At 42.3% G+C, this 52,144-nt stretch carries 42 protein-coding genes and 1 tRNA gene (1 of these 43 running past the window's edge); all 43 read right to left on the bottom strand.

The window, feature by feature from the left end:
• On the bottom strand, nucleotides 1-139 hold a 139-nt coding region (locus VB083_RS04945; protein WP_323401817.1), incomplete at its 3' end, for a GTP-binding protein.
• Between the two features lie 30 nt (nucleotides 140-169).
• Nucleotides 170-2,236, bottom strand: a complete 2,067-nt coding sequence (fusA, locus tag VB083_RS04940; protein ID WP_213691614.1) for an elongation factor G — start codon at nucleotides 2,234-2,236, stop codon at nucleotides 170-172.
• Between the two features lie 52 nt (nucleotides 2,237-2,288).
• On the bottom strand, nucleotides 2,289-2,759 hold the full coding sequence (rpsG, locus tag VB083_RS04935) for a 30S ribosomal protein S7 (RefSeq protein WP_213691615.1): 471 nt from the start codon (nucleotides 2,757-2,759) through the stop codon (nucleotides 2,289-2,291).
• Between the two features lie 29 nt (nucleotides 2,760-2,788).
• On the bottom strand, nucleotides 2,789-3,160 hold the full coding sequence (gene rpsL / locus VB083_RS04930; RefSeq protein ID WP_213691616.1) for a 30S ribosomal protein S12: 372 nt from the start codon (nucleotides 3,158-3,160) through the stop codon (nucleotides 2,789-2,791).
• A 28-nt stretch (nucleotides 3,161-3,188) separates the two neighbouring features.
• Nucleotides 3,189-3,461: a ribosomal L7Ae/L30e/S12e/Gadd45 family protein gene (locus tag VB083_RS04925; protein ID WP_213691617.1), complete on the bottom strand. Its 273-nt coding sequence runs from the start codon at nucleotides 3,459-3,461 to the stop codon at nucleotides 3,189-3,191.
• A 141-nt stretch (nucleotides 3,462-3,602) separates the two neighbouring features.
• A complete protein-coding gene (rpoC, locus tag VB083_RS04920) occupies nucleotides 3,603-8,615 on the bottom strand; it encodes a DNA-directed RNA polymerase subunit beta' (RefSeq protein ID WP_213691618.1) in 5,013 nt (1,670 codons plus the stop codon).
• Nucleotides 8,616-8,618: 3 nt separating this feature from the next.
• Nucleotides 8,619-12,236, bottom strand: a complete 3,618-nt coding sequence (gene rpoB, locus VB083_RS04915; protein WP_307879492.1) for a DNA-directed RNA polymerase subunit beta — start codon at nucleotides 12,234-12,236, stop codon at nucleotides 8,619-8,621.
• A gap of 150 nt (nucleotides 12,237-12,386) precedes the next feature.
• A tRNA-Leu gene (locus tag VB083_RS04910) sits at nucleotides 12,387-12,474 on the bottom strand.
• Between the two features lie 58 nt (nucleotides 12,475-12,532).
• Nucleotides 12,533-13,519, bottom strand: a complete 987-nt coding sequence (locus VB083_RS04905) for an L-threonylcarbamoyladenylate synthase (RefSeq protein ID WP_307879493.1) — start codon at nucleotides 13,517-13,519, stop codon at nucleotides 12,533-12,535.
• Nucleotides 13,491-14,627 (bottom strand): tRNA guanosine(34) transglycosylase Tgt, encoded by a 1,137-nt coding sequence (gene tgt, locus VB083_RS04900; protein ID WP_213691620.1) that lies wholly within the window; start codon nucleotides 14,625-14,627, stop codon nucleotides 13,491-13,493. The genes VB083_RS04905 and tgt overlap by 29 nt, the downstream gene beginning before the upstream one ends.
• The gene (locus VB083_RS04895; RefSeq protein WP_213691621.1) at nucleotides 14,627-15,412 is read right to left on the bottom strand and encodes a TatD family hydrolase; all 786 of its coding nucleotides are present in this window, start codon (nucleotides 15,410-15,412) and stop codon (nucleotides 14,627-14,629) included. The genes tgt and VB083_RS04895 overlap by 1 nt, the downstream gene beginning before the upstream one ends.
• An 83-nt stretch (nucleotides 15,413-15,495) precedes the next feature.
• Complete coding sequence (metG, locus tag VB083_RS04890) at nucleotides 15,496-17,427, bottom strand: methionine--tRNA ligase (protein WP_323401815.1); 1,932 nt, start codon at nucleotides 17,425-17,427, stop codon at nucleotides 15,496-15,498.
• Nucleotides 17,428-17,443: 16 nt separating this feature from the next.
• Nucleotides 17,444-18,271 carry a 16S rRNA (cytidine(1402)-2'-O)-methyltransferase gene (gene rsmI, locus VB083_RS04885; RefSeq protein ID WP_213691623.1) on the bottom strand — a complete coding sequence of 276 codons (828 nt, stop codon included), beginning with the start codon at nucleotides 18,269-18,271 and terminating at the stop codon, nucleotides 17,444-17,446.
• A 4-nt stretch (nucleotides 18,272-18,275) separates the two neighbouring features.
• Nucleotides 18,276-19,016 (bottom strand): tRNA1(Val) (adenine(37)-N6)-methyltransferase, encoded by a 741-nt coding sequence (locus VB083_RS04880; protein WP_213691624.1) that lies wholly within the window; start codon nucleotides 19,014-19,016, stop codon nucleotides 18,276-18,278.
• A complete protein-coding gene (gene smc / locus VB083_RS04875) occupies nucleotides 19,004-22,420 on the bottom strand; it encodes a chromosome segregation protein SMC (RefSeq protein WP_323401814.1) in 3,417 nt (1,138 codons plus the stop codon). The genes VB083_RS04880 and smc overlap by 13 nt, the downstream gene beginning before the upstream one ends.
• Nucleotides 22,395-23,894: an Rne/Rng family ribonuclease gene (locus tag VB083_RS04870; RefSeq protein ID WP_213691640.1), complete on the bottom strand. Its 1,500-nt coding sequence runs from the start codon at nucleotides 23,892-23,894 to the stop codon at nucleotides 22,395-22,397. Before VB083_RS04870 ends, smc begins: the two co-directional genes overlap by 26 nt.
• Entirely contained in the window at nucleotides 23,894-24,508 is a 615-nt protein-coding gene (locus tag VB083_RS04865) for a DUF2344 domain-containing protein (protein ID WP_213691626.1), read from the bottom strand. Before VB083_RS04865 ends, VB083_RS04870 begins: the two co-directional genes overlap by 1 nt.
• A complete protein-coding gene (locus tag VB083_RS04860; RefSeq protein WP_323401813.1) occupies nucleotides 24,505-26,343 on the bottom strand; it encodes a TIGR03960 family B12-binding radical SAM protein in 1,839 nt (612 codons plus the stop codon). The genes VB083_RS04865 and VB083_RS04860 overlap by 4 nt, the downstream gene beginning before the upstream one ends.
• Before the next feature lie 21 nt (nucleotides 26,344-26,364).
• The gene (gene rodA, locus VB083_RS04855) at nucleotides 26,365-27,474 is read right to left on the bottom strand and encodes a rod shape-determining protein RodA (protein WP_213699766.1); all 1,110 of its coding nucleotides are present in this window, start codon (nucleotides 27,472-27,474) and stop codon (nucleotides 26,365-26,367) included.
• A gap of 15 nt (nucleotides 27,475-27,489) precedes the next feature.
• A complete protein-coding gene (minE, locus tag VB083_RS04850; RefSeq protein ID WP_213691641.1) occupies nucleotides 27,490-27,756 on the bottom strand; it encodes a cell division topological specificity factor MinE in 267 nt (88 codons plus the stop codon).
• Between the two features lie 25 nt (nucleotides 27,757-27,781).
• Nucleotides 27,782-28,585, bottom strand: a complete 804-nt coding sequence (gene minD / locus VB083_RS04845) for a septum site-determining protein MinD (protein ID WP_213691629.1) — start codon at nucleotides 28,583-28,585, stop codon at nucleotides 27,782-27,784.
• A 25-nt stretch (nucleotides 28,586-28,610) separates the two neighbouring features.
• On the bottom strand, nucleotides 28,611-29,279 hold the full coding sequence (gene minC, locus VB083_RS04840) for a septum site-determining protein MinC (RefSeq protein ID WP_213691630.1): 669 nt from the start codon (nucleotides 29,277-29,279) through the stop codon (nucleotides 28,611-28,613).
• Between the two features lie 36 nt (nucleotides 29,280-29,315).
• Nucleotides 29,316-31,052, bottom strand: a complete 1,737-nt coding sequence (gene mrdA / locus VB083_RS04835) for a penicillin-binding protein 2 (RefSeq protein ID WP_213691631.1) — start codon at nucleotides 31,050-31,052, stop codon at nucleotides 29,316-29,318.
• Nucleotides 31,045-31,506, bottom strand: a complete 462-nt coding sequence (gene mreD / locus VB083_RS04830; protein WP_213691632.1) for a rod shape-determining protein MreD — start codon at nucleotides 31,504-31,506, stop codon at nucleotides 31,045-31,047. Before mreD ends, mrdA begins: the two co-directional genes overlap by 8 nt.
• Entirely contained in the window at nucleotides 31,503-32,297 is a 795-nt protein-coding gene (mreC, locus tag VB083_RS04825) for a rod shape-determining protein MreC (RefSeq protein WP_213691633.1), read from the bottom strand. Before mreC ends, mreD begins: the two co-directional genes overlap by 4 nt.
• Nucleotides 32,298-32,315: 18 nt before the next feature.
• Nucleotides 32,316-33,395, bottom strand: a complete 1,080-nt coding sequence (locus tag VB083_RS04820) for a rod shape-determining protein (protein ID WP_213691634.1) — start codon at nucleotides 33,393-33,395, stop codon at nucleotides 32,316-32,318.
• A complete protein-coding gene (locus VB083_RS04815) occupies nucleotides 33,392-34,072 on the bottom strand; it encodes a JAB domain-containing protein (protein WP_213691635.1) in 681 nt (226 codons plus the stop codon). The genes VB083_RS04820 and VB083_RS04815 overlap by 4 nt, the downstream gene beginning before the upstream one ends.
• A 6-nt stretch (nucleotides 34,073-34,078) precedes the next feature.
• Nucleotides 34,079-34,717 (bottom strand): MBL fold metallo-hydrolase, encoded by a 639-nt coding sequence (locus VB083_RS04810; RefSeq protein WP_213691636.1) that lies wholly within the window; start codon nucleotides 34,715-34,717, stop codon nucleotides 34,079-34,081.
• Nucleotides 34,717-35,166 carry a D-aminoacyl-tRNA deacylase gene (dtd, locus tag VB083_RS04805; RefSeq protein ID WP_213691637.1) on the bottom strand — a complete coding sequence of 150 codons (450 nt, stop codon included), beginning with the start codon at nucleotides 35,164-35,166 and terminating at the stop codon, nucleotides 34,717-34,719. The genes VB083_RS04810 and dtd overlap by 1 nt, the downstream gene beginning before the upstream one ends.
• Nucleotides 35,167-35,175: 9 nt before the next feature.
• The gene (locus VB083_RS04800; protein WP_307879496.1) at nucleotides 35,176-37,491 is read right to left on the bottom strand and encodes a RelA/SpoT family protein; all 2,316 of its coding nucleotides are present in this window, start codon (nucleotides 37,489-37,491) and stop codon (nucleotides 35,176-35,178) included.
• Nucleotides 37,492-37,510: 19 nt separating this feature from the next.
• Nucleotides 37,511-39,175 carry a single-stranded-DNA-specific exonuclease RecJ gene (locus VB083_RS04795; protein WP_307879497.1) on the bottom strand — a complete coding sequence of 555 codons (1,665 nt, stop codon included), beginning with the start codon at nucleotides 39,173-39,175 and terminating at the stop codon, nucleotides 37,511-37,513.
• Entirely contained in the window at nucleotides 39,172-39,564 is a 393-nt protein-coding gene (locus tag VB083_RS04790) for a LapA family protein (protein WP_213691783.1), read from the bottom strand. The genes VB083_RS04795 and VB083_RS04790 overlap by 4 nt, the downstream gene beginning before the upstream one ends.
• A gap of 30 nt (nucleotides 39,565-39,594) precedes the next feature.
• Nucleotides 39,595-41,043 carry a radical SAM protein gene (locus tag VB083_RS04785; RefSeq protein ID WP_213691784.1) on the bottom strand — a complete coding sequence of 483 codons (1,449 nt, stop codon included), beginning with the start codon at nucleotides 41,041-41,043 and terminating at the stop codon, nucleotides 39,595-39,597.
• A gap of 189 nt (nucleotides 41,044-41,232) precedes the next feature.
• A complete protein-coding gene (gene secF / locus VB083_RS04780; protein ID WP_213691785.1) occupies nucleotides 41,233-42,108 on the bottom strand; it encodes a protein translocase subunit SecF in 876 nt (291 codons plus the stop codon).
• A gap of 17 nt (nucleotides 42,109-42,125) precedes the next feature.
• Nucleotides 42,126-43,520: a protein translocase subunit SecD gene (gene secD / locus VB083_RS04775; protein ID WP_213691786.1), complete on the bottom strand. Its 1,395-nt coding sequence runs from the start codon at nucleotides 43,518-43,520 to the stop codon at nucleotides 42,126-42,128.
• Nucleotides 43,521-43,636: 116 nt separating this feature from the next.
• A complete protein-coding gene (yajC, locus tag VB083_RS04770; protein WP_307879499.1) occupies nucleotides 43,637-44,023 on the bottom strand; it encodes a preprotein translocase subunit YajC in 387 nt (128 codons plus the stop codon).
• A gap of 86 nt (nucleotides 44,024-44,109) precedes the next feature.
• Nucleotides 44,110-44,736: a redox-sensing transcriptional repressor Rex gene (locus VB083_RS04765; protein ID WP_213691787.1), complete on the bottom strand. Its 627-nt coding sequence runs from the start codon at nucleotides 44,734-44,736 to the stop codon at nucleotides 44,110-44,112.
• Between the two features lie 47 nt (nucleotides 44,737-44,783).
• Entirely contained in the window at nucleotides 44,784-46,064 is a 1,281-nt protein-coding gene (gene eno / locus VB083_RS04760; protein WP_213691788.1) for a phosphopyruvate hydratase, read from the bottom strand.
• 30 nt (nucleotides 46,065-46,094) lie between these two features.
• Nucleotides 46,095-46,370, bottom strand: a complete 276-nt coding sequence (locus tag VB083_RS04755; protein ID WP_213691789.1) for a S4 domain-containing protein — start codon at nucleotides 46,368-46,370, stop codon at nucleotides 46,095-46,097.
• 48 nt (nucleotides 46,371-46,418) lie between these two features.
• Nucleotides 46,419-48,161: a DNA primase gene (gene dnaG, locus VB083_RS04750; protein WP_323401812.1), complete on the bottom strand. Its 1,743-nt coding sequence runs from the start codon at nucleotides 48,159-48,161 to the stop codon at nucleotides 46,419-46,421.
• A gap of 98 nt (nucleotides 48,162-48,259) precedes the next feature.
• Nucleotides 48,260-50,221: a sodium-translocating pyrophosphatase gene (locus VB083_RS04745; protein WP_307879501.1), complete on the bottom strand. Its 1,962-nt coding sequence runs from the start codon at nucleotides 50,219-50,221 to the stop codon at nucleotides 48,260-48,262.
• Between the two features lie 125 nt (nucleotides 50,222-50,346).
• Nucleotides 50,347-50,997, bottom strand: coding sequence for a molybdopterin-guanine dinucleotide biosynthesis protein MobB (locus VB083_RS04740; protein WP_307879502.1), 651 nt, complete (start codon nucleotides 50,995-50,997; stop codon nucleotides 50,347-50,349).
• A 6-nt stretch (nucleotides 50,998-51,003) separates the two neighbouring features.
• Nucleotides 51,004-52,144, bottom strand: partial view of an AI-2E family transporter gene (locus VB083_RS04735; protein WP_307879503.1) — the 3' portion only. The gene runs 5 nt beyond the window's last position; 1,141 of the gene's 1,146 nt are visible here — the last part of the coding sequence; its start codon lies beyond the right edge, outside the window — the gene reads right to left on this strand; the stop codon is at nucleotides 51,004-51,006.

Here is a 52,144-nt window from a genome sequence, read left to right as displayed (position 1 = left end):
ACGCCTCAAAATTCGACCAGCCCTTCGTCGACAAACATTTTGTGATCGCTGCTGTCAGCGTCGTCTTTCCGTGGTCTATGTGTCCTATCGTTCCCACGTTAAGATGGGGCTTCGCTCTTTCAAACTTCTCTTTTGCCATTTTAGTCTCCCTCCCTGAAAAGGCTAGTTATTAACCCTTCAAAACTTTTTCAGCAACTTCTGCGGGAACCTGCTCGTAGTGATCAAACTGCATGGAATATGTAGCACGTCCAGAAGTTTTACTCCGCAAATCTGTTGCATATCCAAACATCTCAGCTAATGGCACAAAGGAGCGCACTATTCTTGCGTTTGCCTTTGTTTCCATACCTTCAATTCGTCCGCGACGAGATGAAATATCCCCTATGACATCTCCGACATAATCTTCCGGAGTTACAACTTCAACGGACACTATCGGCTCCATAAGAACGGGACTCGCTTTTCTCATAGCTTCCTTGAATCCCATGGATGCCGCGATTTTAAAGGCCATTTCCGAGCTATCAACTTCGTGATAACTTCCGTCAACAAGAGAGACCTTGACACCTATCACAGGGAACCCGCCAAGTATACCATTATTGATGGCCTCATCAAGTCCCTTTTGAACGGCTGGAATATAGTCTTTAGGGACAGCACCACCAACAATTTTGTCTTCAAAAACAAAGCCCTTTCCTTCTTCCAAAGGCTCCATTTCAAAAACAACATGTCCATACTGGCCACGGCCACCAGACTGTCTGACAAAACGTCCCTCGGCACGTGATGGCTTGCGTATTGCTTCTCTGTAAGAGACCTGTGGACGTCCAACTTTAACATCCACACCAAATTCTCTCTTAAGACGATCTACTATAATTTCAAGATGAAGTTCTCCCATACCAGAAATGATAGTCTGCCCCGTCTCTTCATCTGTTCTGACTCTGAATGTGGGGTCTTCTTCTGCAAGAGCAACAAGGCCCTTTGTCAGCTTGATTTTATCGTTCTTCGTTGCAGGCTCAACTGCAAGCGAAATAACTGGTTCTGGGAACTGAAGAGATTCAAGAACTACAGGTTTGGATTCATCACACAGAGTATCGCCTGTTCTCGTAGCTTTCAATCCAGGTAAAGCGACAATCATTCCTGCGCCTGCTTCATCCAACTCTTCTCTCTTATTAGCATGCATTCGTAAAATTCTGCCGATTCTTTCTCTGGCCTTTGTTGAAGGATTGTAAACTGTTTCTCCTTTAACAAGCTTACCGGAGTAGATTCTTGTAAAGACTAGACGACCAACAAAAGGATCGACCATAATCTTGAAGCCAAGAGCAGTAAGAGGCTCGTTCATATCACTATGACGCTCTACTACTTCTTCAGTTCTGGGATCAGTTCCTTTAATTGGAGGTAAATCCAAGGGACTCGGCAAATAATCTACTACAGCATCAAGTAAAAGCTGTACTCCCTTGTTTTTAAAAGCACTCCCACATAAAACTGGAACGATTCGCAGAGCAATCGTATTTTCTCGAATAGCTTTACGAATAGTTTCTTCCGGCACATCCCGTCCATCAAGGTAGGCTTCCATAATTGCTTCGTCAAAATCAGCCAAACTCTCAATCATCTGATCATGAGCTGCCTGCGCTTCTTCTGAGAGTTCTTCGGGAATATCAGCCATGACAGGCGTAGTTCCAAGCTCATCCTGATAAAGAAAAGCTTTCATACGCACAATGTCAATGATTCCAGAAAACTGATCTTCCGCACCTATAGGCAACTGAAGTGCCACTGATTTTGCACCAAGACGTTTGCGTATTCCTGTAACGACCTGGCTAAAATCAGCACCTACACGGTCCATTTTGTTGACAAAAGCGATACGTGGAACGTGATACTTATCGGCTTGACGCCACACTGTTTCAGACTGGGGTTCTACTCCCCCAACAGCGCAGAAAACAGCAACTGCACCATCAAGAACACGCATTGAGCGCTCCACTTCTACGGTAAAGTCCACGTGGCCGGGCGTATCAATGATATTGACAAAACAATCGCGCCACATACACGTTGTAGCAGCAGAGGTAATTGTTATACCCCGTTCGCGCTCCTGCTCCATCCAGTCCATTGTGGCAGACCCCTCATGAGTCTCACCCATCTTATAGTTACGTCCAGTGTAGAACAGGATACGCTCAGTGGTCGTGGTTTTGCCTGCGTCAATATGAGCAGCAATACCTATATTTCTTATTTTTCTCATTTCTACGTTTTGTTGCATATATTTCACCACCAAGCATGGAATAAATTAATTATTTTAGGGACGCAACTCATTACCAACGATAGTGAGCAAAGGCACGGTTAGCTTCTGCCATCTTATGAGTGTCTTCTCTTTTTTTAATAGAACTGCCTTCACCTTTATAGGCATCCATAAGTTCTCTAGCAAGACGCTCTGCTATCGGCATCCCTTTTTTCGATCTGGCAAATGAAACGATCCATCTAATAGCCAGAACTTCAGCGCGTTCTGCAGGAACCTCTACTGGCACCTGGTATGTAGCACCACCAACACGGCGAGGACGAACCTCAACTAGTGGTTTTACATTGTCCATGGCCTTCTGGAACACTTCATAGGGCTCTGCATTCAGACGCTCCCCAGCAATATCAAGAGCACCATAAAAGGCTTTTTCAGCAACACTTCGCTTTCCGCCTTTCATGAGACTACTAATAAACTTTGATACCGCAACGCTTCCAAAACGACTGTCAGATAAACTCTGACGCTTTTTAACATGCCCCTTTCGCGGCATGGTGACAATCCCTCCTCACGTACTACTTCCTACTTGGGCTTTCTTGCTCCGTACTTAGAACGCCCTCTTTTTCGATTTTCAACGCCACCGCAGTCGAGGGTTCCTCGTATGATGTGATAACGCACACCAGGCAAGTCCTTTACTCGACCTCCGCGAACAAGGACTACGGAGTGTTCCTGAAGGTTATGCCCGATTCCAGGGATATATGATGTAACCTCTATCCCGTTGGTAAGACGAACACGAGCAACCTTCCTCAAAGCTGAGTTCGGCTTCTTAGGCGTAACAGTATATACGCGGGTGCAAACTCCACGTCGCGCTGGATTCCCCTGCAATGCCGGAGAGTCACTATTCTGTCTTTTATCTTTACGCCCTTGACGAACAAGCTGATTTATTGTTGGCACGAAACTCCCTCCTTCCAGATTTTTATTTTCAACCGACACCCTTATCTTCAGAAAGAATGTTGGTAATTCCGGCTACTGATGCACTTCTGCTTATAGCACAGGCGCGTCCCAATTTTACTTTATCGTCTGCCCACTCTACCGATACTCCCTGTTTCTCTGCCTCTAGTAAAATATCTTTTACTCTTTCTACATCGGCATCACGAGCAATAAAAAGTTTTTTTAGACGTTTGGAATGAAGTGTTCGACGAACCTCTCTCTCTCCTACAACCCGTAAATGAGTAGCTAACTCGTTTAAAGGCATAATAAACCCTCCAGTGCAGAAAGCACCAAGGAATAATAACAAAGAGCCCCGACTTATGTCAAGAACGAACATTGCAGGGCTCTTTATCTGCTTGAGATAGAACTACACAAATAGCATAGAATGTACTAAAAATACCATATTTTATTCATCTATATTAGATGTTTTTTCTGATGAAACTGAAGATTTATCTATTTTATCACTTCGATCTGCGGGAACGACATCTACATCTTTAAACCATTCAACTCCAGTCCCTGCAGGAATTAAATGTCCAATGATGACATTTTCCTTCAATCCCTGCAGCGGATCTATGTCTCCCTTTACAGCAGCTCCTGCCAAAACCTGAGCTGTCTGCTGGAAGGAAGCGGCGCTCAAGAAACTATCGGTGGCTAAAGCAGCCTTGGTAATTCCATGAACGAACGGTTTGCATTTCGGTCCTTCTCTCAGTTTGCGCACGAAAGTGACATTCCATATGAGCTGTTTTTCATCTGAGCGAGCCGAAATTGGTCGAACAACAAATTCTTCCGCATTGGATCTCATAAGAAGATCAATCATAGCACGGTTAATCTCTTGTCCGCTATCTACCAATTTTTCTCCCTTTTTATCAAAAACAGGCTCTAAAATCACTTTTCCATACGCCAGATCATTTAACAGCTCAAGTAAAACTTTATCCCTCGTTAGGATCTCACCTTCAAGATCTACTGCTGCAATTTCAGCATCGACGAGACCACGTATAATTCGAGCATCAACCATTTGAGACACATCAGTCAAAGCATTGCCTTCTCCGTCTATGGCCTGAGTCAAAGGACGTCCCCAAATTTTATTCATGAGACGTTCTTGCAATGCATCAAGTACTGAAATACGTTCAACAGAGTGCCATAATTTCAGAGATTCGATATCGTGTTCAAGACATACTTTGGCAGCTTCCTGCGTAAAGATACGGTCTCCTTCAGCCATAACGTCACCGCCAACACAAATATCTTCTGCTAAATAGGCACTATCGACAAGCTTCTCTATGGCCTCACTGTCTCGAACACAGATTGAGACGGGGTCCCCAGCTGTAATAATCCCCAAATGTCCAGGACTTAAAATCGTTCCAGCTACGATCTCTTTGCCATCCTGAGATTCGAAAGGTTCTATAAGTTCAAGTCCTTCCATTCTTTTTCTAAAAGCGGCTTCCCCTATAACAAGGATGAGATCTTTTCCTTTATCGCCCTCTAAAACAATCTGGGAGATGAGATAACCCGGTCGAAGAAGGGTACGGATAGCATCTTCTGTAAGTGGCTTGTTTTGATATTGAAGAATCGCATCATTCAAACGATTTGCCACTATATTTTTAACTATACGCCCTGAGAAAATACGTGTAGCCTCCATAATATTTTTCTCGTTTTCTTTCTGGATGGCTTCATTCTCATTTTCTATTTCATCTGTCCAGACTAAATCACCTGCGACAAAGGATGTATCCCCTTCTTCAACAACTCTAATACGGTTAACTGGTGCAACCTTCCGAAGTATAACTTCGATGTGCTTGTTGTTTATAGAAACACCCTGAGAACGGTAAACACCCTGTATTTCGTCAACAAGACTGCGCTGAACCTCTTCTATACCTTCCACTTCAAGAAGTTGTTGAGGATCAACATTCCCTTCGGTAAGACGATCGCTCTTTCCAACTGTCTGACCTTCTTCTACAAGCAAATGCTGAGATGAAGGGATACTGTATGTAACCTTCTCTTCCTTGCCTGTTTCATCTGAAGTAATAATAACTTTTCTTTTGCCTTCCATCTCACGTATTTCTTGCACCCGGCCATCAATTCCGGCAAGGTAAGAAACTTTTTTAGGACGACGGACTTCGAAAAGCTGCTCTATTCGAGGAAGACCCTGAGTAATGTCTTCACCCGTCATACGAACGCCTCCTGTGTGGAAGGTCCGCATTGTAAGCTGTGTTCCCGGTTCGCCTATGGACTGGGCTGCAACTACTCCAACCGATTCTCCAATGGCAACTTCTTTTCGCGTAGCAAGGTCCATACCATAACATTTCTGGCACACACCCTGTTTGAGGGTACACGTCAATGGACTCCGTACCCAAATAGAGGAGAAACCAAGTTTATCTATAGTCTCTGCTAGTTTAGGTGTTATAAGCTCTCCAGCCTCGACTACAATTTCCCCCGTTTCAGGATGGTAGAGATCATAAAGTGATGTTCTGCCTGCGATACGTTCAGCAAGAGAGATCATAACCTTACCGTCTTGAAGCATAGGCCTGATTTCTACACCCTTATTTGTGCCACAATCATGGTGCGTAACAATGATATCTTGAGCAACATCTACAAGACGACGAGTTAAATAACCAGACTTAGCAGTACGAAGGGCAGTATCGGCCAAACCTTTTCGCGCTCCGTGGGTAGAAATGAAGTATTCCAACATATTCATTCCCTCACGGAAGTTTGCAGTAATAGGATAGTCGATAATTCGTCCTGACGGGTCAGACATCAAGCCTCGAATACCTGCCATCTGTCCCATCTGACTCTTACTTCCTCGCGCACCGGAATCAACCATCATGCGAATCGGATTTTCATGGGCCATATGGTCAAGAATATTATCGGAAATTCTACGTGACGCATCAGACCACAGTATTTCCTTTCGGTAAAGGTACTCCTCCTGCGTCAATATGCCCATTTCGAATTCTGACTTTAATTCGTCATCTTCAACAACAGTTTTTTCTGTTATTTCCTTCTTTTCAGGAGGAATGATGATAGACTGAACTCCAAAACTAATGCCGCTAACAGTAGACCAATGGTAGCCTAACGACTTTATGCCATCGAGCATCCCTACAATTTCACTTCGAGTAATGACATCATATGCATCATCGATCAGCTTACCTATAGCCTTCTTGCCAAGCTGTTTATTAATAAAACGCAACTTCTCAGGAAGAATACTATTGAAAAGAACCCGCCCTGGAGAAGTTTCAAACCAATGTTCGTCATCGTTGTCGATATTCCACTCCATCTGTTTCTTCAAACGAATGCGAGCATTTAAATGAACCACCTTATGGTTCAAAGCAATGAGTACATCTTCAATATCTGAGAAATACGCGCCTTCACCTTTTAATCCGTCGCGTAAATCAGTCAGGTAATAAATACCAAGAATAATGTCCTGTGTCGGAGTTACTATAGGTCTGCCACTAGCAGGTGAAAGCAAGTTATTGGCAGATAACATAAGAAGTCGTGCTTCTGCCTGCGCTTCAAGAGAAAGAGGCACGTGAACAGCCATCTGGTCTCCATCGAAGTCTGCGTTGAAAGCCGTACAAACTAATGGGTGCAAACGTATTGCCTTTCCTTCCATCAAGACTGGCTCAAAAGCCTGGATGCCCAATCTATGGAGTGTCGGAGCTCGATTCAACAATACAGGGTGATCTTTAATAATATCTTCAAGAATCCCCCAAATCTCCTCTCGACCTCGTTCAATAAGACGTTTTGCACTCTTAACATTAGGTGCCAATCCACGCTCAACAAGCTGTCGTATTACGAAAGGCTTGAAAAGCTCAAGAGCCATCTGCTTTGGCAATCCACACTGATATATCTTCAGTTGAGGACCAATAACAATAACGGATCGCCCTGAATAGTCGACACGTTTACCCAACAAGTTTTGACGGAAACGACCTTTTTTACCTCTTAACAAGTCTGTCAAACTTTTCAATGGACGATTTCCAGCTCCTAAAACAGCTTTCCCCATGCGACCATTGTCAATGAGAGCATCGACTGACTCCTGCAACATTCTTTTCTCATTGCGAATAATAATTTCTGGAGCCCGCAACTCCTGCAACTTTCTAAGACGATTGTTTCTATTAATTACACGTCTATAAAGATCATTCAAATCAGACGTGGCGAAACGACCCCCATCAAGTTGCACCATAGGACGAAGATCTGGTGGAATAACAGGCAGAACTTCCAAAACCATGGAATCTATCTGGGACTTACTTTTTCTAAAATCTTCAGAAACCTGAAGTCTTTTAATAAGCTTTCTCTTTTTCTGCCCTGTACTCTCAGAAACATCTTCTCGTAAAGTTGCACAAAGAAGATCTAAATCAGTTTTCTGTAAAAGTGTACGAACACCCTCTGCACCTATACCAGCACTGAATTTCTTATCGTAGGCAGCACATAAGTATTCTTCCCGCTCCATAATAATATCGCAGGCGTTAAAGGGAGACGATCCCTTTTCGATAACAATATAACAAGGATCCTCTATTGTTACCGTCTCTACCTGAGCCATAAAGCGTCCAGGATATTTTTCATGGAACATTTGGAATTCCGTAGCTGAAACAACATCACCCTTTGTAAAGGGTAATTTCGCCGCCGCAGTAACTACAAAAGTTTCCTGATTATTGACAACTGCGCGTTTAACATCAAAATTAAGTTCCAGTTTCTGCAAACGTTCAATTTCTGAAGCAGAAATAACATCTCCTGGAACAAAATCAAGATTCTCAGGGACAGATACAAATTCAAAAGCAGGCTCCACCTTGAAGAGACTATCTCCATACTCTGTCTTATATCTTGAAACCTGCTGAGCGGAAAGAACATCGCCCTCATTCACAGGAATTTCATCAACGCTGATAATGCGATATGCCTCTTCAGCCTTGATTTTAGAATCGTAGTGCGAATGAATGCGTACTTCGCTCTCTGAAATAACATCTCCCCGTCGAGCTAAATCAGGACGTCGTCCTTCCATGACGACCTTATACGCCGCTTCTCGTTTACGCGTCGGAGCAAAATAGACAACTTTTTCCAAATCCTTTGTGCTTGTACCCAAAAGAAGGCTCAAGCGGCTCGGAATGCCTCTGAGATACCAAATATGCACAACAGGCGCAGCCAACTCGATATGGCCCATTCGCTCTCTGCGAACACGGTTATCGGTAACTTCTACACCACAACGGTCACAAATGATACCTTTAAACTTTGGACCGCTTCGCTTGTATTTGCCACAGGCACATTCATAGCTTTTTGTGGGGCCAAAGATACGCTCACAGAAAAGTCCATCTTTTTCAGGGCGAAGTGTTCTATAGTTAATAGTTTCTGGCTTTTTAACTTCACCACTGGACAATTCTCTGATCCGTTCTGGGCTGGCCAGCTTAATACGTACCCCGACTATTTCTCTTTGGCTCATCTATTATTCAGCCCCTTCCGGGTCATCATTACTTTCCTCAAACACATCTTCAAAAAGCATGTTTTCGGACATTACTTCTTTCTCATCAACGACAACTTCCATTTCATCGGCGATTTCTTCCTCTACTTTTTCAGATTTCTGAGGTTCTTGTGGCTTTTCTTCCTTCTCTTTTACGCCTACAGTCTCTGAAGTGGAACGACGTGCTCCATCTTCATCCTCATCATCCATAACCAATTCGCCAATGGTTCCGTCGCTGTATTTAATTTCAACATCTAGCACTAAACCCTGTAATTCTTTAACAAGAACACGGAAGCTTTCAGGAACACCGGGCTTCGCCAAGTTTTGTCCTTTTACAATCTTCTCATATGTCTTCAGACGACCTCGTATATCGTCAGATTTAACAGTCAACATTTCCTGAAGTATGTGAGCCGCTCCATATCCTTCAAGGGCCCAAACTTCCATTTCTCCAAAACGCTGACCACCAAACTGAGCTTTACCACCCAAAGGCTGCTGAGTTATCAAACTGTAAGGACCGATCGAACGAGCGTGGATTTTATCGTCAACAAGGTGAATGAGCTTGAGCATATACATACATCCAACTGTGACTTTCTTTTCCATACGCTCTCCTGTTCGTCCGTCATAGAGAGTAATCATACCGTCTGACGTTAAGTCAGGATATTTTTCTTTACTCAATTTATCGAGAAGATCAAAAATTTCTCCTTCTTGAGCACCTTCAAAAACTGGTGTCGCCACATGCCATCCATTGTTCATTGCCACAAATCCCATAATGGTCTCAAGAACCTGCCCCAGGTTCATACGGCTAGGAACACCCAGAGGGTTCAAAACAATGTCACAAGGAGTTCCGTCTGGCAAGTAAGGCATATCTTCTACTGGAAGAATACGAGAAACAACACCTTTGTTTCCGTGTCGACCTGCCATTTTGTCACCAACTGTTATTTTACGAAGCTGGGCAACATAAATCTTAACGACTTCATTGACACCAGGGCTCAATGCATCTGGGTTATTCTCTCGTGTCATGCGCTTTACAGCAACAATCTTTCCACGAGCACCATGCGGAACTTTAAGAGACGTATCTCTTACCTCTCTCGCTTTTTCTCCGAATATTGCTCTGAGAAGTTTTTCCTCCGGGGATTGATCAGACTCTCCCTTAGGAGTTACTTTACCAACGAGAATATCACCCGCATTAACCTCGGCTCCGACACGCACTATGCCATCTTCATCGAGATTTTTAAGCATATCTTCTCCCACATTGGGAATGTCGCGGGTTATTTCTTCTGGTCCAAGTTTGGTGTCTCGTGCCTCTATTTCATATTCTTCTATATGTATAGATGTATAGAAATCTTCTTTAACAAGACGTTCACTAAGGAGAATGGCATCTTCGTAGTTGTATCCTTCCCAAGGAAGGAACGCAACAAGAACATTTCTTCCCAAAGCGAGCTCTCCGTTATCAACAGATTGGCCATCTGCTATAATATCGCCTTTTTTAACCTGTTCTCCCTTCAATACTGAGGGACGTTGATGAATAATCGTTCCTTGGTTAGACCTTCGGAATTTCACCAAGGGGTATACGTGAATACCACGCTCTGACCTTACCTCTATACGATCAGCATCAACGTAAGCTACTTCTCCATTCTCAGATGCGACAACGCAAGAACCTGAGTCTTTCGCGATTCTATGTTCAATTCCTGTTCCAACTCGCGGTGCATCTGGTTGAATAAGAGGTACAGCCTGGCGTTGCATGTTTGATCCCATAAGAGCACGGTTAGCGTCGTCGTGCTCGAGGAAAGGAATAAGAGCCGTTGAAACAGAAACAATCTGTTTAGGCGAGACGTCGAGATAATCCACCATGTCTCTAGGGATAAGTTCAATATCTCCACGATAACGCGTATGGCATTCCTCTTCCAAATAACCATCTTCATCTATTGGAGTATTCGCTCTGGCAATATATAAATTGTCTTCTTCATCGGCTGAAAGATATTCGATTTCTTTGGCAACTTTTCCTTCTACAACTTTGCGCCGAGGAGTCATCAAGAAGCCATATTCATTGACCCTCGCATAGGTAGCCAGAGATGTAACCAAGCCAATGTTTGGTCCTTCTGGCGTCTCTATTGGGCATATTCTTCCATAGTGAGTATGATGAACGTCTCGAGCTTCAAATCCGGCTCTTTCTCTGCTCAAACCACCAGGTCCCAACGCCGAAAGACGCCTACGGTGAGTTACCTCAGCGAGAGGGTTCGTCTGATCCATAAACTGGGAAAGCTGTCCTGAACCAAAGAATTCTCGAATAGCCGCTGCAATGGGGCGAACGTTAATGAGATCTCTTGCCATTGCTGATTCCAAGTCTGGTACAGTCGTCATTCGTTCTTTAGCAATGCGTTCCATACGAAGCAAGCCTATACGGATCTGGTTTTGAAGAAGCTCTCCGACAGAACGAACTCTTCGATTTCCAAGATGGTCGATATCGTCATCTTCCGATTCAGGGTTGCGAAGCTCAATGACACCCAGAATAATGCGACGAATGTCTTCAAGAGTGAGCAACCTGTTATCTTCAGGAATAGAAAGACCTAAACGTCGATTTATTTTGTAACGTCCAACTCTGCCCAAATTATATCTTCGTGTATCAAAGAACAGACTATACACATACTCTCTGGCATTCTCTACCCGTGCTGGTTCATTGGGGCGAAGACGACGGAACATCTCAAGTACAGCATCGTCACTGCCAACAGTATTGTCACGCTCCAAAGTTGCAGCAATAGCTGGATCTACGCTCCAGACGTGAACTTTTGTTCTTCCCTGACTCCACAATGCTTCAAGATGCTCTTTCGTCAATCTGTCATTCTTAACTACTATTTCATTGCCTTCCCCATCGACTATCGTCTCTGCAATGAGTCGACCCTTAACATCTTCTTCCGTTAAATCTACCTCTATTACTGTTGCGCCAAACATTTCGAGTATCTCTTCGTTACTCGATACGCCAAAAGCTTTCAACAAAATTGTTGCTGGAAGCTTTTTCCTATTGTCTATGTTCACAGAAAGAACGTCTCCAGGACTTAAACTAAACTCCAACCACGCTCCACGATCTGGAATAATCTTCGCAGAGTAAGTCTCTTGTCCAGGAATGTCTTCTTCCTTATGAAAATAAACGCCAGCAGAACGAGCAAGCTGATTAACAACTACTCGTTCCGTTCCATTAATAATAAAGGTGCCCCTATCGGTCATAATAGGAAAATCTCCGAGGAAAATCTCTTCTTCCTTGATCTCCTTGGTCTTCCTATTGGTAAGCCTGATAGTAGCACGTATGGGTTGAGACCATGTCAAGTCTCTCTGTCGGGCTTCTTCTTCATCTCCAGAAGGATCATCCACAAAGTAATGGACAAACTCAAGAGCAAAAGCCCCATCATAACTTTCTATAGGAAAAACTTCATGAAGAAGTTCTTCCAATCCCTGCAACTTCCTCGAATCCGCATCGCAACTCTTCTGATAAAACCAATCATAAGAATTACGCTGGATTTCTATCATGTCAGGAATCTCTACAAGATCCCTGGCACGTCCGAAAGTTAACCTCTGCCGCCTTCTGCCCACGGGAACAAACTCGGCCATGCGCGTTATGACCTCCCTGTAAAAGATATGGGGGAAATAATGTTGACGAAGAACAAAGATAACAAAAAGGGCGCGTTATGTCAACGACACAACGCAGCCCCTTATTATATCCTCTATAAGGCACATATTGCAAGTCTTAAACTATATATATGGTGCCGAGGCGGGGACTCGAACCCCGACAGGCTAAATGCCCACTAGAACCTGAATCTAGCGCGTCTACCAATTCCGCCACCCCGGCTTCTCTTATCACGACGGTAATTGTAGCAAGGGCCAGCCGCTTTGGCAAGCTTTTTTTGCTACTCTTGACCAGCAGCCCTGCACAAACGGTCTCTCAGAGCAAGACCAATTCCTACTCTTTCTGGCCACTCTGCAACGATAATATCGATATCTTTTTTCTCAAGAGTTCGAAATGCCGCAAATAAACCGTGGGCATAATATTCGGGACTCTTGAATATTATTTTTTCAGGGACAGTAACTGGCGGCTCTTTTATACCTATATATCCAATTTTTTTACCGGATACATCTTTACTTTGCCAAATTGAATCGTCCTTCCATAAAAGAAGGGGGACTAATGGAGCATAATGACGATAACGTGTTCCTGGAGATCTCTTTTTCTTTGCTTCTCCGGGAACAAGAACGACATCGCCAACAACTTCTTCTATGCGCTCCACTGGCATTCCACCTGCGCGAAGAAGCACCACAGAAGGCCCAGTTACATCAATGACGGTAGATTCGAGACCTACATCAGTAGCGCCTCCATCCAAAATGATGTCTACCCCATCTCCAATATCTGATAAAACAGATGCAGCTTCAGTCGGACTTGGGCGACCACTTTTATTGGCACTGGGAGCTGCAATCGGAACTCCAGCCGCTTTAATAAGCGCCATAGCAACAGGATGAGATGGCATACGAACAGCTACCGTTTCTAATCCCGCTGTAACTGAGTGAGGAACAATAGGCTTGACAGGAAGTACAAGAGTAAGCGGACCAGGCCAAAATACATCCATTAATAAGCGAGCTCTTTCATTGACATACGCTACGTTGTCTACAGCGTCTGGTGATGCGAAATGCAATATAAGAGGATTATCTGCTGGCCTGCCCTTTGCTGCAAAAATACTTCGCACAGCAACGTCATCCAAACCATTAGCTCCCAACCCATATACAGTTTCGGTGGGAAAAGCAACTAATTTACCAGACCGTATGGCCTGAGCTGCCTCATCTATAATATTGGGTTCAGGATTCCAACGCTCAACCTTATAAACGAGAGTCTTCAACGTTGTCACCCTCTCCATGGAAAGTATCAATAAAACGTTTTCTGAAAGCTGGAAATGTTCCTTGCAAAATTGACTCCCTGGCCTCTTCCATAAGTCTGATTAAGAACCTTAAATTATGCCAGCTGCAAAGTCTTGCCGCCAAAATTTCTCCCGCTTTATATAGATGACGCAAATATGCCTTTGTAAAATGACGGCATACATAGCAATCACATGTAGGGTCTAGAGGGGTAAAATCTCGTGCATAAATCTGATTTTTTATGTTAATCTTCCCCGTAGATACAAAAACTGTACCTGTGCGACCATTTCTAGTAGGCAAAACACAATCAAACATATCTACACCTCGAGCCACACCCTCCACAAGATTGGAAGGATGCCCCACGCCCATAAGATATCGTGGTTTATTGGAAGGCATAACGTGCTGAAGCACCTCTAGCATTTCGTACATGATATGATGAGGTTCTCCTACAGAAAGTCCTCCTATACCGTATCCAGGGAAGTCAATAGATGTAATTTCTTCAGCAGAACGTCTGCGGAGATCTTCAAATACCGAGCCCTGAACGATACCAAATAATGCCTGATCTTCACGACTATGAGCAGCTTTAGAACGTTTAGCCCACGCAGTTGTTCGTATTAAAGCTGCTTCTGCCTCTTCTTTAGTGCTCGGATAGTGCAAACACTGATCAAAACACATTGCGATATCGCTGCCTAGCTTCTGCTGCACATCCATAGACCATTCAGGATTCATAAGATGTCGACTTCCATCTATATGTGACTGGCACTCCACACCTTCATCTGTTACTTTATTCAAAGTTGCCAAAGAAAAGACCTGGAACCCCCCACTATCGGTAAGAATGGGATGGTGCCAATCCATAAAGGGATGAAGTCCGCCAGCTTCTGCAACTATATCCGCTCCAGGACGAAGATAGAGATGGTATGTATTCGATAAAATAATTTGTGCCCCTATTTCCTCCAATTCAAATGGGGCCATGGCCTTAACCGTTGCCTGGGTTCCCACTGGCATAAAGACTGGTGTACGAATAATGCCATGAGGTGTTATGAACTCGCCAGCTCGGGCACCTGTAACGGGACATTGTGCCTGTAATTTAAACTCGAACATTACATTTCCCCCCATCCCAAAAGCGCACAGGAATTGCGCCATAGAATGCTTTTCAGCTCTTCTACATCAATCTTTCTGCATTTTGCAACCATGTCGTACACCTCTGACACATATGCAGGCTCGTTACGCTTTCCTCGATGATGCTGAGGAGCCAACCAAGGGGAATCTGTTTCGCACAAGAGCCTCTCTATAGGAATAGCGGCAACAATATCACGTAATTCTTGATTTTTTTTGTACGTTACAGGTCCGGCAAAAGAAAGGTAGAAGCCTAATTCAAGTGCTCGTTGCGCCTCTTCTGTATCCCCTGAAAAACAATGTATCACACCATAAAAATGAGATCTTCCACTTTCGTCAAGAACATCGAAGAGATCATCGAAGGCATCTCGAACATGGAGAATCAATGGTTTATTTACTTTCTCTGCCAGCTCAATATGCCAAAGAAGGGATTGTTTTTGTATTTCGCGAGGGGAAAGATCATAAAAATAATCAAGTCCACTTTCGCCAATAGCCAATACTTTGGGATGTTGCGCCATCGAAAAAAGCTCTTGAGGAATTCCTTCCTTTATTGTTGACGAATCGTGCGGATGTACACCAACGGCAGCAAAGAGACCGTACGACTGGTACTGCTCAGCAAGGTCTATGGCCCATTGACTCGTAGGAATATCTCCAGCCACAACAAGCATTCTTCGCAAACCTTGGTCATATGCACGCTGAATAACTTGCTCCATATCGCTATTATAATCTTCTGAATTTAAGTGACAGTGCGTATCAACTAAATAAGACACTTTAACCACACCTTACATCATTAAAAATATCGGGTTTCTCCTCAGGAGAAACCCGATAAACATATCTCCTGTTGTCATAAAAACTAACTGATGCGACACCCCAAGGGGATTTCTTTATCAGGCGTAAGAAGGGCCAAAACAGACTTATCTGCCGGACCACACGCCAAAAGCATCCCTCGGCTCTCTACTCCACAAAGTTTCGCAGGTTTCAAATTTACAACAACGATTATTCTTTTTCCCAACAACTCTTCCTGGGTGAAATGCTCTTTTAAACCAGAGACAATAGTACGCTTTTCATATCCGAGATCCACAAGCAACTTATATAGTTTTCTCGCTTTGGGAATTTCCTCAACAGAAACAATTTTCCCTACCCGAAGCTCTACTTTTGCAAAATCATCAATAGGAATTTGCTCTTCGTGATTCCCCGGATCTGGTGCATTCCCTTTTTTAGCTTCGCGTTCTGCCTTTTCTTCTTTCCATTTAGCTATATCTATACGAGGAAACAAAACGTCTCCCTTTGTAGTAAGAGTCCCTGCAGGAAAACTCCCAAAAGAGAAGGCTGGAATTCTGTGCTTTTCAGGTGTCCCTTCAAGCCCCAGCTGTTTCCATAGTTTTTCCGCTGTCCACGGCATAAAGGGAGCCACGAGAAGGCCAGTAGCACGAAGTATTTCGGCCAAAACAAAGAAAACCGTGTCAAGACGTTCCTGCGGACCTTCTTTGCCAAGTTTCCAAGGCATAGTCTCATCTATATATTTGTTTCCTCTTCGAATAAGAGCCCAGATGACTTTTAATGCATCGTCAAATGCAAAATTCGACATGCGTTCTTCAACATCAGAGAAAGTAGTCTGAATGAGAGTTTCAATCTCCTTATCAACTTCCTCAAAATCTCTATGTGCAGGAATAACACCATCTCTGAAATTCTTTACCATCTGAAGGGTTCTGTTTAATAAATTCCCCAAGTCGTTGGCGAGATCTGAATTAATTCTCTGAACCATTGCCTGTTCAGAGAAATCTCCATCATGTCCGAAGGGAACTTCTCGCAAAACAAAATATCTAAAGGGATCAACACCATAAACATCGGCCATCTCAAAAGGATCAACTACATTTCCCTTAGATTTAGACATCTTCTCGCCTTCCACAGTCCACCAGCCATGGGCAAAAACTGACACTGGAGGATTCAGGCCAAGAGCCAGAAGCATTATGGGCCAAATCACACAGTGGAAACGAATTATATCCTTGCCTACTAAATGGTGGACATTTGGCCAAAATTTACGAATTTTTTCATCGTCTTTCATATATCCACATGCCGTCAAATAGTTGATGAGAGCGTCAAACCACACATAGACAACATGCTTTTCGTCTCCAGGAACAGGAATACCCCATTTAATGCTTGTTCGAGAAACAGACTGATCTCGAACGCCACTACGGATAAAGCTGACAATCTCGTTATAGCGGCTTTTTGGCATTACGGCCTTGAGATTCTTTTCATAATATTCAAGAAGCTGATCTGCATACTTGGAGGCACGGAAAAAGTAGCTTTCCTCTTCCATTTTTTGAAGAGGACGTTTACAGTCAGGGCAGGTTTTGTTTTCTCCCATGCTGCTCTCGGGAACATATGTTTCGCAAGGAACGCAATACCATCCTTCATATGTTCCTTTATAAATGTCTCCTTGATCCATCAATTTTTTAAAAATAGCCTGAACGACTTTTTCATGACGTTCCTCTGTTGTACGAATGAAATCGTCATTGGAAATATTGAGAACTTCCCATAGCCTACGGAAATTCTCCATGGTCTTATCAGCCAGTTCTTTAGCCGTCATTCCCTTTTTTTCAGCACTCTGCTGAATCTTTTGTCCATGCTCATCTGTCCCTGTGCAAAAGAAAACATCATATCCCGTCATACGTCGATAACGAGCCATAACGTCTGCTGCAATTGTTGTGTAAGCGTGTCCTATATGAGGGATGTCATTGACATAATAAATAGGCGTGGTGATATAAAAACTTTTTTCTGACATCGTTGTTCCTCCCTTATCAATCTATTTTCTGTCGCAAGCGAATAATCCATTCTTTTACCGTGTTTTTCGCTACAGGATAATGCAGAATTATAAAATTTACAACTTCTTTCTGGGTCATGCCATCTGCTAGCATATTTTCAGCTTCTTTTTTCCACTGATCATCATCAAATTCTTTCAGCGATGGCTTATCTATTACTAAAACAAGTTCTCCGCGTATTCCTTCTTCTTCGATTTGCCGCAAAAGAAGTTCAAGAGTGGATCGACGCGCTTCTTGATAAATTTTACTTATTTCTCTCACAAGAGCTGCTGGTCGGTTCCCGAAAATTTGAAGAATATCTGCTATATGTTTTTTCGCTTTATGGGGTGACAGATAAAAAATAAGCGAGTACACATGAGATTTTAAACTTTCAAGAGCTGCTCTGCGCTCTCCCTGTTTATCTGGGAGGAACCCGTAAAAAGTAAAAGGATGTGTTTCAAATCCCGACTGAATAATAGCTGGTACAAAGGCTGTTGCTCCCGGAAGGACATCGATTTCTACATCACAAGCGATAGCTGCCCGAATAAGGACACTTCCAGGATCCGATATTCCTGGCGTTCCGGCATCAGAAACAAGAGCAATATTTTCTCCTCTTTTAAGCCTTTCCACAAGCTGATCTGTTCGCTTTTGTTCGTTATGAGCATAGTATGAAATTGTCGGAACATGGATTTTATAACGTTGCAAAAGTATCGCTGTTTTTCGAGTATCTTCACAAGCAATAATATCTGCATTTCTCAACACTTTTATGGCTCGCAATGTTATATCTTCGAGATTTCCTACAGGAGTAGGAACTACATAAAGAGACATATTGTCACTCCCTCTCTAAAGAATAAGCGGCAAGAAGTTCAGGCGTAAAGTTTCCTTTTTCATCGTAAATATAGAGAGGTGGCTCTATTATCACGCCTTTTCCGGCAGAACGAACTGCATCAACTAAAAAAACCGTGGCTTTTTTCCCTGGGTAAGGATGAACCATTCGTATACGCTTAGGTTCAAGCTTCTCATTAACGAGAGTAGAAACAACTTCGGCTGCTCTTTGCGCTCTAAAAACCATAAAAAGATGACCTCTATTTTTCAATATAAAACGAGCTGCCTTCACTACGTCTAATAAGGAGCAATAAAGACCGTGTCGGGCTGTTGCATCACTAAACGAATCCTTCCACCGACTTCTATCAGATTCGTCGTAAGGAGGATTCGTCACAACTATATCAAAAGATTGGGGAGCATACATCTCTCTAATTGCACGCAAATCACCAACAGAAAAAAGCGTACGCTTATCTAACTCATTTTCTTGGGCATTTCGCTTTGCTAGGTTAATCAGATCTTGTTGTATATCTATTCCCTCTATAAAAGGCACCTCAGGTAAGCGAAGCGCCAACAGAAGAGAAATCACTCCTGTTGCGCAACCAAACTCAAGGATCTTATCTTTTTTACGAGCTTTTACAAAGGACGCTAGAAGAATAGTATCAACTGTAACGCGAGGCCCATCCACTGGCTGCCACGCCTTTAAAGCTCCGTAAAGAACATTGTCTCTTGTTATCTTTATTCCGTCCATTCGTCAAGATGTACTCCTATCACTTTAGAAAGTCCGGGCTCATCCATAGTTACTCCATATAGAACATCCGCCCGTTCCATGGTACTTCGTCTATGAGTCATTGCCAATATTTGCATGTTTGCTGCATAATCAGTAACCAAATCTACAAAACGCAAGAGGTTATACTCATCCAGAGCAGCGTCAACCTCATCAAGAATAGCTAAAGGGACTTCTGCTACTTCCATCGTTGCAAAAAGCAAGGCTATAGCGGTCAAAGACTGCTCTCCACCTGATAACTGTGTAAGATTTTGCAAACGTTTACCGGGAGGACGAGCAAAAATATCCACACCCGCTTCCCACAAAGAAAGGCCTTCTTCTAATTCTAGGTGAGCTTCCCCTCCGCCAAAAAGTCTTTGGAACAAGGAATTGAAGCGTTCATCAGTGCTTTTTAAGGCCTCTCCAAACAAGATTCCTACACGTTCATCCGTATCTCGAATAAGTGCTTTTAACTCCTTTATGCCTAAATGAACGTCTTCTATCTGTTCTGAAAGAAATTTTAACCTGTTTTGCAACGATTCATTTTCTGAAAGAACACCTAGGTCATACTCTCCCAGTTCTCGAACTTTCTTTTCAAGACGTCTTACACTTGCAAAGCTTTCCTCTTCGTATTCCGATATTACATAATCAGTTTCTGGATAATGGTATGTATCTTCCCATAAAGAAATGATCTGGTTGAGTTCAGTTTGTGCAGAATCTATTTGTCGTTGACAATCTTTTAATTTTTCCTCTTCAACTTGAACTCTCTTTTGTGCTTGTACACTACGTTGCGAAAGAAGGGCTATTCGTTGAGTGAAATCAGTATTTTCTTTCAGAAGTTTTTCACAGCTATAAACTATTTGTTGCTTTTCTTGCCACAGCTTAAAAGAGTTCTTTCCCAGAACCTGAAGTGCAGAAAAACTGTTCTCTATGTTAATGGCCGCTTTTTGGATATCATCATTAATCCATTGTAGCTTTTCATTACGTTGAGCAATCTCTAAGTCGATACGACTTATGAGAGTTTTAATAGATTTTACTTTTTCACGAAAGACTGCTTCCTCTCCCTTTTCTATGGCAAGTTTCTGCTCAAGTTCTGTTTCGTCTGGCAAATCGCCAAAAGAAGCTATTGTTTCTTCTAGCCTTTTAATTTGATATTGAATATTTTCATGTTCTTCTTTTATTTGTTTAACTTCTTTAACTAACAGGGAATATTCATTTTCCAAACGCACTTTTTCTTCTTTTTGACGATCAAGCTTAAAGGAAATAGAGGAAAGTTGTTTTGCCATTTCTTGCTCCTCTTTTTTCCACCGCTCTTTATCTTCAGCAGCCAGCCGTTCTTCATCTTCAGCCTGTTGCAAAAGTGCAACAATTTTTTTAAGTTCTTCTCTGTGAATATTAAGATTTTTCTCTAATTCTTCAATTTGAAGACGCCTCTCAATGGCTCCTCCTGATTTACGAAATTTTCCACCGCTTACGCTTCCTCCAACAGTAAAAACATCACCATCAAGTGTCACCATGGGAAAAGAAGCTCCTTCTCGTGAGAGAGCCATTCCTACGCTGTATTCTTCCACAATAAGGAGATCACCTAAAAGATGTTTAACGGCTATTTCCCAAAAAGGATCTGGCGAAATAAGTTCTGTAGCCCATCCTACTATTCCCTTCTGGGGGAGTCTGACTGTATAATCGGGGCAACGCGGATGGCAACGTTCTAGAGGAAGAAAGGTAACACGCCCTGCCTTTTTCTTTTTTACCAGCTCTATTCCCTGTGCTGCATCTTCAAAGGATTGGACAAACAGCCAAAACTGACGCCCACCTAGATAGGCTTCTAAACACGAAGCGAGCCTCTCTTCACATGAAAAAGACTCCGCAGCCATTTTCACTTTAAGAGGCAATTTCCCTAATTTCTGCGCAGCCAGCACTACTCGAACAGGTTCCGGATAAAGTCGCTGTTCTGTATTTTCGAGTAGTGTATCAAGCTGATTTTCTAATGCTCCTACATTCTTTTTAAGTTGTGATAGTGAAGAAGCTAACTGCTGACACTGACTATAAGCTTCTCCATGTCGTTCTGTCGCCTTCTTATGGGCTATTTGAACAGAATCAAACTTTTCCTTGCCCTCTTCAATATCCTTCTCTATCTGCAACAAAGCTTCATTTGCTATTGACATCTCACTGGCGTTCTTCTCAAGTCGCTCTTGTCTGGCCTGTAACCGGGAACGAAGTCTTACTTCTGTTTCCTCCATTTGAGAGTGTTCATCTATACTTTTCTGCCGGAGTTCTCGCTCTGTCTGAACAGTAGAGCGGAGATCCGAAAGTTCCCCTGATAGAGTTAAGACCGCTTTTTCCTTATCTTGCAAGGAAGAGAGTACTGTTTCATACTGTTTTTTAGCATCGAATGCCTCTTTTTGAACTCCTTTAAGAGCCTGTTGAACACCTTTTCTTTCTTTATCTTGAGTTCTAAGATGTTCACGAGCTGATTTTACAGAAAGAGCCGTTGTAAAACACTGACGTTTCAGCGATTCTCTCTGCACTCTTAAAGAAGCTATTCTTTCAGACATCATTCGTTGCTGACGTTCATAAGCTTCTACTAGACCTTGATAATGAGCCCAACCATCTTCCCAAATGTTTTGCCATTCCCAAGCCCTGTTTTTACGTCTTTCCAACGCATCAATATGACACTGAAATGAAGATAGCTTTCTCTCTAAAAAGGCACGTCGGGAAAAGTAGTAATAACGACGTTTTTCTTCTAGCTCATCTAAAAGCTCCCGAGCCTTCGCAGCGATAACAACTAGAGGCGCAATTTCATCACGACGAGTTGTTAATTCAAAAACTAAAGTCTCTAAACGCGTCAATTCTTCTGTCGCCGATTTTAACTTTTGGCTCGCATCTTCTCTCTTTTTACGATATTGATCAATGCCAAAAAGAGCCTCTAATACAGCCCGCCTTTGCATCGGCCTCTGATGAATTGCTTCTGCCACTTCACCTTGGCCAATAAAAGAAAAACGTTCGCCTTCTAAATGCCACTGACGTTTCACATCCTCTAAATCTTGCAGGCGAATCCGCATTCCATCTACTGCAATAACCGATCCAGTATCAGAGGCGTAATCTCTTTTTATGGTACAAATCTTCGGATCTTCTCTAAGAGAAAGAGCTACCTCCGTTGATGTAGCAGGCTGAAGACTTATGCTCCCCTGAAAAAGAAGATCACTTTGTTTCGTTATTCTAAGACACGTAGGGCTACCCTCTCCAAGTACCCAGCGCAGCCCATCTAGTATATTGCTTTTACCACTACCGTTAGGACCTACAATAGCTGTAAAACCAGGAGAGAAGGTTAGTTCGTGAGTTCCACCGAAACTTTTAAACCCCTTAAGACGAAGTCGTTCGATAAACACGAATCTGAGCCTCCCACTGCTCCATTTGTTCTACGCGACGCTCTACTATGTCTATTGGCCCCTGAACATCAAGCCTGAACTTTTCCCAAGCAAATTCTGAAGCCGCTACTATGAAGATACGTCTTTGCAACTCTTCTTCCCATAAGGGGAGATACGTTTCTGCAATATATTGAGCAATAGCAGGGTGTGCTTCTAAAAGCATAGCCTCTGACTTGTTCGAAAGAGCTACTTTTCTCAAAAAACGTTTGACATGCATAGCTACTGTGTCTTCTTTCAAGACCCAGCCATACCCTCCACAGAAAGGACATCCACGGGTCATAACGGATCGCACATCTGGGCGAGCTCTCTTTCGAGTTATTTCAACAAGGCCTAATTGAGATACTCCAAAAATCCTTGCTCTATATCGATCGTTCTGAAATACTTCGTCCAGTCTATGAAGCAGTTTCTGCCTGTCTTCTTCATATTCCATATCTATAAAATCAATAACCACAATTCCGCCAATAGCTCGCAGTCGAAGTTGGCGAGCTATTTCATCAGCAGCCTCCAAATTAGTATCAAGAACTGTATGGCGCAAGTCAGTATCTCCCACATATTTTCCTGTATTTACATCAATGACAGTGAGAGCTTCTGTATGATCAATAATAAGATACGCACCAGATCGAAGCCATACTTTTCGATCAAGAGCCGTTTCTAACTCTCTCTCGATTCCATAAAAATCAAAAATAGGGGAATTTCCTTCATATAAATTAACATCAGGCTCTTTACCGTTCATAATGCGTTTCAAATATTCATTAACTTTATGAAATTCTTCTTCACTATCTATTACTATTTCCCCAACGTCTCCAGTCAACTCGTCTCGAAGCACACGTCCAACAAGACCTATGTCTCTATAGATAAGACATGGAGCTGTCTGGACCTCCGCTTCGTGGCTAATTTCATTCCACAAATCCAAGAGAACATGCAAGTCGTGAAAAAGAGCTTCTTCCTCTACTCCTTCCGCAGCTGTACGGATAATTACACCAAAGCCTTCTCCTTCTTCTCTCAGCTTTTTGGCAATGGAGCGAAGACGCTTTCGTTCGTCTTCATTCGATATTCTTTTAGAAACACCTGTTTCCTGTCCATCGGGAACCAGAACAAGATAACGACCAGGCAAAGAGATTCTGGAGGTCACTCGTGCACCTTTATTTTTTCGAGCTGCCTTAACAACCTGAACAACCACTTCCAAATTAGGCTTTAAATCAAGACCTTTGGCATCATTCAAATATAAGAAAGCGTTACGTCCATCGCCCAAATTTACAAAAGCAGCGTGGATTCCAGGTAAAACACTATCAACTCTCGCCTTATAGATTTCACCTGTTTTCTGACGTTCCCACATCCGTTCTACGAAAATATCAACAAGCCGCCCCTTTTCAAGGATGGCAACCCTCATTTCCTCAGGATCTAAAGTGTTAGCAATTATTTTTCTGTCTGTCATCATATAACATCCCCCTGAGGAACTACAGGGTCAACATCTGTTCCGTTCCATACCCCCACAGCGGTACGGACAAGATGCACATCAGGCCAGCCTTTTACATAGTCAGCCTCAACTATTCTTTTCACCAAAGAACCCGCGCCAAAAGCAAAAGGCGAGCCTAAAACAAGTTTTAAAAAAGCTCCATCTCTGGAACTATGCATTATCTTCTGAGGCAAGAATATTCCTTCTTCCACATCATCAACAAATCTATCAAAATTCAAAGGAGAACGAAAAGACAGCAAATACCCCGATGCATCGCAGCTTTTACTTAAAGAAGGTCCTTCATAAATCTGTGCACCTGTTATTGTAAAAGCCTCTGGAATACAGCTATTCCACTGATATAAAAAATCGTCATTCCAAGAATCAACCCACATATCAGCAGGCTCTGCAAGCGCTACAACACCTACTGGAAGTTCAGGACCTAAACTTATTCGAGGTCTTGGTGTAAACCCTTCTGTCAAAGCAAAAACTAAACCTGCTCTTCGTCCTGATCTATACAAAAGCTGGGGCATAGCTATATGGGGGATAAAACATCCCCGTCCCCTTTTGGCATAGGTAAGCCTTACTCGAATCATAGTAACGATCCCCCTTTAGACCACTGGCAGCCATTATTTTGCCAACCACATCCATGGCAGTGAGACCAACGACAATCTGGGGTAAGCTGCTTTTTTACTGCATTTTCATGCTCCGACCATAAAAATGCACGAGATACCCCTGTATCAATATGATCCCAGGGAAGATGCTCACTATGAGATCTTTGACATGTTGTATAAAAAAGAGGATCTATATCGTTTTCTTCAAAAGCACTAAACCATCGTTGAAGGGAAAAAGTTTCACTCCACCCATCGAATCGAGCACCCTTTCTCCATGCACTTTCAATAACTTTTGCCAAGCGACGATCGCCTCTGGCAAAGACACCTTCAAGAAAAGTCTGCTCTGGCTCATGATACTTTAATGACACACGGCGATTATAGATTTGATGTTTTAAAAACTGACCTTTTTCTCGAAGTTCATCAATAGAGTTTTGTCGTTCCCACTGGAAAGGCGTATGCCCCTTCGGGACAAAACCAGCTACTGAAACAGCAATATTTACATTTCTTTTACATGCCTTACCAATCGACAAAGCGTGAAGAGCAATATCAATAATTCCTTTTAAATCCTCCTCTGTTTCGGTAGGAAGCCCCATCATGAAATACAATTTGACTCTATTCCAACCATGGTTGAAGGCAGCATTCAATGAATTATCAATATTTTCTTCTGTTACTCCCTTATTAATAACGTCTCTAAGTCTCTGCGTACCCGCTTCAGGAGCAAAAGTCAAACCGCCACGACGCATAATTTCAAGGTTCGCAGCTAAATCGACTGAAAAGGAATCCATTCTTAAACTTGGCAAACTCAGTTTTACACCTTTCTCGTCAAGGAAAGGTGCAACATCGTTAAGCAATGTGTTGAGGCCAGAAAAATCACACGAGGCTAACGAAACCAGGCCAACCTCCTCCCAACCTGAGGCAAGAACAAGTCGTTGTATTATTTCTTTTATTTCTTCAGGGGTACGTTCTCGCACTGGGCGGTAAATTATACCTGCCTGACAAAAGCGACATCCTCGCGTGCATCCTCTGAAAATTTCCACAGGAACTCTATCATGAACAATTCCTGCGGCAGGAACAATAAGACTATCCGGGTAAAAAGCACCACGAAAATCTTGTATCACTTGCCGCTTTATAGGCAATGTTTGATGAACAGAAGAAAAAGAGACTCCCTCTTCTCCATAGGTAACATCCACAAGAGAAGGAACATAAACTCCCTCTATCCTTGACAATGCCAATAAGCGTTCATCTCTCGATAGCCCCTTTGTTTCAGCTAACACATCAACCATCTGGGGAAGTGTAATTTCTCCTGCCCCAAGACAAAAAGCATCAATAAAAGGCGCTATTGGTTCTGGTGTTAAAGCCCCAGGCCCCCCGGCAAAAACAATAGGGTCACTTTCCCCTCTCTCTTCTGAATAGAGAGGGATTCCTCCTAAATCAAGCATTGTTAATATATTAGTAAAGCTTAATTCATATTGAAGGGTAAATCCTACGGCATCAAATGTAGATAGAGGACGATCTGTCTCTATAGAGCCAAGCAACAGATTGTTTTTCCTCAACAGATCCTCCATGTCAATCCACGGACAATAGGCACGCTCCACATCAGCCCGTGGAAGATGCTTAAGAAGGCTATAAAGTATCTGGAAACCAACGTAACTCATTCCTATTTCATACACATCAGGAAAGGCCAAACAAAAACGCACAAGAGATGGATCTGGCTCTTTAGGCTTTACCGGTCCCCACTCGCAACCAGCATAGCGCGAGGGACGGGAAACCTGTGCCAAAAGAGGCCACAGCGCATCCTCAAACTCAGGGAATTTCATATAATTCCTCCCAACAAAAATCTATTCATAATCTTTCACTGTCGAAAGATATACGCTCATAATGAGAGCCATGGCAATAAAAACAGCTAAGAGAGAACTACCACCATAGCTTAAGAAAGGAAGTGGCAATCCAGTAACAGGAAGAAGTCCCATGCTCATGCCAATTGATTCTATAACCTGGAACCAAATCCATGTTGCCAAACAAGCGACTAACACCTTTCCTCGTGTATCCTTACAACGAAGACCAGCTTCGATTATTTTCCAAAATAAAATAGAAAAGAGAGCTAATAGCAAAATAGCTCCCAAAAAACCAAATTCCTCAGCATAAACGCTAAAGATAAAATCAGTATGTGGTTCCGGCAGAAAACGAAGCTTACTCTGAAGCCCTTGAAGAAAGCCTTTTCCAAACAGCCCACCTGAACCAACAGCAATTCGTGATTGAATAACGTTATATCCTGCTCCTAGAGGATCCAGAGCAGGGTTCAAAAAGACAAGTAACCTTTTTTTCTGATACTCTTTCAAAAATTGCCACCCTATAGGAAGCAACATAAAACCCAAACTAGTTAGCGTCAAGGTATATTTTTTCGGAGCCCCTGCAATAATTAAAGCAACGAAAGTCATAAGGCCATATACTATAGTACTCCCCAAGTCTGGTTGTATGAATACAAGTAAACTAGAAACGGAAGCAAGAGCCAGCCCTCCTATAAAACGAGATAACGTGTCTGGCGGATATCGACATAAATGTTTGGACAAAACAAGTGCCAGACCTATTTTCCCCGCCTCAGAAGGTTGGAAATGAAAGGGACCGAGGTTCAGCCAACTTTGAGCACCTTTTATTGTTAACCCCATGATAAGAACGATGAGAAGCAATATGACAGATGCCCAATATAAAGGGTACGCCCAACGAAGCAAGCGACGATAGCCTATTTTCAATACGAGCAGAAAAACAACAATAGAGATACCGCCCCATACAAGCTGACGGAGAGCAAATCCACCAGTTCTATGAGTAACTCCTACTCCTGCACTGTATATAGATATAACGCCTAAAGCAAAGAGAGCAAGTACCGAAAAAAAGAGTACTTTATCTCCATATATTATAAGTTCCTTTAACGATAGCTTCTTTTCATCCATCCGGCTTCATAATCTCTATTCGCTCTTATTTGTCCTTTTAATTCTCACAACTGGAATGTTTGCAACAAAGGCAACCGATTTATCTGCTCTATCGAGATCCATTTCAATGTTACCCGTATCAATCTCCATGTATTTAGAGAGAACTTCTATCATATCCTTACGAAGTTCTTCCATAAGACCAGGAGAAATATCAGAACGATCATGAATCAATACGATTTGAAGTCGTTCTTTTGCTGTTTTCTTCGTTCCTTGACGTCCGAAAAGTTTTTGAATTATTCCCATCATGCTCTTCTCTCCTCCTAGATCTCTATAACCCGAACAACCGTCTTATCCCAGAGAAAAATCCGGACCCTTCGTGACTGTTAAGATTCAAAAAGGGTACCTCTTTTCCAAGAAGACGATCCGCAATATTCGTAAACGCCTGAGAAGCAAGAGACGTATCTCCACTGGTGAGTGGTTCTCCCCTATTCGCTGATTTAACAACGCTCTCATCATCAGGTACGATTCCGATAAGTTCTATGGCCAAGACATCAAGAACGTCCTGAACATCAAGCATTTCTCCTTCTTTGACCATTTTCGGTTTGACTCTGTTGATAACAAGGCGAATAGGTGCTTTTTCCATAGATTCAAGAAGCCCTATGATACGGTCAGCATCGCGCACTGAAGGAATTTCAGGAGTAGTTACGACGAGAGCTTCAGTTGCCCCAATTGCAGCATTTTTAAAGCCCCCTTCTATTCCTGCAGGACTATCTATAAGAATAAAATCAAAGTCTTCTTTTTTGAGCATTTCGCACAGATCTACCATCTGTTCGGGATTTACTGCATCTTTCGTTCGCGTCTGAGCTGCCGGAAGCAAGAAAAGGTTATCTACCCTTTTATCTCGTATTAAAGCTTGAGGAAGACGGCATGCACCCTCTATAACATCTATAAAGTTGTAGACTACACGATTCTCCAGCCCCATAACAACGTCAAGATTTCTAAGACCAATGTCAGCATCAATGGCCACTACTTTAAATCCAGCTTTGGCCAATGCAAAAGAAACGTTAGCGGTAGTTGTTGTTTTACCAACACCACCCTTACCAGACGTTACAACTATGACTCGAGGCTCCACGAAAATCCCTCCATTCCCTATGTTCTTATAATTTTAGTTCTCGAACAAAGAGAGAACCTTGTTCAAGCGTGATAATAACAGGGTGTCCCCACCATTCCATTGAACTATCAAGGTAACTTCCTACTTTATGACCCAACCTAACTTGTTTTGCCTGGAAATCTCCTACTACGATATTTTGCCCCTCATCACCATCGGAGCCAGCATGTGCGAGACCTTTCAGACGCCCCCAGATACAAATATTGCCAGAAGCTATTACTTCCGCTCCATCATTGATATGTCCAATAACGACAACGTCGCCTCCATGCTCTATTCGCTGACCGGAACGAAGTGACCGTATAAGGAAAAGAGTATCACAACTTTTTCCCTTCCGCGGAGAAACTTCACGAGCAGGCTCACCCGTTTTCATCCCCCAGGATTGAAGTAAATACTGGCTCTCTGCATCATACGTAACCCACGATGAAATACATACATGTTGGGCATAAATAAATTCATTAAGAAGACGTATTATAAAATCCTTGCCTAAAGAACGACCTTGAAAGTCAAGAATAACTTTCATCCCCAACAACGCTTTTGCCTGAGATGAAAGACTAATAAGGTCTGTTAAAACATCTTTTTCAGATAATTCCTCAGGAACAATAAGACGCAGACCTTCACCTGTTCCCTTCAATTGTACTGGAGTTTGAAACGTTTCCATAGACTCCATACTCCTTCCTTCTTCAGGTCGAGAAACCTATTTCGTCAAATCATGCCCTACGAGGTAAGCCAAAATTTCACCTACAATAGGAGCCGCTATAGAACTTCCATGTTCTCCTGCTTCAACAACAGCCACAGCAACGTAGCGTGGCTTATCTACCGGTGCATAACCTGCGAAAAGTGCGTGATCAGCACCATGAGCATTTTGGGCCGTTCCAGTTTTTCCTGCAACAGTTACCCCGAAAGTTCCAGCTCTCCAACCTGTTCCTCCCTTTACAACTTTTTCTAATCCCTCTTGAACAATCTGCATATTTTTCTTGGAAATATTCAATTGTTTGGGGGGAACTGCATTTCTTCTATAAAGATAAGGCGTAACTAATTCGCCTCCATTAGCAAATACCCCATACATCCGAGCTAATTGAATCGGAGTCATCAAAAGAAAACCTTGTCCAATAGAATAATTGACCGTGTCTCCCTGATACCATGATTCCTTTACAACTCTTTCTTTCCATTCACGACCAGCCCTGTTACCAGAAAGCTCCCCAGGAATATCTATCCCTGTCAACTCTCCGACTCCAAATTTCTGTCCCCAATTCGCCAGTCTGTTAATTCCTAATTTTATTCCTACTTGATAAAAGTATACATCACATGAACTGCTTAAAGCTTCTTTTAATGATATACTACCATGTCCGCTTCTTTTCCAACACCTAAAAGTTCTACGACCCAATTGAAAAGCTCCGCTACAGAAAAAACTTGTTTTAGGCGTAACTTCCTTTTCTTCAAGAGCCGCTATGGAAACTAAGGCCTTAAATGTGGATGCAGGAGGATATACTCCCGCAATACTCCGATCAAGCATAGGCCGCTCCGGGTCGTTCAGCAATGACCGCCATTCCTTAGCGGACACTCCCCAAGCCAAGGGGTTATTATCATAAGAAGGGGAGGTATAGAGCACTAAAACAGCTCCTGTTTCAACATCCAACGCTACAACAGCTCCTCTATTGCCCTCTATAAGATCAGCCGCTAATCTCTGCGCCCCTAAATCAAGAGTAAGGTAGAGATCTTGTCCCTTCACTGGAGGCTTAAAATCCAGATCTTGAACGCGTCTTCCCCGGGCATCAACTTCTATTGATTCTTCACCGGGAAGTCCTCGTAAAAGAGATTCATATGAATACTCTACGCCAGCTTTGCCTATAATATCTCCGCCTACATAATCCCCATCTCGTTTCGACTTCAACTCATCTTCACTTATTTCAGCAACATAACCTGTAACATTTGCAGTCAAAGCCCCTGAAGGATAGGTTCGACGCCATACTGGAACAGGGAAAAGCTGAGAAGGGAATTCCGGGTCAGCAATAAGTTCTGCCATTTGGGTCAATGTAAGATTTGAAACAACGCGTACAACCCGATAAGGCGCCCAATATTGCCGCTTCACGGTGGCTTTTATTTCTTCAGGCGTTAATGGGATGCCATGTTTTTGGAATATCCTTGATGTTTTAACTGCAAGTTCATCTTTTTCGAGATCAAGAGGATACCCCATAATATCGAAGGTGCGGATATTAATTGCCAAAGGGGCACCATTACGGTCAAAAATATTTCCACGAGATGGTGCAAGGCGAATAAATCGAAGACGATTATTAGCCGCTAGTTTAATATAGCTATCGGCATGGATAATCTGAAAAAAGTAAAGGGCCACGGCAAGTAAAGCTATAGAGCCAAGGATGACTACTCTCCATATGCGGAGACGTCGATCTATATCAGTTCGAGAATTAGACATCGTTTTGTTCGGTCCTCCACGCATAAAGAAGACATGCAAACATAACCATGGGGATAAGAACAGCTTGCTGAACAAGGAAGGCTTTTAAAATAGTCTGCTCACGGAATCCCCACATAAGTAATCGAATGAATGTCAAAAGTAGGTGAGAACTCCATACTAAAAGGCCAAAAGCAGTAATGCTTCGGGCTGAAGATGGCAAAGAAAACCATATCCATCGGGCAAAAAATATAGATACAACATAAAGTCCAGAAGAAACACCTATGAGACCAGGCCAGCGTAAATCCCATAACAGCCCTCCGATAAAACCTATCCAAAGAATAGATATTCCTTCTTCGTGATTTTTTAAAGCTGAATAAAGAAGAACGAGAAGGAAAATTTCAGGAACTAGAAAATGGCCTGAAGAGAAAACGCGAAGAAGATCTTGAATATACCAAGCTATAACAAAGGAAATCATTGTTCAGTATCTCCTTTGAGTACTTCAACACTGTACAATTGAACAAAATCAGCCCCTGGTTCGATTTTATATGCGACAAAACCTCCAGAAAAATGCCGCAAGTCACCTGTGACCTTTCCTACAGGAAGGCCTGGAGGTAAACTTTCACTAACAAGAGCAGTACTCACCGTCATATTTTTTTCTATTGATCTCCCCTCAGGGATATATTGAAGCCATATGTCTCCCTGTCCATCTCCTGTCACAATACCCAAATCACGTGTCTGGTCCACAACTACAGGAATAAAAAGAGACGCAGAAGTTATTAGCTCCGCCCATGAATACCCTTTTTCGACACGGGTGATTCGGCCAACAAGATTTCCGTTTTGCAAAACAGGGGATCCGGGTTGTAGTCCCTTTTCCTTCCCTTGATTTATTCGTATTTCTGTCCACCAATTTTCTGGAGAACGAAGTGTTATTCGAACATATTCTGCCGACTGCTCGATTTTTTTCTTTATTTCCTCTACTTCATCTTTATTAATAGCTAATTTGAGCACCCAATTCTCTTGCGATAACTCTTGTATCTGCGCTATAAGGTCAGCTCTTTCCTTAAACCAAAAAGATACTTTTCTAAGGGTATCACTTAAAAAAACGGCTGGAATTTCAGGATAGTATAAAAATTTTCCTACCCAGTCACTTGGTGTACGAAACGCTGAAAGCTGAGGAGCAAGAGCCAACAGCAAAAGGCTCGTAGCAAGGGCCACGAGCCCGTGTATAACTTCTTTACTGAAATCGCCAGAGTCTGGCTTGCGCATCTTACAATCTCCAATACATTACTGTGAGCCTTTTTCAACAGAGAGAAGAACCTTTTTCATATCATCAAGATTCTCAAGTATTTTCCCCACTCCTTGAGCTACTGAAAAAAGAGGATCTTCAGCAACAATAACGGGTGTACTTAACGATTTCGAAAGGCGTTCGGGAAGGCCACGAAGTTGGGAAACTCCTCCCGAAAGGATTATACCTTGATCTACAATATCTTTGGAAAGCTCAGGTGGTGTCTGCTCCAAAGCTACCTTTACCATATCTTCAATTCGACGAATAATAGGTTCAAGAGCCTCTCTAACCTCAGGGGACGTTACAACATCAGCTTTAGGAAGACCATCAGCCAAGTCTCGCCCCTTTACTGCCATCTCCAATTCTTCTTCTAGTGGGAGAGCCGAACCAATCTGTATTTTCACTTCTTCAGCCGTCGTTTCACCAATGAGAAGAGCATATTTTTGTCGTAACATGGCTATAATGGCTTCGTCCATATCCTGCCCTGCAGTACGAAGCGAATTTGTAACCACTATACCTCCAAGGGAAAGAACGGCAACTTCACTCGTTCCACCACCAATATCAAGAATCATGCTTCCTCGCGGTTCTTTAATCGGAAGGCCAACTCCTATTGCTGCAGCAACAGGCTCTTCAACAACATAAGCTTCCCGTGCACCAGCCCCTAATGTAGCATCAATAACGGCCTTTCGCTCAACTTCCGTAACTTCCGCAGGAACTGATATGACTACTCTAGGATGAGATAAAACCATACTTCCGCCTGCTGCTTTTTTAAGACAATAACGAATCAATTCCTCTGTCATATCAAAGTTAGCTATAACACCATCCTGCATTGGCCATATCGTATAAACTCCTGTTGGCGTCTTACCTGCCATTGCTTTGGCTTCTCTTCCAACAGCAATAACTTCTATATTTCCGCCGCCTTTTATTTTCTTACGGATAGCCACAGCAGAAGGCTCGTTAATTACAATTCCCTTCCCCTTCACATATACAACGATATTGGTCGTTCCCAAATCAATACCAACGTCTGTTCCAAACATACCAGAAAGAAATCTGAACACTTGAACACTCCCCACCTTCATGTGGTATACCGCGAGGGAACCCGTATTTTTTCCCCTCCGGCAGCAATAAAATGCCCAATCAATTTTATATCGAGCACTTTGAGATTCCGCTCTACAAACTCAGTTAATAATATATCTTCCCTGCTAGGAGCTAACATACCATTTGGATGGTTATGAACTAAAACCATTCCTTTTGCGTCAAGGCGAACAGCCCTTCGAAATAAATATTTTACATCAAGGTACGCTCCTTCAATACCTCCATATGATATCCTATCTCTCGATATTATATTTTCCTTATCATCAAGAAACAAAGAAACAATTACTTCTCTATCTTCATGCGAAAGAAGGTGACACAAAGAGATTACCTTATTTTCCCATTTTTCGCATTCTCCTTCTCTTTCTGTTTCTGTTTCGTATATCATCAAACGTCTGCCTAACTCCATGGCAGCTGCAATAACTGCAACCTTAGCCTTCCCTATACCTCTTATTTTGTAAAACTCGGAAATGGAGGCTTGTGATATACCTTTCAATCCACCCAACACATGTAATAACTCTGCCGACATTTCAAGAACGTCTCTGTTTCCACTGCCTGTACGAAGAAGTACTGCAAAAAGTTCTGTTAATGAAAGTGCAGCAACTCCCTCTCGAAAAAGCCTCTCTCTTGGGCGTTCAGAGGGAGGCAAATCTTTTAACTTCACGAAAAACTACTTTTTTCTCTCTGGCCAGAAGGGATTTGACTCTCTTTCCTTCCCAATAGTCGTTTCTGGCCCGTGTCCAGGAAGAACTGGCATTGAATCTGGCAGAGTTGTTAATTTTTCAAGAGAACGAGAAAGAAGTTCTCCATCTCCTCCGGGAAGATCTGTTCTCCCAACGCTCCTGGCAAAAAGCGTATCACCAGACAGGAGCAACAGTTCACCGTTATGATCCACCGCAAAACAAAGACTTCCAGGAGTATGCCCAGGAGTAGCTATAACAGATATCGAAAATTCACCTATTTGTAGTTTGTCGCCATCCTCCAGTAACCGAGAAGCTTTCCATCCAACAAAATCCAGACCTAACCATTGAGAAAGATTCAAATCTGGATCACTTAAAAGATTCTCGTCATCTCGGGAAACGGCAACCCCTTTTGAAGCATAAGGGGCAAGAGAGGAAAGTCCTCCAATGTGATCGATATGAGCATGGGTCAAAAGAATCCATTCAAGATGGATATCATTTTCTTGCATGAATGAAATTATATCTGCAGGATCTCCGCCTGGGTCAACAAAAAAACCAGTCTTTTGATTATCCCAAAAGAGGAAACCATTTGTCCATAAACTTCCCAGGGGAAAGCGCTTATAATTCATTAGAGACCCTCCGGTGTATCAATTATGAGCGTAACTGGACCATCATTTACAAGTTCAACCATCATATGAGTTTGAAATACTCCCGTTTGAACAGGTACATTTCGTTCTCTAGCTTTCTCTACAAAAATAGTATAAAGCTTATCAGCCACATCGGGGGAAGCCGCTTCAACGAAAGAAGGGCGCCTTCCTTTTCTGCAGTTACCATAAAGAGTAAACTGAGAAACAACAAGCAATTCCCCGTTTACATCAAGAAGAGATCTGTTCATCTTCTCATCTTCATCTTCAAAAATTCTTAAATTAACTACTTTTTCTACAAGCCAATCTACATCGGCCTCTGTATCTTTTACAGAAACACCTAACAAAACAAGAAGCCCTTTATTTATGTTGCTTACCCTTTCAGCATCCACGGTTACTGATGCCGATGATACTCTTTGAACAACAGCTCTCATATTTTACCTTCACCCCCGGATGACTTCTATGACATTCTTAACCGCATTCAATCTAGCAACAACCGTGTAAAGATGCTCTATGTCTCTAACTCTGATCTCTATCTTCATTCGGGCAAGGGTTCCACCGACAACGTGAGCCTTGATCCCAACAATATTTCCATCACTTGCCATTATAGCCTGAGCTACATCAGTAAAAAGGCCAGATCTGTCCATAGCTTCGAGCTTCAATCGTGTCGTGTAATAATTCCCTCGCGTTCCAGCACCCCACGAAACGTTTATAAGTCTCGATTCTCCCGCCTCTTGTAAGTTAGGACAACCTAACCGATGAACAGTAATACCTCGAGTGCGGGTAGAATAACCGACAATTTCATCTCCTGGAACCGGAAGACAACAGCTTGCTATAACAACCTGAACACCTTCTGCGCCCTCTACTATAATATCGGAATCTGTTTTCTTTATGCCGGAAACTGGTACTTCTTCGGGTATTTCTGGTAATGCAGGAATCTGAGCCTTTCCTATCAGTTTCTGTATGAGCGTTGAAGGATTTAACGTATTGTTTCCAACAGCGACGAGGATATCTTCCCCATTGGAGTGCCCTATTTCACGGGCTATTTTATTGAGAAGGGGAATGAGTTCCTCATACTCTGTATTTATTTCTTCAACATTCCGTCTCTTTATTTCGCGTTCAAGAAGTTCATATCCGCGTTGAATTTTTTCTTGACGTTCCGCTTTTTCCTGCTGTCGGAAATATGAACGTATTTTACTCTTCGCTTTTCCACTTCTAGCCATTTTTAGCCAATCACGAGAAGGTGTTCCCTGGGGAGATGTAATAATTTTTACTATATCTCCATTCTTCACCTCGTAAGTCAGCGAAACAATTCTATTGTTAACCATAGCTCCTACACATCGGTTACCCACCTGTGTATGGATCGCATATGCAAAGTCTATAGGCGTCGATCCCTTGGGCAGTGAAACGACCTTTCCCTGGGGCGTAAAAACAAAAACATCAGATGTAAGGACATCTTCTTTCAAACGCTCTAAAAACTCTGAGGGACCAACTTCATGATCTCCTTCCAGGGCTTGGCGAATCCAAGTCAGACGAGCATCTAAATCATCGAGGACATTGCCTCCCTCTTTATATCGCCAGTGAGCTGCAATACCATATTCTGCAAGTCTGTTCATATCAGATGTTCGTATTTGAACCTCTAACGGTTCTCCCATAGGCCCCACAACAGTTGTATGGAGAGACTGATACATATTTGTTTTCGGATTAGCTATATAGTCGTCAAATTGTCCGGGGATAGGTTTCCATATTGTATGAACAATACCTAAAACAGAATAACATGTTGCTACATCGTCTACGACAACTCTCAAAGCCAAAAGATCGTATAGCTGTTCAACAGAAAGCTTTTTACGGTTCATTTTTTCATATATGCTATAAAAATGCTTAGCGCGGCCTTTAACTCTGAAGTGAATATTTTCTTGTTTTAGTCGTTCCTGGAGGATTTCTATTGCTTTTTTAATAATAGCTTCTCGCTCAGGTAATTTTTTTCGAACTCGACGACGTATTTCATAATACATATCAGGATCGGAATATTTAAAGGCCAAATCTTCTAAGCCTCGTTTAACTTGATATATTCCCAAGCGGTGAGCTAAAGGAGCATATATTTCCAGCGTTTCCTTTGCTATTCGTAACTGTTTATCTTTGCGAAGAGCCCCTAGCGTTCGCATATTATGAAGCCTGTCTGCCAATTTGATAAGAACAACACGAATATCCTTGGCCATAACAACAAACATTTTTCGAAGATTTTCAGCTTGATAATCTTCAAAAGATTTAAAAGGCAGTTTTCCTAATTTAGTAACGCCATCAACAAGGGTAACGACTTCTTCCCCGAAGGTTGACTTCACTTTTTCGGCAGAAAGAGCCGTGTCTTCAAGAACATCATGGAGAAGAGCTGCAATAAGCGTTACAACATCAAGCTGCATATCTGCCAGTATTGAAGCCACATTAATACTATGTACCACATATGGATCGCCACTTGAACGTTTTTGCTCACCATGAGCTTCCGCTGCAATAACGAAAGCTTCGCCTAATTTTTTTAACTCTTCCTTTGTTAAATAATAAGTGACCTTCGACCATAATTCGTGCCAAGCAAATTTAACAGAAATAGTTCTTTCGGTCTCTGGAATTCGGCCAATGTAGCTATCACGCAACTTCCCCAACGTCTTCTTATCAAGTCCCAAGCTCTTAAGATGACGTTCTTGCTCACTAGGATCAATTGGATCTATTTCATATTCCAAAGAATCAGTATGTATCTCTACCATGGCTCGGTCACCTTTCAAATCAAGAGTCTACAACAATATAATCGAGCATAAACTGAAGATGGGCTTGCCCACGCCAATAATTAATACTCGGATGGTAGACCCAGCCCTCAATTTTAGACGAAGGTATAGACTGAAGCATTTCCACACTGTTAAAAGCAACGAGAGACTCTGAACCACATTGTATCTTTGCATGAATGCCTGTTTTTCCCAATGGAATAACTTGCTCATCTCCCTGTCTTTCGCAAAAAAGCAACGGACAAGGATTCCCCATTCCAAAGGGACCAAGAGGCAACGCAGCATTCCAATCCTCAAAGGTGATTCGTGAAGGATGTAAGGCTAATGCAGATATTTCAGGCTCTTCATATTTTACACTAGAAAGTATTTGCTCTAAATCCACTTTAAGCTTCTCCCAATTATCTTTGGTCACAGAAAAACCTGCTGCTTGCTTATGCCCACCCCAAGCCTCAAGTTGCCCAGCAAGACAATCAAGAACATGTACAGCATTTCCGCCGTCTGGCATACGCAATGTTCCTCGGATCCAGTCTCGTACAGGTGCCGCCAAGACTACAGGAGCATTCTTTTCAGAACATAGGCGACTCGCTACACCACTCAAAACACCGACTGGCCAAGATTCTTCAAAAAGAACATGTTTCGAATCTTCATCGACAACTTTCGCAGCCTCTTTGGTTATTCGTGTTGAAAGGTTTTGTCTCTTTCTATTTATTGAAATAAGTTCCTCCACGCGACTATCAATGTTATCTTCACCAATTAAAACTTTTACTGCGAGATCTGCATAAGAAAGGCGACCAGCAGCATTAAGACAAGGTATAACTTTCATGGCAAGATGTTCTTCATTAATGAAACGCTGGGAAAGCCCTAATTTTCTAATAAGCTGCTCCAATCCAATCCGGCTGGAAAAACGAATTTTCTGAATGCCTTCCTTTACCAAAGCTCTGTTTAAAATTTCAAGAGGCATACAATCAGCGACGGTGGACAAAGCTACTAAATCAAGACGATCTAGCAGCCACCTACGCGGCATAATTTCAAACTGATAGGCCCACATCCATAATACAGCTGTTGCACAAAGCCGACGAGCCTCATTATCGCCATCTATTTGTGGATTAACGACAAAAGAGTCAGGAATTTCATCTCTGTCTGGTAGGTGATGATCAAAAACAAAAACATTCATCCCCTCTTTACGAGCCGCTTGTAAGATATCTTTATCTTTTGTACCACAATCAACAATAACAAGGGTATCACACCCTGCTCCAAGAAGTTGTTGAACAACGTCTTGATGAAGCCCATACCCTTCAAAATGCCTGTGAGGAATATAATATCTGACTCCTGTTGCTTGCCTTTGACATAATTCCATTGCTAAAGTTGTGGATGAAACTCCATCCACATCATAATCACCATAGACAACAACATTGCCCAATGAAGAAAGACTTCGCCATTTATCCGCCACCACTTTTGCCGCTTCACCAAGAAAACAGGAAGACGTTAAGAAATCAAGGCTCGGACGAAGCCAGGCCCGAGCCTTGTCTATATCGTGAAGAGAAAATCTTCCTTGCATATCTAAAAGAGCAGCAACGAGAGGCGAACAATTTAATTCATTGGCAATGCTGTAACTTGTTGTTGCCGGCACTGCCACTTTAAGTTTCGATCTTGAACAAAAAGATGTCACTGTTTGTCATTTTCCTCTCTTTGCGTAAAGTCTGGTTCTACTATTTCAGTTTCTGCATGCGTTTGCACTTTTTCTACGGTTGAAGAAGATACCGCTGCCGTAGCATTCATAGCATTAAGCAACGACATGCGTTCCTCTTCCATCTTTTTTACCTTGCCTTCTAACTCACGAATCTGTTTCTTATACTTTACTCGTGATTCGAGAGCTGCAGACATGGAAACAAGCCACATGAGAACGCAGCCTCCTGCAAAAACAGCTACCTCCCAAATACCTTGAGGAACCTGACGAGTCCATATTAAAAACTTGACAGTAATCTCCCCTGTATTCTGAAAAGCAAAAACCGCAGATAACATCATTGCAAGTCCCACAGCTAAAGCGTAACTCCTCATGTGACTCCCTCCTCAGGATCCGACTACCCACTAACGACGAGAGCCGGCTGGTAGATTCATCCTTTCGAGCCACTCTTTTTTATCTTCTTTTTCGAGGCTCTTCAGATACTTTTCTTTTTCTCCATGCTTCCACAATGGATCATAAATCTCTTTCATTTCACGTGCATATTCATCAAGAGCGCGAGGAATGCTACCAGAAAGTATTTTTTCTAACCCTTCGTGACACGGCCTTGCTCCAAATTTTTTGACAGCATCTCGTAGCACTTCTGGATGATCCAAAATCATACACGGACGAAGAAGGTTATCATCTCCATCGTATGGAAGTTGGTTACGAATATACGTGAAGAATGGACTTCCTGCAATCTCCACAAGAGATTTTTCCCTAATATTATCAACTGCAAAGGGAGCAAAAACACATGGCTCAACGCTTCCATCAGAAATCACATGCCAATAACGCTCTCCAGCAGCCATACACCCATCAACATATGGCCCGTCATTCCAAAAATCACCTATGAAGATTGGAAATTCTCCACTATGGCGCCACTCTTCAACCTTTTTATGTAACATTGAACGCTGCTTAGGTGTCGACATGTACGTCAAGTCGGGATTTTCCCCTATTGGAACGTATTGGAAAAACCATCCTATTTTACAACCTCTGTCTATCATCGTCTTAATAAATTCATCGCTCGACATATAATCCGCTGTATTACGCGTATATGTAGCACTAAATCCGAACATTACTCCGGCTTCGTTAAGTCGACGATAAGCAGCTATCACCTTATCATATATTCCCTGACCACGTCGTAAATCAGTGAGTTCTCGACTTCCTTCCACAGAAATCATGGGCATAACATTACCCAAATCAACAAGTCGTTGCACCATTGTATCATCGAGAAGTGTTCCATTTGTATAGACCTGGAAGTAACAATCGTCATGTTTTTCCCACAAATCAAGCAAATCATTGCGGAAAAAAGCTTCTCCTCCAGAAAATGTAAAAAAGTACATGCCCAGCTCTTTTGCATCGGTAAGAAGCTTATCAAGTTCTCCAAATGTAAGTTCATTACTTGTGTCATATTCGGCAGCATAACATCCCTTGCAATGAAGGTTACATTTCATTGTAGGGCTAATAACCATGAAATTAGGCAAATGGACATTATACTCTTTCTCTTTTTTGTCACGGATACCTCTGCCAAGGACCATAAAGTTAACAACAAGATTTTGAATAAATTTGGAAAGGCAGTGAGGATTGAGTTCCAGGGCAATTCGACGAACAACCCCCACAAAGGGATCATTCTGTAGAACCATGTCTGAAAGCTGTTTAAAAGTTTCTCGATGATACCGCGCAGGAGCAATACTTGCAATTGCTCTGAAAAGAGATGCTAGTTGTCTATCATCCCCTTTCCGAAGCATTAATGCAGCTTTTTCGATAGCTTTTTGGGAAAAATGCCCTTTAGCTTTATCGATCATTGAAATGGCCACTTTCATCATCTCCTTTAAGTGATTTTGACCTTGACCATTTACTTTTTTTCGAAAAGGCGAATTTTTTTCATTTTAATAGAGTATTTGCATTAAGTAAAGCAAATATAAAACATGTTAAAAAAACAGGGGGCAAGAAAGAAAGTTCTTTCGCCCCCTGGGATCCTCTATTACAAATAAGAGAAAATTACATTATTTTTTGTTAGTATCTTTTAAATACCATTCCGTTAATAGAGAGCCTGCCACATAAATCGAACTATATGTTCCTACGACGATACCAACAAGCAAAGCTAAAGAGAAATTAGCTATAACCGGTCCACCCCAAATGAAAAGGGCAAGTACAGGTAGGAACGTTGTCAAAGATGTATTGATCGTTCTTGACAGAGTTTGATTGATAGACATATCAAGCAAGTTGGCAATTCCCTCTTGTCTCAAATACTTCCAATTTTCACGTACTCTATCAAGTACGACTATTGTATCATTAAGAGAATAACCGACAATAGTTAAAATAGCAGCGATGAAAGGCAAACTAATCTCTCGACCAGTAAGACTGAATACGCCCAATGTAATAATAGAGTCATGAATTAGTGCAGCGACGCTGACGACGGCAAATCTAAACCGGAAGCGAACTGTTATGTACGCTAAAATTCCCAAAAGGGCAAGTCCCACAGCAATTAACGCTTCGCGGCGCAATTTTTCGCCAACAACTGGTCCTACCTTCTCGAATCGAAGCACTTCCATGTCCTGATATTTATCTTTAAGCGACTGGATAACTTCTTTGCGAGATTCCTCTGTATCGGCATTAACTCGAATAATAACTCCGCGATCGCTATAAGCCTGAATAACAGCCTGTTTTTGGCCGACTCCTGCCAAAACATTACGAACATCCCCTACTGGGACAGGAGAACTAAACTCTACTTGAACAACGTTACCTCCTGTGAAGTCTATACCCAGATTAAGTCCCTTCACTAAAAGGAGTCCAAGGCTCACTACAATAAGTACCAGGCTAAGAAGGAGCGCTTGTCGCCGATGCTTCATAAGTTGAAAAGAAAACTTTTTATTGAACATGTGCAAACCCCCCTCGCCTATGAACGGTGACTAGAAAAAGAAGCTTTAGAACCACTCATGAGAGCCTGGAGTAAAACACGGGTGACAATAACTGCGCTGAAAACGCTCGCTAAAATCCCTATGCTTAACGTAACAGCAAACCCTCGAACAGGACCACTTCCAAAATAATAGAGAACTCCTGCCGCTATAAGAGTAGTAACGTTGGCATCAAGAATGGTTGTTAACGCTTTTTTAAATCCTGCATCAATTGCAGCACTAGGCGTTTTACCCATTTCAGACTCTTCTTTTACTCTTTCATAAATCAAGATGTTTCCATCTACTGCCATTCCGATAGTCAAAATAATACCGGCTATTCCTGGCAAAGTCAGAGTTGCCTTCAAGCTGATAAGGCCAGCAAAGACAAGAAGGATACATACACCAAGCGCAACATCGGCTGCTAAACCAAGACTTCTATAGTAAAGCAACATAAAGCCCAAAACAAGCAAAGTACCAATAAGTCCCGCTTTAAGTCCAGATCTGACAGAATCTGCTCCGAGGCTGGGTCCAACAGATCGGTTTTCTATTACTTCTACAGGAACAGGAAGGGCGCCTGCTCGAAGCATTATGGCCAAACGCTGAGCTTCTGTAGCAGAGAAACGTCCTGAAATCTGCGCATTACCACCACTGATACGCTCTTGAACCACAGGCGCAGAAACTACATTTCCGTCAAGGATAATAGCTATCTGTTTCCCTACATTATCTGCCGTCGCCTGTTCAAAAAGCTTTGCACCTTCAGAATTAAACTCAAGAGTAACAACTGCCCGCCCCAAATTATCAAACTGAGTCTTGGCATCAACAAGATGTTTCCCGCTTACAAGAGCTGAACCAAGCAAAAAATATCTGCCTTCATCATCTTGGGCGACAATTGCACCTTCAATAGTTTGAGACTGTTTTTCCAGTTCAGATTTGTATGTTTCAATTTCACTCTTAGCTTCGTTCCATCTTTCTTGGGCCGTTTTGAATTCTTCGTCGTTATCATAATTAGGCCGTTCAGGGCCAGGAGGGACTGCCGGAGTTGCACCGATAACCTTCCGGAACTCAAGCAAGGCTGTTTTTCCAATAAGCTCAAGTGCTGCTTCAGGATCTTCCACACCTGGCAAATCGACTATTACACGATCCCGTCCCTCTCGCTGAATCACCGGTTCCGCAACACCATACTGATCTATACGATTTCTTAAAACAGCCAATAGCCGTTCTATACTATCGTCAGTAAGGGCACTACCTGGCACAGACTTTGCCTGGAGAACAATATGCGCTCCGCCTTTCAAGTCAAGACCTAAATTTATCTTTCCTTTTATAGGAAAGACAGAGAGCAGGGCGGCAACAATTACCACTGCAACTAAGACAAGCCGCCATCGGTCTTTCTTCAACATGACTTTAACCTCCCTAAACCTTAAGTTCCAAAAACTTTAACATTGAACAAAACCATAGAAAAAGGAGCGGACACTCAGAGTATCCACTCCATTTACACTATAATATAAGAGTTAACCTACTTCTCTTCATCTTCCTTTGTCTCTTCTTCAGAAGGAGCCTCGGAAGTAGCTTTTTCATTGCTTACTGCTGGCTCAGCTGCTGCAGATCTCTTATTGATGATAGAAGATTTGAGAATACGAACCTTCACACCGTCTGCTATTTCAAGAATTATGCTGTCATCTTTCACTTCGCGAACTGTACCAAAAAAGCCACCTGCAGTTATAACCTGATCGCCACGAGTCAGGGCTGCCAAAAGATCATCATGCTGCTTTTGACGTTTCTTTTGCGGCCTAATGATAAAGAAATAAAAAATAAGCACAAATATTACGAGAGGGAAAAGCATCCCCAAAAGACCACCTTGCGCTCCACCAGCTCCTGTTGTCTGACCACACTGCTGATTCAAATAAAACGCCTCCTCTTCTAAATTCATCCCTTTGAGTTCAACAGTGATATTCTAGCAGAATATCAAATCCATAAAAGGGTTTATTATTACTCTTCTCTATGTTTGAGATAAAAAAGTAATTTTTCGAGCTCTACAGATATATCTACACTATAAACAAGCACACTATCAGGGGCAACAATAGCCAAGGGAGAAAAGTTAAGAATCCCTTTTACAGTGCCGACAGAAACTATTTTATCAACACATTCCTGAGCCACGGATGATGGTACCGTCAAAATAATAACTTCAATACCATTCTTCTTCATGACATCATATATGTCATCCATGTGATAGCAAGGAATACCAGCAACTCTTTTCCCTACTTTTTCAGGATCTACGTCAAAAAGCACTTTAATATCAAATTTTGAGCTTTTGAAAGCTTTATGCCCGAGAAGGGCTTCGCCCAGACGTCCGACCCCCACAAGGGCTATAGGCCATTTTCGCGGAGAAGCAAGTATTTCATCAACATGTCTATACAGTTTCTCTACGTGATAACCCACCCCCCTTTTTCCAATTTCACCGAAATAAGAAAGATCTTTTCTTACCTGACTCGCTTTAAAAGCAAGCATCTCTCCTATTTCTTGGGAAGAAACTACCTTCTGACCTTCATGATAAAGCTGCTCTAATAATCGATGATATTGAACAAGCCTTTCAACTGTAGGTTCAGCAATTTTCATTTTTTCACGTCCTTCAATCTTCTCTCAAAATATGTGCGGCCCTCTGACTATGAAATTTTGAAACGAGACAGCCCCGCATAGCCAGTTCCAAATCCTTCTATTTCTTCCTCTATGCGAAGGAGTTGGTTATATTTTGCTACTCTGTCAATACGTGCTGGAGCTCCGCTCTTAATTTGACCTGCTGCTACAGCAACGGCCAGATCACTAATAAACGTGTCATCCGTCTCTCCAGACCGGTGGGAAATAACGGTGCTATATCCATGACGTACAGCCATATCAATAACATTCATTGTTTCACTTACCGTCCCTATTTGATTCAATTTAATCAGTATAGAGTTGGCAACTTTCTGATTAAACCCTTCTTGCAACCGCTCTGGATTCGTAACAAAGATATCATCTCCAACCAATTGCACAGACGTTCCTAATGCATGAGTCAGAGACGCCCACCCCTTCCAATCGTCTTCAGCCATTCCATCTTCAATAGAAACAACTGGATATGCTTTGCAGAGATCAGTATAATACGAAATTATATCGCCTGTATCCAGAGTTCTTCCTTCACCGGCAAACTCATATTTACCATCTTTGTATATCTCAGAAGCAGCAACATCAAGGGCTAAACTTATCTGATCACCAGGAGTATAACCAGCTTTTTCTACAGCTTCAAGGATCAAATCGATGGCCTCTCTATTGCTTTGCAAGTTGGGAGCAAAGCCACCTTCATCACCAATTGCCGTACTGTATCCACGAGTCTTAAGCGTCTTTTTCAAAGAATGGTAGGTCTCTGCTGCCATACGAAGGGCTTCTGCAAAAGAACTCGCTCCATGGGGAACAATCATGAATTCCTGTATATCAAGATTATTATCGGCATGAGCACCGCCATTGATTACGTTCATCATTGGGGTAGGCAAAAGATATGGTCTAATTCCTCCCAAATAAGCCCAAAGTGGAAGGCCATGATCTTCGGCTGCTGCTCGTGCGACAGCCATTGAAACTCCAAGGATAGCATTGGCTCCCAAATTTGATTTGTTATCTGTTCCATCTATTTCTAATAACGCCATATCAATGGAAGCCTGCTCTGAAGGATCACTCCCCACAAGTTCCGGCCCAATTTTATCGTTTATATTTCCGACAGCCGTCAATACCCCCTTACCCATATAGCGGTTTCCACCATCCCGCAATTCCAAAGCTTCATGAGTACCTGTAGAAGCTCCGGAGGGTACCGCAGCTGTTGCTATAATGCCGTTATCAAGCCAAACCTCTACCTCTACTGTAGGATTTCCTCGTGAATCAAGAATTTCTCTTCCATAAACACCCGCTATGATACCCATCCCTATCATCTCCAATTCAAAAAATTCCGTTTACCACGGCTTTTCATCAGATTTAACACGACGTTCCTCTTGCAACTCGTAAGGTATTGACTCTTTTCTTCTTATCATCTTTTCGTCGTCAATTAAAACTTTTATCGTGAGAACACGTGTTGGGTAGGCTATTTCTACAGTGTCTCCCATCCGAACCTGAGCGGAAGAACGACATTGACGACCATTGAGGCGCACGGCTCCTACTTCTACCATCTCCTGAGCCACGACTCTCCTTTTTACTAACCTTGACTCTTTCAAATATTTATCAAGTCTCACATTGTTCCTCCATACACAAATCTAGATTAAGTATAACAAAAATTTGTATTAGCGAGCTTTCAAATTTTTGGCAATTTTACTATACTCTTCTAGCTCTTCTCTCGTTGCTTTACCTTGCAACATCCTTTTCTCAATTCTTTTAAAAACATTTTCTGACTTTCTTCTATGCAATGCTTCTGAAACAGCTTTCCAACACTCTTCTTCTTCACTGAAAGAGTCACAAAAAGCCCCTCCAGAAGCCAAAATTCTAAATGGGAGTGTTTCACTCAAATTACGCCAATGCTCTTCTAGCTTTTCTGGAGATTGCCCAGAGAAAAGAGCTGCTATCATACCCTTAAGCCCTTCATTATCTATAAGCAGAAAAACTTCATCAGGGTCAACTGTTCGACGCCGCACGGGGTTATTCCAAAGACAATATACGAGTGCCGCCTCAAGAGGGTCAATAGTTTCATTTAAAGCATTATGTTCCTCTTTTTGAGCATCTCCGTCTCTGTGCTCTGACACATTTGATTTTGACACGTTTCTTGCCACACGCAGAGAGTCAAGCTGAAGCTGCAATTCGTGAGGAAGAACTCCTAAAACAGCACTTACTCTCGGAACATAAGGCGCAATATCGATAGGATTCAGCTGAGCAAATCCTTGAAGTAAATCTTCAACGGCAGTTCTTCTTGTCTGAGGATTTTCAAGTTGCGATTGTCGCAAAGAAAGGTGGAAAAGGACTAAAGGCAACGCTCTGTTCAGCGATTTATTGAACAGAGCCTTTCCATCTTCATGGGAAAGCAAATCATCTGGATCTTTTCCTGAAGGCAATCCAACGACGCGAACATCCAAGCCACATTGCTGCAAAACATACATACTCCGTACTGTAGCCTCTTGTCCAGCTGTATCTGAATCGTAACAAATAAAGCAAAGATCCGTAAAGCGTTTTAATAGGCGCGCCTGATCTTCTGTCAAGGCTGTACCTAAGGACGCAATAGTTTCTTTATATCCTGAAAGATGCAATCGGATTGCATCCATATATCCTTCAACAAGAATCGCTCGCTTCTTTTCTCGAATCTCTTGTTTAGCTACGTGTAATAAATAGAGATTTTGACGCTTACTGTATAAAAGTCCTTCTGGGCTATTAATATATTTTGCTCCATCTCCATCTGTAACTCTTCCGCCAAAAGCAAGAAGTTTTCCTGAAACGTCGCGGATAGGAAAAATAATTCTACCCCTAAAACGATCATATACTCCTTTTGTTCCCTCTATGACAAGTCCACAATCCAATGCTTCTTTTAGAGAGGTTTTTTCTTTTTTCAAATGGCTCCATAATGAATCCCATGAAGATGGAGCCCAACCTAACTCAAACATTGATGCATCTTCTGGCGTTATATCTCTCTTATTGAGATAATGCAATGCTATACGTCCACCAGGCTCTTTCAAAGCTGTACGATAAAATAGTAAAGAGAGCTCCATAATATCAAATAAAGAACGTTTGTCCTCACTTTTCCCAGACACAGAAGGAACAGAAAGAGTCACTCCAGCCTTGCGAGCAAGAATTTCTAGAGCTTCTCTAAAGTCTAGTCCTTCAATTTTCATAATAAACGAAAAAATGTCTCCGCCTTCTCCACATCCAAAACAGTGAAAAGTCTGCCGATCAGGAGAGACTATAAAAGAAGGGGTCTTTTCTTGATGGAAGGGACACAAGCCTTTAAAGTTTTTGCCTGTCTTATGAAGACGAACATAGTCGCCTACAACATCAACAATATCAAGTCGTTCTTTTATAAGACGAACTGCATCCTCACCCACCTGAGATCACCTCCACTTAATACAGCATAAGAAAAAAGGGGAAGGATATCAATCCTTCCCCTCAGAAAATACAATCTTTACAATAAACTTTACCTAACTTACATGAAGAGAGGAGCTAAAACCAAAGCTACGACTGACATCAACTTAATCAAAATATTCAAGCTTGGACCAGACGTATCTTTGAAAGGATCTCCCACTGTGTCTCCTACAACTGCAGCAGCGTGATTACTTGTTCCCTTACCGCCGAAGTTTCCTTCTTCTATGTACTTTTTGGCGTTATCCCACGCACCACCCGAGTTTGACATGAAGATAGCCATCATAACACCGGTAACGATAGATCCTCCGAGAAGACCACCCAATGCTTCAGGACCAAGAATCAATCCAACAAGAATAGGGGTAATGACAGCCAAAAGACCAGGAATAACCATTTCTTTCAAAGCAGCGCCAGTTGAAATATCAACACATCGCTCATACTCTGGGCGTCCTGTTCCCTCCATAATGCCTGGAATCTCACGGAACTGTCTTCGGACTTCATCAATCATGGATTGAGCAGCTCGTCCAACAGCCTGAATTGTCAAAGCGCTGAAAAGGAAAGGTAACATGCCTCCGATGAACAACCCCACCATAACCTGAGGATCTTTTAAGTCAATGGCATCAAGATTAACAGCATGCGCATATGCAGCAAAAAGAGCTAACGCTGTAAGAGCTGCGGAACCAATGGCCAAACCTTTACCCATAGCAGCTGTAGTATTCCCTACGGCGTCAAGTTTATCGGTAATTTCGCGAACTTCATGAGGAAGGTGACTCATTTCTGCGATTCCACCAGCGTTATCAGCGATAGGTCCGTAAGCATCAACGCTCAGTGTCATTCCAGTGATTGAAAGCATACCAACGGCTGCACATGCAATACCGAAGAGGCCTCCAAATTTATAACCAACAAGAGAAGCAACACAGATCAGTATAACAGGTATAACAGTGGATTTCATTCCCACAGCTATACCGGAAAGAATAACAGTAGCTGGTCCTGTCTCTGAGGATTTGGCGATCTGCTTAACAGAATTATAGTCTCCAGACGTATAAATTTCAGTCACATAACCAATGAGAACTCCCACAGCCACTCCGGAAAGAACAGCCCAGAAAAGAGTTAAGTCTCCCAAAACAGCTTTGGTTACAAAGAAAGAGCCTGCAATCATAACTCCGCCTGTTACAAAGGTACCTATTCTGAGAGCAACCTGTGCATTGCCGCCTTCTTTAACACGGACAAACATCGTTCCGATAATGGCTGAAACAATTCCTAAACCAGCCAGAAGAAGGGGATAGTAAATGCCACGACCTCCAAAAACGGTCAAACCAATAGCCATAGCTGCAATAATCGAATTTACATATGATTCAAAAAGGTCGGCACCCATTCCGGCAATATCTCCAACGTTATCACCAACGTTATCGGCAATAACAGCTGGATTACGTGGGTCGTCTTCAGGAATTCCGGCTTCAACTTTACCAACCAAGTCAGCTCCCACATCGGCAGCTTTAGTATAAATGCCTCCACCAACACGAGCGAAAAGAGCAATGGAGCTTGCTCCGAAACCAAAACCTGTTATGATGTTGGGATCCTTGAAAAGAACGTAGCAAAGCATTATTCCAAGAACACCAAGACCGACAACAGACATCCCCATAACGCTTCCGCCACGGAAAGCGACACCAAGAGCCTCATTCATTCCATGAGTGGCAGCATAAGAAGTTCTTCCATTAGAGCGTGTGGCAACTGTCATGCCAATATATCCAGCGATAGCACTGAAGAGAGCACCTACTAAGAAAGAAACAGCTGTCCCCATGCCGATTTTAAAGCCAAGAAGAGCTCCAACAAGTATTGCGAAAGGGAACAACCAACGATACTCCCTCGAAAGGAAAGCCATTGCCCCACCATGAATGATTTCTGAAAGTTCATTAACTCTTTCGTTTTTGACTTCAAACGCTTTAATTTTGCTATATGCAAAGAAAGCGTAAACGAGAGCCAGAACTCCAGATCCTACTACGATCCAAAACGCCTGAGAATCCATACAAAGAAACCTCCCTTTAATTCATAAAAACTTGAAAAAGACAGCCCGCCTCAATAGGCGGGCAACTACGGCCAAAAACTCAGTCAATTATAGTAAGGAGAGATAGTAAAGACAAGTGATAAAACCTATTTCCTTTTGTCTTTCTTTATAAATATTTCAATATTTCCATTTAATTTTCCTATTTTCTTCAAAGAAGAGAGCATGCCCTTTATGCCACCCTCGATAAACTCCGCTACAAAAGGTTTTAAATGTATATACTCCCCTTCTACAGTCAGAGTAAGTTTATTGGGATTTGCCTTACGAGATAATGAAAGAATATATTCCGCCAAAAATTTTTCTTCTCCAACATAAAATATTTGTCTTGAACATTTCGTCTCTTTTTCTCTCTTTGAATTCAAACTGTAAAAAGCAACAACTCCCAAAATATCTGAAGGACAATCTTCAGGTTCTCCTATCCAAACCTTCGGGTAGGAGAAAGATTTTCCCCCTTCAATTAGAAGAATGTCAAGATCAGGCTCTATATTATACTGTATTTTTTCAAGGGGCAAGTCTCCTGCTTTTTCATATCGATAACCATCAACACCCCAATAAAGCACCGGGATATCGTATAATAAAGCTTTTCCCGTATCTGTATGGCATGATGATAAAACTTTTTCATGAGAGTGTTTGACATAAGTAACTTTAGCATCAGCTTCCTTTAGATATTCAAGCAATAAAAGGCAAAGGCTTGTTTTACCACTGTTTTTTATCCCAGCGACAGTAAAAATAAAAGCCATATCAAGTCACTCTTTCGCCCGATCTGAAGGAGTCTCAATCGGACTTGTTTTCACGCTGTATTCTCGTATGTAGCCCTTCCAGATATTTCTATAGCTATCAAGCAAAAAGACAAAAAGGCTTATGATCAAAGGCCCCAAGAACAATCCGAGAAAACCCCAAGATGCTAAACCCCCGACAACACCTATAAAAATAATAAGTACGTGAGCTTTTCCTCCGCCAGAAATAAATATGGGACGAATAAAATTATCGACCATACTCACAATGGTAAGTCCCCAGATTGAAAGAATAAGAGCTTCTTTTATCTGCCCATTGTAAAAAAGATATATAGCTCCCGGCCCCCAAATAAGTGGTGTACCAATAAAGGGTATCATTGCCAGCAATGCCATAATTGCGCCAAAAAGTGCAGGGCTAGGGAGTCCTACATACCACCATCCCAGAGCTCCGAGAACACCCTGAATACCGGCGGTAAGGGTGATGCCATAAATAACCGCTTGTAGAATTTGCTTTGCCCTATTGAAAAAAGCTTCTTTTTCTTTTAAAGGAAGAGGCACAATATCATTTACATAGTCTAGAATAACGTGTCCGTCTCTAATCATGAAGAAAGAAGCCACAACAATAACTATAAGTTGATAAAGGATACGTATAGAATCTCCCAAAAAAGATCTGGAGGTATCTGCTAACGTGGAGGCAATCCATGACCCAATCTGTTCTATGACATTGACTAAGAAGGGATAATCCTCTAAGAAAGGACGTATTCTATTGGCAATTATTTCAGGGAAGAAAAGATTCATCAGTCCTTTGCCTTGTTCAATGTTCACCTTTGACAAAATCGAGGCGAGATGTCCATATATTCGTATTCCTTCCCTAGCCAGTGTAACGCCTACAAAGATGGCTGGTACAACTATAAGAAGAATGAGAATCGCTGTGGATAGGACAGCTGCAACGTTAGGGTATTTCCCCTTAAATAATTTTCCGTGAATAATTTTATAAAAAGGATAAACAAAAAACGACAATATGGCTGACCATGCCAACGGACGAAGCAGATTAAAGGACACCAGATATGCAAGAGCACCCAATGCTAAAAAAACAATTGTAAACGGAAGGAAAAAATTTCGAATCCGTTTATAAGGCCGCCGACTCTGGTAT

The organism is Aminobacterium sp., from assembly GCF_034926885.1.
Taxonomy (GTDB): Bacteria; Synergistota; Synergistia; order Synergistales; family Aminobacteriaceae; genus Aminobacterium.
This window is presented reverse-complemented; position numbering and strand designations above follow the sequence as displayed.

Excerpts from the sequence above, each read along its gene's own strand:
- minE (WP_213691641.1), bottom strand. The coding sequence starts at position 27,756 with ATGGGAATAATTCAAAAACTTTTCGGACGTCAAGGAACGAAGAAAACA.
- fusA (WP_213691614.1), bottom strand. The coding sequence starts at position 2,236 with ATGCAACAAAACGTAGAAATGAGAAAAATAAGAAATATAGGTATTGCT.
- rpoB (WP_307879492.1), bottom strand. The coding sequence starts at position 12,236 with ATGGCCGAGTTTGTTCCCGTGGGCAGAAGGCGGCAGAGGTTAACTTTC.
- secD (WP_213691786.1), bottom strand. The coding sequence starts at position 43,520 with ATGTTGAAGAAAGACCGATGGCGGCTTGTCTTAGTTGCAGTGGTAATT.
- minC (WP_213691630.1), bottom strand. The coding sequence starts at position 29,279 with ATGGAAACGTTTCAAACTCCAGTACAATTGAAGGGAACAGGTGAAGGT.
- VB083_RS04740 (WP_307879502.1), bottom strand. The coding sequence starts at position 50,997 with ATGGCTTTTATTTTTACTGTCGCTGGGATAAAAAACAGTGGTAAAACA.
- VB083_RS04860 (WP_323401813.1), bottom strand. The coding sequence starts at position 26,343 with ATGAAATTCCCTGAGTTTGAGGATGCGCTGTGGCCTCTTTTGGCACAG.
- VB083_RS04870 (WP_213691640.1), bottom strand. The coding sequence starts at position 23,894 with ATGACAGACAGAAAAATAATTGCTAACACTTTAGATCCTGAGGAAATG.
- mreC (WP_213691633.1), bottom strand. The coding sequence starts at position 32,297 with ATGCGCAAGCCAGACTCTGGCGATTTCAGTAAAGAAGTTATACACGGG.
- tgt (WP_213691620.1), bottom strand. The coding sequence starts at position 14,627 with ATGTTCGAGTTTAAATTACAGGCACAATGTCCCGTTACAGGTGCCCGA.
- mreD (WP_213691632.1), bottom strand. The coding sequence starts at position 31,506 with ATGATTTCCTTTGTTATAGCTTGGTATATTCAAGATCTTCTTCGCGTT.
- VB083_RS04865 (WP_213691626.1), bottom strand. The coding sequence starts at position 24,508 with ATGATTCGAGTAAGGCTTACCTATGCCAAAAGGGGACGGGGATGTTTT.
- rpoC (WP_213691618.1), bottom strand. The coding sequence starts at position 8,615 with ATGAGCCAAAGAGAAATAGTCGGGGTACGTATTAAGCTGGCCAGCCCA.
- VB083_RS04880 (WP_213691624.1), bottom strand. The coding sequence starts at position 19,016 with ATGGACGGAATAAAGATAACAAGAGACAATGTTCTTTACGGAGCTTTA.
- VB083_RS04925 (WP_213691617.1), bottom strand. The coding sequence starts at position 3,461 with ATGCCTTTAAACGAGTTAGCTACTCATTTACGGGTTGTAGGAGAGAGA.
- eno (WP_213691788.1), bottom strand. The coding sequence starts at position 46,064 with ATGGGTATCATAGCGGGTGTTTATGGAAGAGAAATTCTTGATTCACGA.
- rsmI (WP_213691623.1), bottom strand. The coding sequence starts at position 18,271 with ATGTCTCTTTATGTAGTTCCTACTCCTGTAGGAAATCTCGAAGATATA.
- rodA (WP_213699766.1), bottom strand. The coding sequence starts at position 27,474 with ATGGATGAAAAGAAGCTATCGTTAAAGGAACTTATAATATATGGAGAT.
- metG (WP_323401815.1), bottom strand. The coding sequence starts at position 17,427 with ATGTCAGAAAAAAGTTTTTATATCACCACGCCTATTTATTATGTCAAT.
- VB083_RS04820 (WP_213691634.1), bottom strand. The coding sequence starts at position 33,395 with ATGAAGGTGGGGAGTGTTCAAGTGTTCAGATTTCTTTCTGGTATGTTT.
- rpsG (WP_213691615.1), bottom strand. The coding sequence starts at position 2,759 with ATGCCGCGAAAGGGGCATGTTAAAAAGCGTCAGAGTTTATCTGACAGT.
- VB083_RS04790 (WP_213691783.1), bottom strand. The coding sequence starts at position 39,564 with ATGAGGAGTTACGCTTTAGCTGTGGGACTTGCAATGATGTTATCTGCG.
- secF (WP_213691785.1), bottom strand. The coding sequence starts at position 42,108 with ATGTTCAATAAAAAGTTTTCTTTTCAACTTATGAAGCATCGGCGACAA.
- VB083_RS04745 (WP_307879501.1), bottom strand. The coding sequence starts at position 50,221 with ATGGATTCTCAGGCGTTTTGGATCGTAGTAGGATCTGGAGTTCTGGCT.
- VB083_RS04765 (WP_213691787.1), bottom strand. The coding sequence starts at position 44,736 with ATGAAAATTGCTGAACCTACAGTTGAAAGGCTTGTTCAATATCATCGA.
- VB083_RS04810 (WP_213691636.1), bottom strand. The coding sequence starts at position 34,717 with ATGAATTATAAGCGCTTTCCCCTGGGAAGTTTATGGACAAATGGTTTC.
- mrdA (WP_213691631.1), bottom strand. The coding sequence starts at position 31,052 with ATGTCTAATTCTCGAACTGATATAGATCGACGTCTCCGCATATGGAGA.
- dtd (WP_213691637.1), bottom strand. The coding sequence starts at position 35,166 with ATGAGAGCTGTTGTTCAAAGAGTATCATCGGCATCAGTAACCGTGGAT.
- VB083_RS04800 (WP_307879496.1), bottom strand. The coding sequence starts at position 37,491 with ATGGTAGAGATACATACTGATTCTTTGGAATATGAAATAGATCCAATT.